The organism is Mycolicibacterium sp. XJ879, from assembly GCF_053483935.1.
Window position 1 is genome coordinate 341,952 of sequence record NZ_JBEFTH010000001.1, and the last position, 57,671, is coordinate 399,622.

The window sequence follows — 57,671 nt, forward strand, 5'->3', positions numbered from 1 at the left end:
CGAGGTGAACCTGCTGCACGACCACCTGGTCGACGTGCTGCTCGATGCGGCCGCGATGGGCCGGGTGCACATCGAACGCGACGGCGTCTCGCACAGCCACGACGCCCGGTTCGTGCTCATTGGCACCATGAATCCCGAAGAGGGCGAACTGCGCCCACAGTTGCTGGACCGGTTCGGCCTGACCGTCGACGTGCGCGCGTCCCGCGATGTCGACGTCCGCGTCGACGTGATTCGGCAGCGGATGGCCTATGAGGCCGACCCCGCCGGGTTCGCCGCGGCCTACGCCGACGACGACGCCGAGCTAGCCCGTCGGATCGCCGAAGCCCGTAAGGCTGTCGAATCAGTGGCGTTGCCGGACAGCGAGTTACGACGTATCGCGGCGCTGTGCGCGGCCTTCGACGTCGACGGTATGCGTGCCGACCTCGTCGTCGCGCGCACCGCGGTGGCACACGCCGCCTGGCGCGGCGCCGATACCGTTGGCGAAGAAGATATTCGGGTCGCCGCCGAGTTGGCGCTGCCACACCGTCGGCGCCGCGACCCGTTCGACGACCCCGGGCTGGATCCCGAACAACTCGACCAGGCGATACAAGAGGCAGGCGAATCCGCCGAGCAGGAACCGGAACCCGATCCCGATCCCGACCCCGACCCGTCCGGCGGTGGGGGCGAGGCGACACCGGATAGCGCTGGGCCACAGGGCAACACCGGTGGTTCCTCGCGACCGAGCGCACCGCCGTCGGCGGTGTACCGCACCCGTTCACTGGTGGTCCCGGGGGTCGGGGAGGGCGCTCCTGGGCGCCGGTCTCGGGCGCGCAACCGCACCGGTAAGACCATCGCCGCCGCGGCCGACCGGAATGCCGGCCACGGAGTGCACGTGTTCGGAACACTGCTGGCCGCCGCCGAACGCCAACGCGGTGCGGGGCGGCCGCGGCCGGGACCCGACGATGTGCGCCGCGCCATCCGCGAAGGCCGCGAAGGCAACCTGGTGATCTTCGTGGTCGACGCGTCGGGGTCGATGGCCGCGCGCGACCGGATGGCGGCGGTCGGCGGTGCCGCGCTGTCGCTGCTGCGAGACGCCTACCAGCGCCGCGACAAGGTCGCCGTGATCACGTTCCGTCAGCAGTCCGCGCAGGTGTTGCTGCCGCCGACGTCGTCGGTGCACATCGCCAGCCGGCGACTGGCCCGCTTTGACACCGGCGGCAAAACCCCGCTGGCACAAGGCTTGTTGACCGCTCGCGACGTGGTGGTCCGGGAGAAGGCGCGCGACCGTGCGCGGCGCACCCTGGTAGTGGTGCTCACCGACGGACGCGCAACCGGAGGACCCGACCCGCTGGGACGGGCACGTGAAGCCGCCGCCCGGCTGGTGGCCGAGGGCGCGGCGGCCGTCGTGGTCGACTGCGAAACCTCCTATGTGCGGCTGGGTCTCGCCGAGCAGCTGGCCCAGCAGCTGGGCGCGCCTGCGGTGCAATTGGCACAGCTGCGCGCCGACAACCTCACCGCCGTGATCCGCACCGCAGCCTGATCTGGAGGAGTTCGACATGCCCCAGGGCCAACCGCTCACCGTTCCCGATGATGGGTTGACGACGCGAGCCCGACGCAATGCCCCGCTGCTGGCGGTGCACACCGGCGCGGGTAAAGGCAAGTCCACCGCCGCATTCGGCATGGCGTTGCGGGCGTGGAACCAGGGTTTCGACATCGCGGTGTTCCAGTTCGTCAAGAGCGCCAAGTGGAAGGTCGGCGAGGAGGCGGCGTTTCGTCAGCTGGGCCGGCTGCACGACGAGAAAGGCGTGGGCGGTCCTGTCGAGTGGCACAAGATGGGCGCCGGGTGGTCGTGGACGCGCAAACACGGCAACGACGACGACCACGCCGCGGCGGCCGCTGACGGCTGGGCGGAGATCGCCCGCCGCCTCGCCGACGAGCGCCACGACTTCTACGTGCTCGACGAATTCACCTATCCGCTGAAGTGGGGCTGGGTCGACGTCGACGAGGTGGTCGCCACGCTGACTGCGCGGCCCGGCACCCAGCACGTCGTCATCACCGGCCGCGACGCCCCCGAGGCGCTGCTCGACGCCGCCGACCTGGTCACCGAGATGACCAAGGTCAAGCACCCGATGGACGTCGGCCGCAAGGGTCAGAAGGGCATCGAGTGGTGACCCACACCCGCTCCGCTTCCCCGCGAGCGTGCGTAAACTCGCGCTATTCACCGGCGTGTCGCTCGCGAACACGCACGCTCGCCGAACAAGCCGAGGACCAAGCGTGAGTTGGTCGACGCCTGCGATTGTCATCGGGGCGCCGGCGTCCGGCAGCGGAAAGACCACCGTGGCAACGGGTTTGATCGGTGCGCTGCGACAGGCGGGCCGCGCCGTCGCGCCGTTCAAGGTCGGGCCAGACTACATCGACCCCGGCTATCACACCCTGGCCGCGCAGCGGCCCGGGCGCAACCTCGACCCGGTTCTGGTCGGCGAGCACCTGATCGGCCCGCTGTACCGGCACGGCAGCGCCGCCGCCGACATCGCGGTCATCGAGGGGGTCATGGGCCTGTTCGACGGGCAGATCGACAGCAGCAACCCGTCGGGCACCGCGGCCGGGTCCACCGCCCAGGTCGCGGGCATGCTCGGCGCGCCGGTGATCCTCGTCGTCGACGCGCGCGGTCAAAGCCACAGCATCGCCGCACTGCTGCACGGCTTTTCGACGTTCGACCATTCCGTGCGCATCGCCGGGGTGATCCTCAACCGCGTCGGCTCCGCGCGCCACGAAGAGGTGCTGCGCCAGGCGTGTGAACACGCCGGTGTCCCCGTGTTCGGCGTCATCCCGCGCACAGACGAACTAGCTGTTCCGTCAAGGCATCTCGGGCTCGTCACGGCCGTCGAGTACGGCGCGCGGGCGCGGGCCGCCGTCGAGGCGATGGTCGCGCTGGTGGCTCGCCATGTCGACCTGGCGGCTCTTACCGCGGTGGCCACCAGCCATGTCGCCGCCGCACCGTGGGATCCGGCCGTCGCTGCGACCGCCGCAGACCGCGTCACGGTCGCATACGCGGCCGGCAAGGCGTTCAGCTTCGGCTACGCCGAACATCGCGAACTGCTGTGCGCCGCCGGCGCCGAGGTGGTCGAGTTCGATCCGCTGACCGATCTGCTGCCGCCCGATACCGGCGCGCTGGTCATCCCCGGCGGGTTCCCCGAGCAGTTCGGCACCGAGTTGTCGGCTAACGACCCGGTGCGCCAGCAGATCAAGGCGCTCGCGGACGCCGGCGCACCGGTACACGCCGAGTGCGCAGGGCTGACCTACCTGGTCGACGAACTCGACGGATACCCGATGTGCGGGGTGCTGTCCGGCACCGCACGCTTCACCGACCGGCTCACGCTGGGTTACCGGCAGGGCGTCGTCGTGGCCGACTCAGCGCTGCACGCGGTCGGGGAGCGGGTGATGGGACACGAGTTTCACCGCACGGCAGTGCAGCTCGCTGACAGCTATCCACCAGCCTGGGTCTACGAGGGAAACACGGGTACCCCGGTGCGGGACGGCGCCGTCGACGCCGGAGTGCATGCCGGCTACCTGCACACCCACCCCGCCGCGCATACGGGCGCGATCACCCGTTTCGTCACCACAGCCGCAACCTCTAGGCTCGCACGGTGAGTGAGAACGCCTACCTCGTCGGCCTTCGCCTGACCGGTAAGAAAGTCGTGGTCGTCGGGGGCGGCACGGTCGCGCAGCGCAGGCTGCCGCTGTTGGTGGCCAACGGCGCCGACGTGCACGTGATCACCCCCGCAGCCACCCCGGCGGTCGAAGCCCTGAGCAAGCAGAACCCTGGAGTCACGCTGGAGCTCAGAACATTTCGGGAAGGTGACCTCGAGGACGCCTGGTACGTCATCGCCGCAACCAACGATCCGGCCGTCAACGCCGCCGTGGTCGCCGAAGCCGAACGCCACCGCATCTTCTGCGTGCGCGCCGACATCGCCCGTGAGGGCACGGCCGTCACGCCGGCGTCCTTCGAGTACGAAGGCCTATCGGTCGGCGTGCTGGCCGGCGGCGAACATCGACGGTCGGCGGCTATTCGCTCGGCTATCCACGAGGCGATGCAGAGCGGGCTGATCGCGCCCGGCGACACCCCCGGCGTCGTGGCGGGCGGCATCGCGCTGGTCGGTGGGGGCCCCGGCGATCCCGAACTGATCACCGTCCGCGGCCGACGGCTGCTGTCGCACGCCGACGTCGTGGTCGCCGACCGGCTGGCCCCACCGGAACTGCTCGCCGAACTGGCACCACACGTCGAGGTGATCGACGCTGCCAAGATCCCCTACGGACGGGCGATGGCCCAGGACGCGATTAACGCGGTGCTCATCGAGCGGGCCCGCGCCGGCAAGTTCGTCGTGCGGCTCAAGGGCGGCGACCCGTTCGTGTTCGCCCGCGGCTACGAGGAGGTTCTTGCGTGTATCGACGCGGGAATCCCCGTCACCGTCGTGCCCGGAGTGACCAGCGCCATAGGGGTGCCTGCGCTGGCGGGCGTTCCGGTCACCCATCGCGGCGTCACGCACGAATTCGTGGTGGTCAGCGGCCATGTTGCGCCGGGACACCCCGAATCGTTAGTGAATTGGGATGCCCTGGCTGCCCTCTCGGGCACCATCGTTTTGCTGATGGCTGTCGAACGCATCGAGTTGTTCAGCAAGGCGTTAATGGCAGGCGGTCGACCTGCGGATACGCCGGTGCTAGTGGTGCAGCACGGCACAACCGCGTCGCAGCGAACGTTGCGAGCGACGCTCGCCGATGCGCCGGAACGGATCCGGGAGGACGGGATTCGACCGCCGGCGGTCATCGTGATCGGCTCGGTGGCGGCGTTCGGCGGTTAAAGGATTTCTAAGATTACTGTAAGGTAACCCGTTATGACGGCTCTCAATGACGCAGCGCGAGCAGCGATGCGCCGTGACGCCGAGGGCGGGGCAAATCGGTCACAACCCGTACGCGGGGGCCGCGCCGCTGCCCAGCGAACGGGTCAGGTGCCGGTATGGCAACCGTCGCGACGGTTCTTCGCGGCTGTTATCGCCATCGGCGGCATGCAGTTGCTGGCCACCATGGACAGCACCATCGCCATCGTCGCTCTGCCGAAGATTCAAGACGAGCTCAGCCTGTCCGATGCGGGCCGCAGCTGGGTCATCACCGCCTACGTGCTGGCGTTCGGCGGGCTGATGCTGCTGGGCGGCCGGCTCGGCGACACCATCGGCCGCAAGCGCACGTTCATCGTCGGTGTCACGCTGTTCACGATCGCCTCGATCCTGTGCGGCATCGCATGGGACGAGACCACGCTGGTGGTCGCCCGGCTGCTGCAGGGGGTGGGCGCCGCGATCGCCTCACCGACCGGGTTGGCGCTGATCGCCACGACGTTCCCCAAGGGACCGTCGCGCAACGCCGCCACCGCGGTGTTCGCCGCGATGACCGGCGTCGGCTCGGTGATGGGTCTGGTCGTCGGCGGTGCGCTGACCGAGGTGTCCTGGCGGCTGGCGTTCCTGGTGAACGTCCCGATCGGGCTGCTGGTGGTCTACCTGGCCCGCACCACGCTGCGTGAGACGCAGCGTGAGCGACTGAAGCTGGACGCTGCGGGCGCCATCCTGGCCACGCTCGGCTGCACGGCCGCGGTCTTCGGGTTCTCGATGGGCCCGGAGCAGGGCTGGATGTCGCCGATCACGCTCGGTTCGGGCCTCGTCGCTTGCGCGGCGCTGCTTGCGTTCCTCTACGTCGAACGCACCGCGGAGAACCCCGTCGTGCCGTTCGAGCTGTTCAAGGACCGCAACCGGGTCGCCACGTTCGCCGCGATCTTCCTCGCCGGCGGCGTGATGTTCACGCTGACCGTGCTGATCGGGCTCTACGTGCAAGACATCATGGGCTACACGCCGCTGCGCGCCGGCATCGGCTTCATCCCGTTCGTCATCGCGCTCGGCATCGGGCTGGGGCTGTCGTCGCACCTGGTGTCGCTGTTCCCGCCGCGGCTGCTGGTGATCGCCGGCGGCGTGCTGGTGCTCGGCGCGATGGTCTACGGCTCCACGCTGCACGGCGACATCCCCTACTTCCCGAACCTGGTCATCCCCATCACCGTCGGCGGGTTCGGCATCGGCATGATCGTCGTGCCGCTGACCGTGTCGGCCATCGCCGGTGTCGGCTTCGACCAGATCGGCCCGGTGTCGGCGATCGCGCTGATGCTGCAGAACCTGGGCGGCCCGCTGGTACTGGCGGTCATCCAGGCCGTGATCACGTCGCGCACGCTGTACCTGGGCGGCACCACCGGTCCGGTGCACAACATGGACAGCGCGCAGTTGCACGCACTGGACCAGGGCTACACCTATGGCCTGCTGTGGGTGGCCGCGGTCGCGGTGATCGTCGGCGTCGCGGCGCTGTTCATCGGCTATACGGCCGCGCAGGTCGCCCACGCCCAAGAAGTCAAGGACGCGCTGGACCAGGGCGAGCTTTAGCGATTCTGGGGTAGTTCGTCACGCTGGGCGTGACCGAACACGCCCAAATCACCTGTGGGTAGGGTGGCTATCCATGTCTGCCGGGTCGACGGACCACACGCCGCCCTCGTCGGCTCCGCTGGCGTCGAAGGTGTTGGGACCGGCGATCTTCGCGATCACCGGCATGCAGCTGATGGCGACGCTCGACGGCACCATCGTGATCGTCGCGCTGCCCCGGATGCAGGCCGACCTCGGGCTCACCGATGCGAGCAAGAGCTGGGTGATCACCGCCTACGTGCTGGCGTTCGGCGGGCTGCTGCTGCTCGGCGGGCGCGTCGGAGACGCCATCGGCCACAAACGCGCGTTTCTGTCCGGCGTCGGGGTGTTCACGATCGCTTCGCTGGCCTGCGGCCTGGCCAACGACCCCACCACGCTGATCGTGGCGCGCGCGGTGCAGGGCACCGGCGCGGCGGTGGCCGCGCCCACCGGGCTGGCGCTGATCGCGACGACGTACGCCGTCGGTCAGGCCCGTAACCGAGCCCTGGCGATCTCGGCGGCCATGCAGGGCATCGGCTCGGTGCTGGGCCTGGTGCTCGGTGGTGCGCTGACGGTGATCTCATGGCGGCTGGCGTTTCTGATCAACGTGCCGATCGGCATCCTGATCGTCGCGGTCGCGGTGTACTATCTCGCCGAAACCCACCACGAACGGCTCAAACTCGACGTCACCGGCGCGCTGCTGGCCACGCTCGGCTGCACGTCGGCGGTGCTCGTCTTCACCCAGGGCCCGCCGCGGGGCTGGGTCGATCCGCTGGTGATCGGCGCCGCGGTGGCCGCGGCGGTGTTCTTCATCGGCTTCCTGCTCGTCGAGCGCACCGCCGCACATCCGATCGTGCCGTTCTCGGTGTTCGACAACCGCAACCGGGTGATGACGTTCGTGGCGCTGTTTCTGGCCGGCGGGGTGCTGCTGACGCTGACGGTGATGATCGGTCTGCTCGTGCAGGACGTGCTCGGCTACACGGCGCTGGAGGCCGGCGTCGGGTTCATCCCGTTCGCGCTCGCGTTCGGCATCGGAAGTGCGGTCGCCGCCAAGCTGGCACCGCGGATCGCCCCGCGCTGGCTGATCATCGGCGGCGGCGTCTTCGTCCTCGGGGCGATGCTGTACGGCTCGACGCTGGATCGCAGCATCCCGTACTTCCCAGACCTGTTCGCCCCGATTGTCGTCGGCGGGTTCGGCATCGGGATGATTGCGGTGATCCTGCCGCTGTGCGCCATCGCCGGCGTGGGCCCGGGCGAGATCGGCCCGGTGTCGTCGATCACGCTGATGGTGCAGAACCTGGGCGGTCCGCTGGTGCTCGTGGTCATCCAGGCCGTGCAGACCTCGCGCACGCTGTATCTGGGCGGCACCACCGGGCCCGTCAAGGACATGACGCCCGCCGAGCTCGACGCGTTGGGATACGGCTACACGTACTCGCTGCTGTGGGTGGCCGGTGTCGCGGTGATCGTCGGCGTCGCCGCGTTCTTCATCCGGTTCTCGGCCCGCCAGATCGCCACCGCACAGCACACCCGCGAAGCGGTGGAGGCCGGCGAGCTGTAACCACGGCCCGCGAGCGCCCGGTTGATGTACACGAAACGCGAGTGACCCCGTCAACAACCGTGCGCTCGGCGACTACGACGCCACTCAGTAAGGTTGTCGGCTGTGATCACCCGCATGTCGGAGCTGTTTCTACGGACCCTGCGCGACGACCCGGCCGACGCCGAGGTCCCCAGCCACAAGCTGCTGATCCGGGCGGGCTACATCCGCCCGGTCGGGCCGGGCCTGTACAGCTGGCTGCCGTTGGGGCTGAAGGTGCTGCGCAAGATCGAACGCATCGTGCGCGAGGAGATGACCGCCATTGGCGGCCAGGAGATCCTGTTTCCGGCCCTGCTGCCCAGAGCGCCCTACGAGACCACCAACCGGTGGACCGAGTACGGCGACAGCGCGTTTCGGCTGCAGGACCGGCGCGGCAACGACTACATGCTCGGACCGACTCACGAAGAGTTCTTCACGATGACGGTCAAGGGTGAGTACAGCAGCTACAAGGACTTCCCGCTGCTGCTGTTCCAGATCCAGACCAAATACCGCGACGAGGCCCGGCCCCGCGCGGGGATTCTGCGCGGCCGCGAGTTCGTGATGAAGGACTCGTATTCCTTCGACGTCTCCGACGACGGTTTGAGCGCGGTCTACGCGCGCCATCGCGACGCCTACCAACGCATCTTCGATCGCCTCGGCTTGCGTTACGTCATCGTCTCGGCGACGTCGGGGGCGATGGGTGGCAGCGCCTCCGAGGAGTTTTTGGCCGAAAGCGACATCGGCGAAGACACGTTCGTGCGTTGCCTGGAATCCGGCTACGCCGCCAACGTCGAGGCGGTCACCACCGCGGTGCCGCCGGCGCTGCCGATCGACGGCCAGCCCGAAGCCAAGGTGTACAACACTCCCGGCACCCCGACCATCGCCACGCTGGTCGAATGGGCCAACGCCGCGCTGGACCGTCAGGTCACCGCCGCGGACACGCTCAAGAACGTCATGCTCAAGGTGCGCCAACCCGGCGGTGAATGGGAACTGCTGGCGGTCGGGGTGCCCGGTGACCGGGAGGTCGACGACAAACGCCTCGACGCGGCGCTCGAACCCGCCGAGTACACGCTGCTCGACGACGCCGACTTCGCCAGGTATCCGTTTCTGGCTAAGGGCTACATTGGTCCGAAGGCGTTGTTGGCCAACGGTGTTCGCTATTTGGTCGACCCGCGGGTGGTGGACGGCACGTCGTGGATCACTGGGGCCGACGAGCCCGGAAAGCACGTGGTCGGGCTGGTCGCCGGCCGTGACTTCGTCGCCGACGGCACCATCGAGGCGGCCGAGGTGCGCGACGGCGACCCGTCGCCGGACGGGGCCGGACCGCTGGTGTCCGCGCGCGGCATCGAGATCGGCCACATCTTCCAGCTGGGCCGCAAATACACCGAGGCGTTCGAGGCCGACGTGCTCGGCGAGGATGGCAAGCCCGTGCGCCTGACGATGGGCTCCTACGGGATCGGGGTGTCGCGGCTTGTCGCCGTCATCGCCGAGCAGCACCACGACGAGATCGGGCTGCGTTGGCCGGCAACGGTTTCGCCGTTCGACGCCCACGTGGTGATCGCCAACAAGGACGCCGCCGCGCGTGCCGGCGCCGAAGAGTTGGCCGCCGAACTGGACCGGCTCGGCGTCGAGGTGCTGCTCGACGACCGCACCGCGTCGCCCGGGGTCAAGTTCAAGGACGCCGAACTGCTCGGTGTGCCATGGAGTGTCGTCGTCGGGCGCGGCTGGGCCGAAGGTGTGGTGGAGCTGCGCAACCGGTTCACCGGTGAGACACGGCAGATCGCCGTCGCGAACGCGGCCGCCGACGTCGCCGCGGCGCTCGGATAGCGGACCGCACCCGTGCCGCCGGATGCGTCGAAGACCAGGGGCCGACTGCTCGACGCCGCAGCCCGCGCATTCGCCGCCGACGGCGTCTTCAACGCGTCGCTGATCGACATCACGCGCAAGGCCGGGCAGCGCAACCGGGCGGCGTTGCGCTACCACTTCGGCTCCCGCGACGGCATCCTGTGCGCGGTCATCGACCGGCACGCCGAGTTCCTCGCGCGGCGCGAACGCGACCTGCTCGACCTCGCGCTGACCACACCCGACGACCAGCTCGCCCCGGTTCTGGAGGCCATCGTGCGGCCCGCGGCCGAGGTGGCCGACAGCGGCTGGCGGGGGCGGTGCTGCCTGCTGATCATCGCCGAGCTGACCGGTGAGGACCGGGCGGCCTACAGCGCCGAGCTGCAGGCGGTGCTGGCGCGCACCGGTGGTAACGAGGTCTACGAACTGCTCACGGCCCGAACGCAATTCCTCACCGACGAGCTGCGGGTCGAGCGGTTCTCGCTTGTCGCGATGTTCGTGCTGCGCGCGATCGCCGACCGCGCCCGCCTGTTGGAGCGCACCGGTCGGCGCGGGCGCCCGCAGTTGGCCTACGAGCCGTTCGTCGCCAACCTGATCGCCATGGCGACCGCGGCCATGACCGCGCCCGTGCCGTTGACATAAGCACCGCTGCTTATTACGGTTGGCCCGTGCCGTCGGGAGGTGTGAGTGCGGGCAGTCCAAGTGATGCGCCACGGTGATCCACTGGAAGTGCTTGCCGTGCAGGACGTTCCAGAGCCCGCGCCGGGGGCGGGTGAGGTGCGGATTGCGGTTTCTGCGGCATCGCTGAACTTCGGTGACATCGCACGCTGCCGCGGCACCGTCGCCAGCGTGACCGGTGAGCCGCCGTTCACGCTCGGTATGGACGTCTGCGGTGTCGTCGACCGTGCCGGGGAAGGCGCCGCCGAATGGCTCGGCCGCCGGGTGGTGGCGATGACCAAACAGTCGCTGGGCGGCGTCGCCGAGTGCGCGATCGCACCGTCGGCGACGGTGTTCGACGCCCCACCCGAACTCGACGACGCCGACGCCGCGGCGTTCACCCTGCCGTTTCACGTCAGCTACCTGGCGCTGCACCGGCGCGCACGCCTGGCGGCGGGGGAGAGGCTGCTGGTCGTGGGCGGGGCGAGCGCGGTCGGGACCGCCGCGATCCAACTCGGCGTCGCCGCGGGCGCCGACGTGCTCGCGGTCGCCGGCGGGCCCGAGAAGGTCAAGGTGTGCGAAGAGTTGGGGGCCACCGGCCTCGACCACACCGCCGCGGACCTGTTCGACGCGGTCATCGCGCACACCGGCGGACACGGCGTCGATGTCGCGTTCGACGTGGTCGGCGGCCAGCGCACCGAGGAGATCTGGACGTGTCTGGCCCGGGAGGGCCGCTACCTGCCGGTCGGCTTCAACGACGACCCGCAGGCTGGGTTGACGGGCCGGCCGTTGCGCAAGGTCGCAATGGGCAACATCTCGGTGCTCGGCGTCATCCTCGCCTACGGCGAATTGCCCACGGACTTTCGCAGATTCGGGCTCAACTTCTTTCCTCCCGAGGTCGGCAGGGAGGTGCACCGCGCGCTGCTCGAACTCGTCGCGGCTCGTGCGGTGCGGCCGGTGGTCGGGCGGCGGGCGACGATGGACGAGGTGGCAGGCGCCCTGCAGGACCATGAGCAGCGCCGCACCACCGGGCGCACCGTCGTCGTCCTCGGACACGGATAGGGCGGGCCGTGGCGATCTTCGACGTCGACGACCTCATGGCCAGCGCCGTCGAGCTCGCGGGCTGCGACGAATTCGGCTCCGACGACTTCCGCGAGGGGCTCACCGTGCTGTGCGCATCGGCAAGCGATGAGGCCCAGCTCAACGAGCTCGGCGTGATGGCCGTGCGGCAGAACTTGATTGGCGGCCTGGTCAACCGGCTGAAGGTGCTCGACTGGGTCCGTCAGCATCCCGAGGTCACCGCCGAACCGGTGGAGGCGCCGCTGGTGATCGTCGGGTTGTTCCGTGCGGGTACGACATTCGTCAGCGAACTGCTCGACCAGGATCGGGCCAACCGGTCGCTGCTGCGCTGGGAAGCCGCCGACAGCGTTCCGCCGCCGACGCCGCAGACGTTGCGGTCGGGCCCGCGCGTCGACGCGGCCGCCGCGGCCATCGACATGCTCGAATCGCTGAACCCGAAGATTAAAGTGGTCCACCACGAGGACCCCGCGGGCCCCACCGAGTGCCTGACCCTGTTGGGCCAGGACTTCAAGAGCCTGACCTGGGAAGCGATCGCCAACGTGCCCGGCTACAGCCGCTGGCTGCTGGGCGCCGACCACCGCTCGGCCTACGAGTACCACCGCACCGCGCTGCAGGTGTTGGCCAGCAACGGCGCGCGCGGCCGGTGGACGCTGAAGAGCCCGCACCACGCGATCGCCCTCGACGCGCTGAGCGCCGTCTACCCCGATGCGCAACTCGTGGTCCTGCACCGCGACCCAACCGTGCTGTGCGCGTCGGCGTGCAGCCTGTTGTCCACGCTCACCGGCACTTTCAGCGACGCCGACCACACCGCCTACATCGCCGAGCACTGGACCCGGATGCTCGAGGTGTCGATCGAGCGGATCGAGGCGTTTCGCCGCGCGAACCCCGGGCACACGGTTCTGGACGTGCGGTACGGCGATCTCGTCGTCGACCCGGTGGGCACCGTCGAGGCGATCTACGCCGGCTGCGGCCGCGAGCTGTCGGCGCAGGCGCGAAAAGCGATCAGCGCCTACGTCGGCACCCATCCGCGTGGCCGGTTCGGCGCCCACGGCTACCGGCTCGAGGACTACGGATTGGCTCAGGGGCAGATCCGTGAGCGCTTCGCCGACTACATCGCCCGCTACGACGTGCCTCCCGAGACGGGCCGCGCCTGAGCGCCGCGGTTGTGCGCTTTCATACGCCCGTCCCGGCGCGTCGCGGACGAAACCGCACAGCCAGCGCAGCAGGCCACTTACTCGTTGCCGCCCGGGAACGCGACGGTGACTGGGACGACGCCGAGCACCGTGCGCCACCGCGCGGCCATCACCGCGCACTGCGTCAGCGCGGTCACCGCGAACGCGCGGTCCTGCTGGTCGGTGGCCTGTTCGACGACCGCGCGCCACGCGACCGCGGCGTCCTGCTCCATGCGCACGGCCAGGGTCGCGGCGGCGGTCGGGGTGTCGACGTCGATCGGCAGCGAATACCCGGCGGCGGGCAGCGGCGCGTCCGCCGAGTGCGCCTCGAGCATGGCCAGCGCGGCATCGCGGCGTTCGCGGTGCTCGGTGATCGCCTCCGACACCAGGTAGTTGCGTTCGGGCAGCGAGTGCGCCGACACCACCCCGTAGCCGTAGATGGTCGCGTGCTCGGTGGCCACGGCGTCGAACAACGCGCCGGCGGCGGGATCGGACGGACGGGCGGGCTGCTGCGGGGCGGTCATGGCGCCTCCTCCGGAAACACGAGCGCGACGCGGTAGGCCGTGGTGCAGCCGGCGGCGATCGACGCCACCAACCCGGCGCGGTAACCCGACAAAGTCGCCGCCAGCTCGGCAGCGCTCTGCGCGGAGACCCGTAGCGCGCCGACGACGTCCTTGGCGGTCGGTGGCCGGGTCGGCTCGGCGGTGGTGCTGGTCGGGGTCGCGGTCGGCGCGTCCTCGCCGCGCATCCGGACCAGTTCGTCCGTCAGCGCCTGGGCATGGGCCGCACGCTCGGCGGCGACGGCGTTGAGCGCCTGCGCGACGGCCTTCTCGGCGTGGGCGGCGGCATCCGAAGCCAGCTGGCTGTCGGTGCGGGCGCGGTTGAGCTGGGCGAGCAGTTCGTCGACCTCCGGCGGCGGCGGTGAGGATCCGCATCCGCTGGCGGCCACCCCGAGCAGCGAGAGCGCCGCCGCCCCGATCAGGACACGTCGCCTGCTGAGGGTCGGCGGTGGGCTGCTCGGCACGTGCCACATCTTGCCATCGTCGGCTGCGGCGGTCGCAGCGCGTTTAGGGCTTACCCCGGCAGCGCTGGCGTATCGTGGGTAGTCGGTTTCGGTGTCTTAAGAAGCAGTGCGCCGAACCTGTGTCCGGACAATTCAAGATGAGGAGCTCGCCGTGTCGGAGCGTTCTGCGGAGTTGCCGTCGCAGGAACAGGTGATCGAGCTGCTCGACGGCGAGTTCGCGCGCGCGGGTTACGAAATCGAGGACGTGGTCACCGCCGCCAACGCGCGTCCCCCGCGCATCACCGTGGTCGTCGACGCCGACGACGGCCTGGATCTGGACTCGCTCGCTCAGCTGTCCCGCACGGCATCCCAACTGCTCGACCGCCTCGACGCCGAGTCGGCGCCCTACATCCTCGAAGTCACCTCACCGGGGGTGGAGCGGCCGTTGACCGCCGAGCGGCACTATCGGCGCGCCCACGGCCGCAAGGTGGAGTTGACCCTGTCCGACGGCTCCCAGCTCACCGGCCGCCTTGGCGAAACCGAAGGCGGCGCGGTGCGACTGGTGGTCCGCGAAGGCCGCAGACCCGACTTCACGGTGCGCGAACTTCCGCTGGAATCCATCGTCAAAGCCGTTGTCCAAGTGGACTTTTCGCCTCCAAATCCGCGTGAGCTGGAGCTGGTCGGCCGATCTGGGAAGGAGGCCGGGGCGTGAACATCGACATGGCGGCACTGCACGCGATCGAGGTGGACCGCGGCATCCCGGTGGGTGAACTCGTCGAGACGATCAAGTCGGCGCTGTTGACCGCCTACCGGCACACCGACGGGCACGCCGACGAGGCCCGCATCGAGATCGACCGCAAGACCGGCGAGGTCAAGGTGATCGCCACCGAACACGACGCCGACGGCAACCCGATCACCGAGTGGGACGACACCCCGGAGGGCTTCGGCCGGGTGGCCGCCACCACCGCTCGTCAGGTGATGCTGCAGCGGTTCCGCGACGCCGAGAACGAAAAGACCTTCGGCGAGTTCTCCGCGCGTGAGGGGGACATCGTCGCCGGCGTCATTCAGCGCGATGCCCGCGCCAACGCCCGCGGCCTGGTCGTCGTGCGGATGGGCAGCGAAACCAAGGGCTCTGAGGGCGTCATACCCGTCGCCGAACAGGTGCCCGGCGAGCGCTATGAGCACGGCGACCGGCTGCGCTGCTACGTCGTCGGAGTCACCCGCGGCGCCCGCGAACCGCTGATCACGCTGTCGCGCACTCACCCCAACCTGGTGCGCAAACTGTTCTCCCTGGAGGTCCCCGAGATCGCCGAGGGGTCCGTGGAGATCGTGGCCGTCGCGCGCGAGGCGGGCCACCGCTCGAAGATCGCGGTGAGCTCGCGGGTGTCCGGGCTCAACGCCAAAGGTGCCTGCATCGGCCCGATGGGACAGCGGGTCCGCAACGTGATGAGCGAATTGTCCGGCGAGAAGATCGACATCATCGACTACGACCCCGACCCGGCGAAGTTCGTGGCCAACGCGCTGTCCCCGGCCAAGGTGGTGTCGGTGAGCGTGATCGACGAAGCGGCCCGGGCAGCACGCGTCGTCGTCCCCGACTTCCAGCTGTCGCTGGCTATCGGTAAGGAAGGCCAAAACGCCCGGCTGGCCGCCCGGCTGACAGGGTGGCGCATCGACATCCGGAGCGACGCCACCGTCGCCGACAACCCTGAACCCGATCCCGGCGCGGCGCGCGGCGCGGCCCGCGACCGCTAAGCCGGCCACGCCGACCAGCACCGCCGTTGCGAATCGCACCCGACGGGACGGTAGACTCACCTGTGATCCAGCGCGAGACTTCGGCTTCGACGCATCGACGCAGCTCCGACGCCATAGTCGGGCCGGTGCGGACGTGCGTGGGCTGCCGAAAACGAGAGCTGGCCGTCGAACTGCTTCGAGTAGTCGCTGTGGTCGATGGCACTGGGAACGGTCCCAGCGCCGTAACCGTTGACTCAGCGAGAAAGCTGCCGGGGCGGGGTGCGTGGCTGCATCCCGATCCGCAGTGCCTTGAGGCGGCCATTCGCCGGCGAGCATTCGGTCGAGCGCTGCGCATCACCGGTTCACCGGACCTAACTGCGGTGATCGAGTACGTTAGCGCTGCCAGCAGCGCCGAACTGGCCGATCCACCCGGCAACAGAACAGGTAGCGAAGAACATGAGCACACCGTGAAGTCCCGATGACAATGCGTCATAGCTAAACCGAGGCGCGGCGCCTACCACCGCTGACGCCTCTAGAGATGGAGATGTAGTGGCAAAGGCCCGTGTACACGAGTTGGCCAAGGAACTCGGTGTCACCAGCAAGGAAGTACTCGCCCGGCTGAGCGAACAGGGCGAATTCGTCAAATCAGCGTCCTCCACCGTGGAGGCCCCCGTTGCGCGCCGGCTGCGCGAATCGTTCGGCGGCGGTAAGGCCGCACCGGACAAGGTCAAGGCCGACGGCAACGGTGCGTCGGCGGCCGCTCCCGCCAAGTCCGCCGCGAAGGCGCCGGCCAAGTCGGCTGCGCCCAAGCCCGCGGCACCGGTCGAGCCGCCGGCCGCCGCACCGCCGCAGGCGACCGCGGCACCGCCGCCCGCAGCGGCCGCACCGCCGGAGGCTCCGCCGGCCCGGCCCGGCCCGACGCCGGGTCCACGGCCCGGCCCGTCGGCCGCACCGAAACCGGCCCCGCGCACCCCGCGCGTCGGCAACAACCCGTTCTCCACACAGCAGCCCGTCGACCGGCCGATCCCACGTCCGCAGGCACCACGCCCGGGTGCACCCCGTCCGGGTGCGCCGCGACCGGGTATGTCTCCGGGCAATATGCCGCCGCGCCCGGCCGGACCGCGTCCGGGCGCCACGGGCCGCCCCGGCGGTCCTCGCCCAGGCCCGGGCGGTCGTCCGGCTCCCGGCGGCGGCGGTCGTCCCGGCGGCGGTGGTGGCGGTGGTTACCGCGGTGGCGGCGCGCCCCCCGCTGGCGGTTTTCGCGGTCGTCCCGGCGGCGGAGGCCGTCCCGGGCAGCGCGGCGGCGCGGCCGGCGCCTTCGGTCGCCCCGGCGGTGCGCCCAAGCGCGGCCGCAAGTCCAAGCGGCAGAAGCGCCAGGAATACGACTCGATGCAGGCGCCGGTCGTCGGTGGTGTGCGGTTGCCGCACGGCAACGGCGAAACCATCCGGCTGGCCCGCGGCGCGTCGCTGTCTGACTTCGCCGAGAAGATCAACGCCAACCCGGCATCGCTGGTACAGGCGCTTTTCAACCTCGGTGAGATGGTGACCGCCACGCAGTCGGTCGGTGACGACATCCTCGAGCTGCTCGGCGGCGAGATGAACTACAAGGTTCAGGTCGTCAGCCCCGAGGACGAGGACCGCGAGCTGCTGGAATCCTTCGACCTCAGCTATGGCGAGGACGAGGGCGACGAATCGGATCTAGAGAGCCGCCCGCCGGTGGTGACCGTGATGGGTCACGTCGACCACGGCAAGACCCGACTGCTCGACACCGTCCGCCAGGCCAATGTCGGTGAGGGCGAGGCCGGTGGGATCACCCAGCACATCGGCGCGTATCAGGTCAGCGTGGAGCACGAAGGTGACGAGCGGCTGATCACCTTCATCGACACGCCCGGTCACGAGGCGTTCACCGCGATGCGTGCCCGCGGTGCGAAGGCCACCGACATCGCGATCCTGGTGGTCGCCGCCGACGACGGCGTCATGCCGCAGACGGTGGAGGCCATCAACCACGCGCAGGCCGCCGATGTTCCGATCGTGGTGGCGGTCAACAAGATCGACAAGGAAGGTGCCGACCCGGCCAAGATCCGCGGGCAGCTCACCGAATACGGTTTGGTGGCTGAGGATTTCGGCGGCGACACGATGTTCGTCGACATCTCGGCCAAGAACAACACCAACATCGATGCGCTGCTCGAGGCCGTGTTGCTGACCGCCGACGCCGCGTTGGACCTGCGGGCCAACCCCGACATGGAGGCTCAGGGTGTGGCCATCGAGGCGCACCTCGACCGCGGCCGGGGCCCGGTGGCGACCGTGCTGGTGCAGCGCGGCACGCTGCGCGTCGGCGACTCGATCGTGGCCGGCGACGCCTACGGGCGCGTCCGGCGCATGGTCGACGAGCACGGCGACGACGTCACCGAGGCGCTTCCGTCGCGGCCGGTGCAGGTCATCGGCTTCACGTCGGTGCCAGGTGCCGGCGATAACCTGCTGGTTGTCGACGAGGACCGGATCGCCCGCCAGATCGCCGACCGGCGCAACGCGCGCAAGCGCAACGCGCTGGCCGCGCGTTCGCGCAAGCGCATCAGCCTGGAGGATCTGGATTCGGCGCTGAAAGAAACCAGCCAGCTCAACCTCATCCTCAAGGGCGACAACTCCGGCACCGTCGAGGCGCTGGAGGAGGCCCTGCTGGGCATCCAGGTCGACGACGAGGTGCAGTTGCGCGTCATCGACCGCGGTGTCGGCGGCGTCACCGAGACCAACGTCAACCTGGCGTCGGCTTCGGATGCGATCATCATCGGGTTCAACGTGCGCGCCGAAGGCAAGGCCACCGAACTGGCCAACCGCGACGGTGTGGAGATCCGCTACTACTCGGTGATCTACCAGGCCATCGACGACATCGAGAAAGCCCTCAAGGGCATGCTCAAGCCGGTGTACGAGGAGCGTGAGCTCGGTCGTGCCGAGATCCGCGCGATCTTCCGGTCGTCGAAGGTCGGCAACATCGCGGGCTGCATGGTCACCTCGGGTGTCATGCGCCGCAACGCCAAGGCCCGGTTGTTGCGTGACAACGTCGTCGTCGCCGAGAACCTCACGGTGTCCTCGTTGCGGCGGGAAAAGGACGACGTCACCGAGGCCCGCGAGGGCTTCGAATGCGGTCTGACGTTGACCTACAACGACATCAAAGAAGGCGATGTCATCGAGACTTACGAGCTGGTCGAGAAAGAGCGCTCGTGAGCGATCCGGCACGAGCACGCCGGCTGGCCAAACGAATCCTGACCGTCGTCGCTTCGGCGATCGAGTACGAGATCAAGGATCCACGGCTGGCCGGCGTCACGATCACCGACGCCAAGGTCACCAACGACCTGCATGACGCCACGCTGTACTACACGGTGATGGGCAACAGCCTCGACGAGGAGCCCGACTATGCCGGCGCCGAGGCGGCGCTGGACAAGGCCAGGGGAGTGCTGCGCAGCAAGGTCGGCGCGGCCACTGGAGTGCGATTCACCCCGACACTGGCCTTCGAGCGCGATACGGTGCCAGACACGGCAGTGCGGATGGCCGAGCTGCTCGACCGGGCACGCGCGGCCGATGAGGATCTGGCCAGGGTTCGGGAAGGCGCCAAGCACGCGGGTGACGCGGACCCGTACCGTAGTGCTGGGGGGCCTGACTCTGAGGACACCGGTGACCGCGACCGACAAGATGACTGACGCCGCTGTTGCGACGCGTCCGGTCGTCGATGCGCGCGAGGCAGCCGATCTGCTGTCGGCTGCGGCCAGCGTCAGCGTGGTGTGTCACGTCTACCCCGATGCCGACACCATCGGTGCCGGGCTGGCGCTGGCGCTGGTGTTGGACCAGGCAGGCAAGGACGTCGAAGTCAGCTTCGCAGCGCCCGCTGACCTGCCGGATTCACTGCAGACACTGCCTGGCGGCTACCTGCTGGTCGAACCCGACGCGATGCGCCGCGACGCCGATCTGGTGGTGACCGTCGACATCCCCAGCGTCAACCGGTTGGGGGCGTTGTCCCCGCTGGCCGATGTGGGCCGCGAGGTGCTGGTCATCGACCACCACGCCTCCAATCAGTTGTTCGGCTCCGCCAACTACGTCGATGCGACGGCCGACTCCACCACGATGCTGGTGGCCGACCTGCTCGACGCGTGGGGTAAGCCGATCGACATCGGCGTCGCGCACTGCCTGTACGCGGGGCTGACCACCGACACCGGTTCGTTCCGCTGGGCCACCCCGCGCGCGCACCGGTTGGCCGCGCGGCTGGTGGAGTTGGGCGTCGACAACGCGGCGATCAGCCGCGCGCTGCTCGACAGCCATCCGTTCGCGTGGCTGCCGATGCTGTCGCGGGTACTGGGCTCGGCACGCCTGGTTCCCGAGGCGCTTGGCGGCCGCGGTTTCGTGTATACCGTTGTGCCGCACCAGGAGTGGGCCAACGCGCGGCCGGAGGAGGTGGAGAGCATCGTCGACATCGTGCGCACCGCCCAGGAAGCCGAGATCGCCGCGGTGTTCAAAGAGATCGAACCCGCGCACTGGTCGGTGTCGATGCGCGCGAAGACCTATGACCTTTCTCCCGTCGCCGCCGCGTTCGGCGGGGGCGGGCACCGGTTCGCCGCGGGATACTCGGCCACCGGCACCGTCGACGAGGTCGTCGCGGCGCTGCGCGCGGCAATTGGCTGAACCCGAAGGCGATCTGCCGGTCGCTGACGCCTCCGGTCGCCGGATCGCGGCGCTGGCGCTGCCCGCCCTCGGGGTGTTGGCCGCCGAACCCATCTACCTTCTGTTCGACATCGCGATCGTCGGCCGGCTTGGTGCGCTGTCGCTGGCCGGGCTGGCCATCGGCGGGCTGATCCTGACCACGCTCAGCTCGCAGATGACCTTTCTGTCCTATGGCACGACCGCGCGCTCCGCCCGGTTCTTCGGCGCAGGCAACCGTGCGGCGGCGGTGGCCGAGGGGGTGCAGGCGACGTGGTTGGCGCTCGGCGTCGGCGCCGTGGTGGTGCTGGCGGTGCAGGCGTTCACCGTTCCGCTGGTCTCGGTGCTCGCCGGAGACGCCGACGGCGGCGAGATCGCCGATGCGGCGACGCCGTGGGTGCGGATCGCGATCTTCGGGGTGCCGGCGATCCTCGTTTCGGCCGCGGGCAACGGCTGGATGCGCGGCGTGCAAGACACCGTGCGTCCGTTGCATTACGTCGTTGTGGGATTCGGGTTTTCGGCGGTGCTGTGCCCGCTGCTGGTCTACGGCTGGCTGGGCATGCCGCGGCTGGAACTGGCCGGCTCCGCGGTCGCCAACGTAGTGGGGCAGTGGTTGGCTGCGCTGTTCTTCTTCCGCGCGCTGCTGGTGGAGAAGGCGTCGCTGCGGATCCAGCCCGCGGTGCTGCGCGCGCAGCTCGTGATGGGCCGCGATCTCATCCTGCGCACGATGGCGTTTCAGGCCTGCTTCGTCTCCGCGGGCGCCGTGGCCGCCCGGTTCGGCGCCGCCGCGGTGGCCGCCCATCAGGTGGTGCTGCAACTGTGGAATTTCCTTGCCCTGGTGCTGGATTCACTGGCGATCGCGGCGCAGTCGCTGGTGGGGGCCGCGCTGGGCGCGGGTCACCTCGTGCACGCCAAATCGGTGGCGTGGCGGGTGACGATCTTCTCCACGCTGGCCGCGTCGGTGCTGGCGATCATGTTCGCCGTCGGATCGTCGGTGTTTCCCGCCGTGTTCACTGACGACCGTTCGGTGCTCGACGCCATCGGGGTGCCGTGGTGGTTCATGGTGGCCCAATTGCCGGTCGCCGGAATCGTGTTCGCGCTCGACGGGGTGCTGTTGGGCGCCGGTGACGCGAAGTTCATGCGCAACGCGACGCTGATCAGCGCGCTGGTCGGATTCCTGCCGCTGATCTGGCTGTCGCTGGCGTTCGACTGGGGCCTGCTGGGCATCTGGGCGGGCCTGTCGACGTTCATGGTGCTGCGGTTGGTGTTCGTCGGCTGGCGCGCGTTCTCCGGGCGCTGGCTGATCCCCGGCACGGGGTAGCACCCCTTATCTTGTGGCGAGCGTGCGTGTTTGAGCCCGACACGCCGTCTCCGAACGCGAGTTTGCGCACGCTCGCGGGTGTGGTTAGGACGCGCGGGCGATCGCGGCCCAGCCGTAGTCGGTGGTTTTCACCTCGATGCCCTCGAAGCCCGCGGCCGCCAACCGTTCCGGCAGCGTGGCCGGATCCACCGGGTTGTACGTGTCGCCCTCATGCGCGTCGGCCAACTCGTCGCTGCCGAGGCTGTCGCTGGCCACCAGCGCCGCGCCCGGACGCAGCACCCGTGCCACCTCGGCGAACAGTCGGTCCTGTAGTTCGATGCTGGGGACGTGGTGCAGCATCGTGAAACACGCTGCACCGCTGAAGGTTTGATCAGCAAAGGCCAATTGCGTCGCGTCGCCCCTGACGATCTCCACCGAGGGCGTATCGGCGAACCGCTCACCCAACATCGCCGCGAGCTCGCCGTCGATCTCCACCGACGTCACGCGTGGAGCCACCGCGCCGAGCACGTCGGTGGTGGCGCCGTATCCGGGGCCGACCTCGAGCACATTGTCACCGAGGTCGGTTTCACCCAGCGCCCACGGCAGGATCACCTCACGGATCAGCTGCCGCCAGTCGTCGCTGCCGCAATACTCGTGGAGTTCGTTCACGCTCGCAGCTTACGAGCGTGCGCGAAATCGCAAAAGAACTCGGCGTGTCGCCCTCAGCCACGCACGCTCACGCGCAATTTGCGCGCAGATCAGCGGACTTGGGAACGGCCGCGCTGCAGGACGGCGTCACGGTTGGCGGCGATGTCGTCGCCGCTGGCCGAGCGCATCCACTTCCGCGCCGAGGCCGCTTCGATCCACAGCCCCTCGTTGGTCGTGGCCTCGTCGATGCGGTGATACGACGCCAGCAGCGCCTGCACCGCCCGCTGGTTGTTGCCCACGATGGCGGCCGCGATCCGGCGCGCGGCCGGCAGCAGCTCGTCGTGCGGCACCACCTCGGTGACCAGCCCCGCGCGCAGCGCATCGGCGGCCGACAGGTAGTCACCGGTCAGGCTCATCCGCCTGGCCATCCCGATGCCCACCTTCTGCGGCAGCCGCACCGATAGCCCCCAGGTGGGAAGCAACCCGACGCGGGCATGGGTGTCGGCGAAGCGGGCCTGCTCGGAGGCGATCAGGATGTCGCAGTACAACGCGAGCTCCAGGCCGCCCGTCACCGCGGCGCCGTTGATCGCGCCGATCACCGGTTTGTTCATCGCCGGCCACTTCGGCGAGATGTCGGGCAGCTCCGTGGTGTCACCGAGCTCTTTGAGGTCGAGCCCGGCGCAGAACACCGGGTCGGCGCCGGTGACGATCACGACGTCGACGTCCCGGTCGCTCTCGGCCTCGGCCAGCGCGCCGAAGAATCGTTTGCGCAGCTCGGCCGACAACGCGTTGCGTGACTGCGGCCGGTTCAACGTCAACGTGCGTACGCGCTCGGTGGTGTCGATGAGCAAGATATCCGGTGTTTCTGAGCTGACCATGCCGCTGAACATATCGTGGAGCCATGTGCCGAAACATCACCGAGCTCCGCGGGCTGCAACCAGCCGCCACCGACGAGGAGATCGAGGCGGCCGCGCGCCAGTACATCCGCAAGGTCAGCGGCATCACGCGGCCCACGGCGGCCAACGTCGACGCCTTCGAAGCCGCCGTCGCGGAGGTCACGGCCACCACCGCGCGGCTGTTGACCGAGCTGCCTGCCCGACGGCAACCGCCCAAGACCGTGCCGCCGCTGCGCCGCCCCGAGGTGCGGGCCCGGATCGCCGCTAAGGCGCCGTGACGGCGCCTGCGCTCAAGGAGTGGAGCGCGGCCGTGCACGCGCTGCTCGACGGCAGGCAGACCGTGCTGCTGCGCAAGGGCGGTATCCACGAAAAGCGGTTCGCCGTGACCGCGTCGCGCTTCCTGTTATTCCCGACCGTCGCGCACAGCCACGCCGAACGGGTTCGGCCAGCACACCGCGATCTGCTCGACCCCGCGGCCGCCGACAGCACCGAGGACTCCGTGGTGATCCGTGCCGGTGCCCGCGTCGTCGCCGCTGTCGACGTCCACCAGCCAGAGGCGCTGACCGACATTGCGCCGCTTCATATCTGGACCGATGAATCGGTGCGCAACGACCGGCTCGACTTTCGTCCCAAACACCGCCTGACCGTCCTGGTGGTGCAGGCCTGCCCGCTGACCGAGCCGCTGCGGCTCACCCGCACCCCCGGCTACGCCGGCTGCACCAGTTGGGTGCAGGTGCCCGCCGACCCCGGCTGGGCCGATCCGGTGCACGACGACGCCGCTCTCACCGCAGTCGCCGAGCGGGTGCGCCGCTCAGTCGGCTGACGGCGCACGCGCACCGGCGGGAAGCACCAGCCGCGACGCGCCGTCGCCGAGATGCACGGTGTGGGTGGCGGTCGCCGTGCGCCGACCCGACACGATCGGTTCGCCGGTGCCCAGATTACGGGCGAAACGCGGATGCGATCCGCCCGCCACCAACACCCGGATGCGCCATCCGGCGCGGAACCGGTGCGCTACCGGGTCGAGTTCGATGCGGATCGTTCCGGCATCCAGTGCGCCTCTGAGGTATCCGTCGCTGACGTTTCGTGAACGCCCCTTCGGGTCGACCTCGCTGATCCGCACGAACAGGTCGTTGTGCGGGTTGTCGCAGCTGTGCGCCAGTTCCAGGACCGGCGTGCCGACGACGTAGAGGTCGGCGGGCAGCCGGTCGCCGGTGAAGTTGAGCACGTCGGCGCGCTGCGCCAGCCGGTCGTCCCTGCGGTAGCCGCCTTCGGGCGCGAGCAGTCGACCGCCGAGGGTGGGGGTCGGATCCGTCGGGTCGTAGGTGAACAGCGACGGCGACGCCGTCTCGGGTGGCACCGCGTCGCCGAGCCGGCCGCCGGGTTGCAGGTACCGCACCACCTCGGGCATCGTCGGCGGCCACTCCGGAAGATCGGTCCAGCCGGAGCCGTTGACGTACACCCGCACCGGTTTGCGCCGGCTGCTGCGGCGCCCCGCCAGATGGTTGTCGAGCCAGTCCAGTGATTCGCGGATGGCGGTCGGGGCCGCCTTGGTCGTCAGGTGGCTGTGCGTCCAGGGCCCGACGGTCAGGCCGACCTCGACGCCGCGCCGGTGCAGCCGCTCGTACTGGGTCATCGTCTGCTCGAAAAAGACATCCTGCCAGCCGCTGACGAGCAGCACCGGAACCTCGGAGCGCTCCAACGCGTGGTGCAGCCGCATGGGCGCCCAGTACGGATCGCTCGGTTCGGTGTGCTCCAACCACGATTCGAACCACGGCGCGCCCGTACCGAGCAGCCTGCGTCCGGCTTCGCCGAGCGGCAGCTCGCCCGTCGCGCGCGCCAATGCCCGGCGGGCGCCGAGTTGCCGCAGCAGCAGGCGGATTCGGCCCGGCTGCTCCTGCCGGGAGACCAGATCGCTCCAGCCCAAGAAGTCGTGGATGCCGAACGATCCTGCGCCCCACCGTGGTCCGCTGGTGTCGTGGGGTCCGACGACGATGACGGCGGCCTTCATCTCCGGCGGCGGGTCGACCAGCAGCGCCCACTGGGTGAAGCCCAGATATGACAACCCGACGGTGCCGAACGTGCCGGTGAACCAAGGCTGTTCGCGCAGCCACGCCACGGTGTCGGCGCCGTCGGAGATCTCATCGGACATCGGGGTGAACTGGCCGCCGGAGCCGTAGGTGCCCCGTACGCTCTGCAGCACGACGTGATAGCCGCGCGCGGCGTACGTCGCGGCGTACAGCGTCGAGAACGGGAAACCTCGGCCGTAGGGGCAGCGGACCAGCAGTGTGCCGGTCGGGTTCGGGGTCGTGGGCCGGTAGTGATCGGCCGCCAACTGCTCACCGTCGCGCATCGGCACAGCCACGCTGCTGACGGTGAAATCCGTCGTGTGCGGCGGCAGGCGAAGCAGGCGTGCTGCCGTTCGTCCGGCGAGCCGCCTGGTTTTGGAGCGGGAGTTGACGGTTGCTACGGAGGAAACTGCGGTCACGGCACCGAGGTTACGCACGGAACCTGATCGGCACGCTCGATTGCAGCCAGCACCTGCGCCATCAGCCACTCGATCGCGCGGGTCGCGTCGGCGCCGGACAGTGCCCAGCCGCCGACGAGGCGTTCGTAGGACGTGGGGCTCCACAGCACATCCAGCAGCCCGGCGACCGCGCACCGTTGCGCCTCCGGCAGGTCGGGGTACGCCGCGGAGAGCGCACGCAGCAGCGCCGCCCGGCGGCGTTGATCGGAGCTGACGAACGCCGAATCGGCGGGGGTGGGCATTGTTTGGCGCACCGCGAACCGCTGCAGGGATGCGAAGACGCGCGCGGTCACCGCGCCGAGGTTGTCGACGTCGACGTCCTCGTAGGACACCCCCGCCTCGGCCTCGAGTTGGGTCATCACCGCGTCGTGCAGGTGACGTTCGGTGGGGAAGTGCCGGTACACCGTGCGCTCGCCGACGCCGGCGCGCTCGGCGACCGCACGGAACGTCAGGCCGCGCCAATCCCAGCTTTGGAACTCGTGCACGAGTGCACTGCCTGCCTCGATGATGCGCTTGCGCGTCTGGGCGGCCTTCTGTCGACGTGCGCGGTTGTCGTAGGAGCGGCGCGGTGCCGTTGACGAGTCGGCCATAATAGTGACAGTGTACTGTCACGAAATCGGCCCCCGGGCGACGAACGTGGGTTACCGCCACGGAAAAAGCCGCCCGAAACGCGTGCGGGTAACCCACGTTCGCGCGGAGTGGAGGTGCACCGTGGCGTCAGCGCAGGAGTTGATGGCCGCAGCCGTTAGTCGGACCGGGTGCGAGGACTTCGGTGACGACGCCTTCCGCGACGGGCTGGAGGTGCTGACCCGGGCGCTGGAGAACGAGGCCCGGCTCAACGCCCGCGGTGAAGGCTTCCTCTACCAGCGCATCGAGTTGCACCTATGTCAGCGCCTGCAGGTCGAGGACTGGTACCGCCGCCATCCCGAGATCGGCGACGAGCAAATCGTCGCGCCGCTGTTCGGGCTCGGGTTGCCGCGCACGGGCTCGACCGCGCTGTCGTTCCTGCTCGCCCAGGACCCGCGCGTGCGCTACCTGCGCAGCTGGGAGTCGGCCCAGCCGTGCCCGCCGCCTGCGACCGTCCGGGGCGACGATCCGCGCATCCCGCCCGATGAACGCACGCTGATCGCCGGGAGCCGCCATCACGTGCCCAACGACATCCGCGGCCCGATGGAATGCCTGGAGTTGATGGCGCTCGACTTTAAATCCCAGATCTTTCAGGCCTATGCCCAGATCCCGTCGTATTCCGAATGGCTGGTCGACCAAGCCGATTTCACGTCGACCTACCGCTATCAGCAACGGGTGCTCAAGCTGCTGCAGTGGGGTGAGCAGGCCCGGCGGTGGCGGCTGAAATCGCCCGCGCACGTGCTCTCGCTGCAGTACCTGGACCGGGTGTTTCCCGACGCCCGCTTCGTGATGACCCATCGCGACCCGGCCGACGTGTTGCTGTCGGTCGCTGACGTCTACGCCGATATCGTCGGCGGGTTCACCGACCACCTCGACACCCGTTACCTCGGCCGGCTCAACGTCGCCCAGTGGTCGACCGGGATGGAGCGGGTGATGGCCTTTCGCGGCGGCGGTGCCGAGAATCGCTTCTACGACATCGACTTTCGCTCGATGGTGACCGACCCCGTCGGCGAAGTGACCCGGCTCTACGCGTGGCTCGGCGAACCGGTCACCGAGGAGTTCACCGCCCGGATGCAGGCGTGGTGGGCCGAGAACGCCGAGCAACGCGAGCCGCACCCCAAAGCAGACCCACAGGCATTTGGCTTGAACGCCAACGCGATTCGGCCGTTGTTTGCCGACTACGTCAACACCTACATACCCACAGGGGGACAGCGCCCATGACCAGTGCCCTGACCGGCGGCCTCGACGGTGCCCGCGAGTTTGTCTTCGCCGCCCGGCCCGAAAACCCCGAGATGCGGGATTCGGCGAGCTTCTGGGTGTTCGACGACCGCGGCGAGGTCGGGTTGCCCCGCATCGGCATCGAGGCGGTGGCGTCGAGTTGGGAGGCGCACAGCATCCAGGTGAACGTCGCGTTCGCCGACGGCCGGGTCTACCGGTTGCGCGACGACGCCCCGAGCAGGCCGGTCGAGGGCGCGGACGGGCATCCGAGCGTGCTGGGTGCCGGGCCGCTGGCCTTCGAATGCGTGGCGCCGTTCGACGTGTGGACCATGACGTTCGACGGGCGGGCCGTGCAAACGTCGTCGGCCGACCTGGCCGCCGGGCGCAAGGACGGCCCGCTCGTGGACCTGCGATTCGACGTCAAGGCGAAAATGGCTGTGCCACCGTGGGTTCAGGGCGCCATGCAACCCGCGGCCGATGAGCAGCTGAAGACCACGGTGGTCGGTGACCTGATGGGTGGGCCGCGCTACGAGCAGCTGTTCCGCGCCACCGGTTCCGTTGCCGCGGGCGGACAGCGCCACGCCTTCTCCGGCAGCGGGCTACGGATCAGGCGCCAAGGCGTGCGACGGCTGGAGGGATTCTGGGGACACTGCTGGCAGTCCGCACTGTTTCCCAGCGGGCGGGCGTTCGGCTACATCGCCTATCCGCCGCGACCCGACGGCCAACCCAATTACAACGAGGGCTACCTCTATCTCGGCGATGGAGGGCTGATTCCGGCCCGCGTGGTCCAGGCACCCTGGCTGCGCCGGCTGCGCGCCCGCGGCGACGACGTCTCCGTCGTGCTGGAGACCGAGCGCGGCACCGTGCGCATCGAAGGCGAGACCGTGCTGTCCACCCACGACATCACTGACCCAGGCGATATCCCCGCTGAGCAACTCGCCAAGCTGGCCGACTGGAGTTTTCCGGCCCTGCAGCAGGCGGGCGTGCGTTACCGCTGGGACGGCGAGGAGACGATCGGCATGCTGGAGCGCTCGAGCCCCACCGACCAGCTCGAGGAGACGCGTTAGAACACGTAGTGCGGTACCAGCTCGTGGGCGCGCTGCAGGTTGGTCTGCATGCAGTCGGGGTCGGGTTCGGAGTAGATCGGTGAATAGAACAGCGACTGCTGAAGGACGCCGTAGCTGGTGTCGAACGCCACCATGCAGGTGATCCACCAGCGGTTGTTCCAGTCGGTCGGCTTCATGATCCAAAACTGCGCGGCGCGGTGACCGTTGATGTCGAGCTGCACGGCGTCGGGCGGCAGCGTCTCCTCGTAGGTGCGCCAGACGATCGCCTCGACGGCCATCTGGTAGTTACCGGCGTCGTATCTGCAGCGCAGCTGGTCTTCGGGGACCGGCGGGGTGAACGCCAGCCCGAGGCTCTCGATCACGCCGAGCGGGATCTCCTGGCACGGATCGAACGGCGACGGATCGACCGTTTCGATCACCGGCCACTTGATGGTGGTCGTGACGTTCGTCATCGGCAGGTCGGCGGCACGCACCTGGACCGGCTGGCCGGACGGGTTGGTCTGCCACACCACGATCACCGCCGCGACCAGCGCACACGCCGCTGCGACGAGGCGCAGTTTGGCGACCATCAGACCTCCTGCTGTCGTGGCGGGCATGCCGCCGCGGGTTGTCCGACCCTGCGGGGGAGTGTAGCGGTGCCGCCTGCACCCCGGACGGATAAATAAGAACATGTTCTAGTTGCCGGGTGAGCGGGGGCCCGCCGACCACAACCGCGCAAGTAGGCTGGTCGGCTGTGACCCGAGATGGCCGACGACCCACCTTGTGGGCGATCAGCGACCTTCACACCGGTCACACAGGCAACAAACCGGTGACCGAGGCGCTGCACCCAGCGACCCCTGACGACTGGCTGATCGTCGCAGGGGACGTCGCTGAACGCACCGACGAGATCTACTGGGCGCTGGATCTGCTGCGCAAACGGTTCGCCAAGGTGATCTGGATTCCGGGCAACCACGAGCTGTGGACCACCAACCGCGACCCGATGCAGATCTTCGGCAAGGCCCGCTACGACTACCTCGTCAACATGTGCGACGAGATGGGCGTCATCACCCCCGAGCACCCCTATCCGGTGTGGACCGAGGAGGGCGGGCCGGCGACCATCGTGCCGATGTTTTTGCTGTACGACTACACGTTCCTGCCGGCGGGGGCGGCCACCAAGGCCGAAGGCCTGGCGATCGCGCGGGAGCGCAATGTCGTCGGCACTGACGAATTCCTGTTGTCCTCGGAGCCCTACGCCACCCGCGACGCGTGGTGCCGCGAGCGGCTGGCCTACACCCGCAAGCGGCTCGAGGACCTCGACTGGATGATGCCGACCGTGCAGGTGAACCACTTCCCGATGGTCCGCGAACCGTGCGAGGCGATGTTCTATCCGGAGTTCTCGCTGTGGTGCGGTACGACGGCCACCGCGGACTGGCACACCCGCTACAACGCCGTCTGCTCGGTGTACGGGCACCTGCACATCCCGCGCACCACTTGGTATGACGGCGTGCGGTTCGAGGAGGTGTCGGTCGGCTATCCGCGGGAGTGGCGCCGGCGCAAGCCGTACCGCTGGCTGCGCCAGGTCCTGCCCGACCCCGCCTATCCGCCCGGTTACCTCAACGAGTTCGGCGGCCACTTCGAGATCACGCAGGAGATGCGCGACAACGCCGCCAAGGTGCAGCAGCGCATCCGGCAGAGACGGTCGTGAGGATGGCCGCCAACCTGCTGTCCGGTGTTCTTCCGGCGGCCGTCGGCGAGCTTGCTGCCGCCGAAACCTACGACGATCCGGCCGACCTCGCGCCGCTGCCCGAAGAGGAGCCGTTGATCGCGCGTTCGGTGGCCAAGCGGCGCAACGAGTTCGTCACCGTGCGCCACTGCGCGCGCGAGGCCCTGCGCCAGATCGGCGTGCCGCCCGCACCGATTCTGAAGGGGGACAAGGGTGAACCGCGCTGGCCCGACGGCGTCGTGGGCAGCCTGACTCATTGCGAGGGGTTCCGCGGCGCGGCCGTCGGCAGAATGGGTGCGGTGCGGTCGGTCGGTATCGACGCCGAACCGCACGGTGTGCTGCCCGACGGTGTGCTCGACGCGATCAGCCTGCCCGCGGAGCGAACCGAACTGCGCGAGCTTCAGAGTGGTCTGCACTGGGACCGAATCCTGTTCTGCGCCAAGGAAGCGACCTACAAGGCGTGGTATCCGCTGACCCGGCGCTGGCTGGGGTTCGAGGACGCCCACATCGTGTTCGACGTCGACGAGACCGGCAGCGCAGGCCGGTTCGTGTCCCGCATCTTGATCGACCCGGCCGCGCTGAGCGGGCCACCGCTGGAGACGTTGTCGGGGCGCTGGTCGGTGCGTAACGGTCTGGCTCTGACCGCCATCGTCTTATGACCGAGGCGGGTCTTGTCATCGTCGACAAGCCGGCGGGTTTCACCAGCCACGACGTGGTCGGTCGGTGCCGGCGCATCTTCGGCACCCGAAAGGTCGGCCACGCCGGCACCCTCGACCCGATGGCGACCGGTGTGCTGGTGGTCGGCGTCGAGCGCGCCACCAAGATCCTCGGGCTGTTGACCGCGACCGACAAGTCGTATGCCGCCACGATCCGGCTGGGCCAGACCACCTCCACCGAAGACGCCGAAGGGGAGGTGCTGCAGACGGTTTCGACAGCCGAGGTGGCCGACGCCCAGATCGAGGCGGCGGTGGCCGCGCTGCACGGCGAGATCGATCAGGTGCCGTCGGCGGTCAGTGCGATCAAGGTCGGCGGACAGCGGGCCTACAAGCTCGCCCGTGAGGGGCAGCCCGTCGAGTTGGCGCCGCGGCGGGTGCGCATCGACCGGTTCGACGTGCTCGCGGTGCGTCGTCACTCCGATGGCCCGCTCGACGTGGACGTCGAGGTGGACTGCTCCAGCGGCACCTACATCCGCGCGCTCGCCCGTGACGTCGGCGCCGCGCTGGGCGTCGGCGGGCACCTCACCGCGCTGCACCGCACCCGCGTCGGCGCGTTCGGGCTGGACGAGGCGCGCACCCTCGATGCCCTGGCCGACCAACCGCGCCTGTCGTATTCACTCGACGCCGCCTGCCTGCTGTCGTTTCCGCGTCGGGATCTGACGGCCGAGGAGGCCGAGTCCGCCAGCCACGGCCGCGCGCTGGCCCCCGCCGGGATCCCGGGCGTCTACGCGGCCACCGCCACCGACGGGCGCGTCATCGCGTTGTTGCTGGACGAGCCGAAACGCACGAAATCCGTCGTGGTGTTGCGTCCAGCCACCCTGTAGCCCCTGTTCGGCGCATACTGAGAGCCCCGTTCAGATGGGAGCCACGACATGTCCCCGTACAAAGCTCTCCAGATCGTTCTCGCCGTGTTCGGCATCGTCGCCATCTGCCTGTATCCGCTGGCCGCGCTGTGGCCCTCGGGGTGGGCCTGGCATTCGGGGCCGCCGCATCACTCCGACTACTTCATGATGATCGTCGGCCTGTACGTCACGCTCGGGGTTTTTCTGTTGATCGCCGCGCGTAACCCCAGGGACCATCTCAGCCTGATCTGGTTCGCCGTGTGGTCCAGCGTCGTGCACGCGGTGATCATGGCAGTGCAGTCGTTTACCAGCGAGCACCAGATGGGCCATCTGGTCGGCGACGTGCCCGCCCTATTGGTGGCGGCGATCGCGGTGGCGGTGCTGGTGCGGGCTTCCGGCGTCACCCGGTCCGAGCCCGCAGCCGTGAGTCCCGGCTAGCCGATCACCCAGATCGCTTCCGCGGCTGGGCTGCCCAACTCCACCGTGGCGCCCGGTTCGTTCTCGGCGGCGTCGGCGGACTTGACCGCCACCGAGATCATGCCCGCGAAGTCACGGCGGGCCAGCACCTGCAACCGCGAGTCCAGCGCGATGCCCACGCTGTCGAAGTACCGCAGCATCTCGGGGTCGGCGTCGGAGATTCGCGCGATCGTGCCGGTGTCACCGTCGCTGCACTCCGACAGTTGCCGCGCGTCCGGTGTAGGGACCCGACCGTCGGGGGCAGGGATCGGATCGCCGTGCGGATCGCGGGTGGGATAGCCGAGCTTGGCGTCGATGCGGTCGAGCATTCGGTCCGAGACCGCATGCTCGAGCACCTCGGCCTCGTCGTGCACCTCGTCCCAGCTGTAGCCGAGTTCGCGCACCAGGAACGTCTCCATCAGCCGGTGCCTGCGCACCATCGCCAACGCGGCGGCCCGGCCGGAGTCGGTCAACGTCACCCCGCCGTACTTCTCGTGGTTGACCAGCCCCTGATCGGCGAGCTTGCGGATGGACTCCGAGGCCGTGCTGGCCGACACCCCAATCCGCTCGGCCAACACCTTGGTGCTGACCTTTTCCAGCGACCACTCCTGGACGGTCCAGATGACTTTCAGATAGTCCTGGGCCACCGTCGTCAGGTCCTGCGCATCGCCGGCAACGCTCACAGCTCAAAGTTTAGGCAATCGTCACCTAAACCGGGGATCTCGCGGAGCCGGGCCGCGCGCCGCGCCGTAGGCTAGCCACTGTGCAGCGCTGGCGCGGACAGGAGGAGATCCCCACCGATTGGGGCCGATGCGTTATCACGATCGGTGTTTTCGACGGTGTGCATCGCGGTCACCAAGAGCTGATCAGCCGGGCGGTGAAGGCCGGCCACGCCCGTGGCGTGCCGACGGTGGTGATGACGTTCGATCCCCATCCGATGGAGGTCGTATTCCCCGGCAGCCATCCCGCCCAGCTGACCACGCTGACCCGGCGCGCCGAACTGGTCGAGGAGCTCGGCGTCGACGTGTTCCTGGTGATGCCGTTCACCGCCGACTTCATGAAGCTGACCCCGGAGCGCTACATCCACGAACTGCTCGTCGAACGCCTGCATGTCGTGGAGGTCGTGGTGGGGGAGAACTTCACATTCGGCAAGAAGGCCGCGGGCAACGTCGAGCTGCTGCGCAAGGCCGGCGAGCGGTTCGGCTTTTCCGTCGAGAACATGTCGCTGGTCTCCGAGGTGACCGAACACTCCCACGATGAGGCCGTCACGTACTCGTCGACCTACATCCGGTCCTGCGTGGACGCCGGTGACGTGGTGGCCGCCGCCGAGGCGCTCGGCAGGCCGCACCGCGTCGAGGGCGTGGTGGTCCGGGGCGACGGCCGCGGCAAGGTGCTCGGTTTTCCGACGGCCAACGTCGCGCCGCCGATGTATGCGGCGATCCCCGCCGACGGGGTGTACGCGGCGTGGTTCACCGTCCTGGGTTACGGCCCGATCGCCGGCTCGGTCATTCCGGGGGAGCGCTACCAGGCCGCGGTGTCGGTGGGCACCAACCCCACGTTCTCCGGACGCACCCGCACCGTGGAGGCGTTCGTCCTCGACACCGAGGCCGATCTGTACGGCCAGCACGTCGCGCTGGACTTCGTCGCGCGCATCCGCGGGCAGGAGAAGTTCGCCGACGTCGACGACCTCATCGAGGCGATGGGCGCCGACACCGAGCGGGCACGGTCGATCCTGGGCCGGTGAACCACGGCGGATTTCGTGGCAGAACCCGCCCGCTGCTAAACTCCACAGCCGGCCCGGATGTGCTGCAGTTCGCGGTGGCCACCCGGAAGAAATTTGTCGCGGACCGATGGAATTGGAGTTACTTCGTGGCGCTCACCGCCGAAGAGAAGAAAGAAATCCTGGCCTCCTACGGCTTGCATGAGACTGATACCGGCTCGCCGGAGGCCCAGGTCGCGCTGCTGACCAAGCGGATCATCGACCTGACCGAGCACCTCAAGGTGCACAAGCACGACCACCACTCCCGCCGTGGGCTGCTGCTGCTGGTCGGCCGCAGGCGCCGGCTGCTCAAGTACGTCGCACAGGTCGACGTGGAGCGCTACCGCTCGTTGATCGAACGTCTGGGCCTGCGGCGCTGACGTCGTCTGCAGTGGGGTCGGCCCCGTACCTGCTGCAATGTACGATGGATGAGTTCACCAGCCATTCCGGCTCGAACGTCCGGGTGCGGTTTTCGCAGTTCCGCAAGAACCGCTCCCGCGCGTCATATCGGGAACCCGCCTAGATCGGGCGGTCTTCGGTAGTGGCTGCCGGGTTTCCCGTTTCGGGACCGAACCGGCAGCTTCGATCGATGGCCGTAGCCGCATCCAGGCCGGTGGTTCCTACGCTGTGACGACGCGAAACAGCAGAAGACGAATCCAGAGAGGCCATACGGACGCATATGTCTGTAGTTGAAATCGAAGACGGCGTATTCGAATCCACCGCCGTGATCGACAACGGGAGCTTCGGCACCCGCACCATCCGTTTTGAAACCGGCCGGCTGGCCCAGCAGGCCGCCGGCTCCGCCGTCGCCTACCTCGACGACGAGACCATGCTGCTGTCGGCGACCAGCGCCAGCAAGAACCCGAAGGACCACTTCGACTTCTTCCCGCTGACCGTCGACGTCGAAGAGCGCATGTATGCCGCCGGCCGCATCCCCGGCTCGTTCTTCCGCCGCGAGGGCCGTCCGTCCACCGACGCGATCCTGACCTGCCGGCTGATCGACCGTCCGCTGCGGCCGTCGTTCGTCGACGGTCTGCGCAACGAGATCCAGGTCGTCGTCACGGTGATGTCGCTGGATCCCAACCAGCTCTACGACGTCGTGGCGATCAACGCCGCATCGATCTCCACCCAGCTGGCCGGGCTGCCGTTCTCCGGCCCCATCGGCGCTGTGCGGGTGGCGCTGATAGACGGCACCTGGGTGGCGTTCCCGTCCGTCGAGCAGCTCGAGCGTGCGGTGTTCGACATGGTCGTCGCCGGCCGTGTCGTCGCCGGTAGCGACGGGCAGGACGACGAGGTCGCGATCATGATGGTCGAGGCCGAAGCCACCGACAACGTCATAGAACTCGTCGAGGGGGGAGCGCAGGCGCCGACGGAAACCGTTGTCGCCGAAGGGCTCGAGGCTGCCAAACCGTTCATCAGTACGCTGGTGCGCGCTCAGCAGGAGCTGGCCGAACGCGCCGCCAAGCCGGTCGCTGAATACCCGGTGTTCCCCGAGTACGAGGACGACGTCTACTACGCCGTCGCCTCGGTGGCCAACGACGCGCTCGCCGAAGCGCTGACCATCGCCGGTAAGCAGGAGCGCAACGACCGCACCGACGAGATCAAGGTCGAGGTGCTCGACCGGCTGGCCGAACAGTACGCCGGCCGCGAGAAGGAGATCGGCGCGGCGTTCCGGTCGCTGACCAAGAAGCTTGTGCGCCAACGCATCCTGACCGATCATTTCCGCATCGACGGCCGCGGCATTTCCGATATCCGCGCGTTGAGCGCCGAGGTGGCCGTGGTGCCCCGCGCGCACGGCAGCGCGCTGTTCGAGCGCGGTGAGACGCAGATCCTCGGCATCACCACGCTGGACATGATGAAGATGGCCCAGCAGATCGACTCGCTGGGACCTGAAACTTCCAAGCGCTACATGCACCACTACAACTTCCCGCCGTACTCGACCGGTGAGACCGGCCGGGTCGGCTCGCCCAAGCGCCGCGAGATCGGCCACGGCGCGCTGGCCGAGCGGGCGCTGATGCCGGTGCTGCCCAGCATCGAGGAGTTCCCGTACTCGATCCGCCAGGTCTCAGAGGCGTTGAGCTCCAACGGCTCCACGTCGATGGGCTCGGTGTGCGCGTCGACGCTGGCGCTGCTCAACGCCGGTGTGCCGCTGAAGGCGCCGGTCGCCGGCATCGCGATGGGCCTGGTGTCTGACGACATTGAAGTGGACGGCAAAGTCGAACGCCGCTTCGTCGCGCTGACCGACATCCTCGGCGCCGAGGACGCATTCGGCGACATGGACTTCAAGGTGGCTGGCACCAAGGAGTTCGTCACCGCGCTGCAGCTCGACACCAAGCTCGACGGCATCCCGTCGCAGGTGCTCGCCGGAGCGCTGGCGCAGGCCAAGGACGCGCGGCTGACCATCCTCGAGGTGATGAACGAGGCGATCGACGGGCCCGATGAGATGAGCCCGTACGCGCCGCGGATCACCACGATCAAGGTGCCGGTGGACAAGATCGGCGAGGTGATCGGGCCCAAGGGCAAGGTCATCAACCAGATCACCGAGGACACCGGTGCGCAGATCTCCATCGAGGACGACGGCACCGTGTTCGTCGGGGCCACCGACGGCCCGTCGGCGCAGGCCGCGATCGACAAGATCAACGCGATCGCCAACCCGCAGCTGCCCAAGATCAACGAGCGTTTCCTCGGAACTGTCGTCAAGACAACCGATTTCGGCGCATTCGTATCGTTGCTGCCGGGCCGTGACGGGTTGGTGCACATCTCCAAGCTCGGTCGCGGCAAGCGCATCGGCAAGGTCGAAGACGTCGTCAAGGTCGGCGACAAGCTGCGCGTGGAGATCGCCGACATCGACAACCGCGGCAAGATCTCGCTGGTCCTCGTCGACGACGACGCACCGGCTGATTCCGACTCGGAGACCGCGTCGGCAGATGCCGCCACAGGCAGCAGCTAGGGCGTTGCGCCGCGCCGGAGATGACGCGCAGTCATCGGCCCGGGACCTCACGACATCGTCGCCCGCCCGCCCCCCGATGGTGCGGCGCACGCTGTTGCCGGGCGGCTTGCGGGTGGTCACCGAGTACCTCCCGTCGGTGCATTCGGCATCGGTCGGGGTGTGGGTCGACGTCGGCTCCCGAGACGAGGGACCGACCGTCGCCGGCGCCGCGCACTTCCTGGAGCACCTGCTGTTCAAGTCGACGCCGACGCGCACGGCGGTGGACATCGCCCAGGCCATGGACGCCGTCGGGGGAGAGCTGAACGCGTTCACCGCCCGCGAGCACACCTGCTACTACGCGCACGTGCTCAACACCGACCTGGAGTTGGCCGTGGACCTGGTCGCCGATGTGGTGCTGCGCGGCCGCTGCGCGCACGACGACGTCGAGGTCGAACGCGATGTGGTGCTCGAGGAGATCGCGATGCGCGATGACGACCCCGAAGACACGCTCGGCGACGTATTCCTGGCGGCGATGTTCGGTGCGCATCCGGTCGGCCGCCCGGTCATCGGCAGCGTGGATTCCGTCGCGGCGATGACCCGCGGGCAGCTGCACTCATTCCACGTGCGCCGCTACACCCCGCAACGCATGGTGGTCGCGGTCGCCGGAAACGTCGACCACGACGATGTCGTCGCGCTGGTACGGGAGTACTTCGGGCCGCGGCTGATCTCCGGGCGAAAACCGACACCGCCGCGCAAGGGCACCGGCCGGGTGGGCGGGCAGCCGAGCCTGCAAGTGGTCAACCGCGACTCCGAGCAGACTCATCTGTCGCTGGGCGTGCGGACACCGGGACGTCACTGGGAGCATCGCTGGGCGCTGGCGGTGCTCAACAACGCGCTCGGCGGCGGCCTCAGTTCGCGGCTGTTCCAAGAGATCCGGGAGGCCCGCGGGCTGGCGTACTCGGTGTACTCGACCGTCGACACCTTCTCCGACAGCGGTGCGCTGTCCATCTACACCGCATGCTCACCCGAGCGCTTCGACGACGTGGTCACGGTGACCACCGACGTGCTGGCGAGCGTGGCGCGCGACGGCCTCACCGAAGCGGAGTGCCGCATCTCGAAGGGCTCGCTGCGGGGCGGACTGGTGCTGGGGCTGGAGGACTCGGGTTCGCGGATGAACCGTATCGGCCGCAGCGAGTTGAACTTCGGCGAACACCGCACCATCGAGCACACCCTCGCCAAGATCGAAGCCGTGTCCCTCGATGAGGTGAACGCGGTGGCGCGCCGCTTGCTGACCAGGCCCTACGGTGGCGCCGTGCTGGGCCCGCAACATTCGAAAAGCTCGCTACCGCAGCCGCTTCGGGCGATAGCAGGCTGACGCAACCGACTCGCCTGTTCCCGACGTCGCACTGGAAGTGAATCTGGTATAGCCGTGTCACTTCCTGCGAAGCTGCGCTCCGCAAATTATCCACTATTTAGTGGATAATTGACGCATATTGCTGACTAAGTGAATTACCGCTAGTCTCTGCGGGGAAGATCCACGGTCAGGAGCCTTGATGGGAAATCGCGTACTTGTCGCCGGCGTCGGGATGATTCCGTTTCGCACACCCCGCACCACCGATACCTACGATGTGATGGGAGAACAGGCCACCCGCGCGGCGTTGGCCGACGCGGGAGTTGCCTACCAAGCGGTCCAACAAGCCTACGTCGGGTACGTCTACGGCGACTCGACATCGGGACAAGCCGCGCTGTACCGGTTGGGCACCACCGGCATTCCCGTCGTCAACGTCAACAACAACTGCGCCACTGGTTCCTCGGCTCTGTTCCTGGCGCGTCAAGCCATCGAACATGGCGTCGCCGATGTCGTCCTCGCGCTGGGGTTCGAGCAGATGCGCCACGGTGCGCTGGAGATGGCCTACACCGACAGGCCGACACCGTTCGACAGTTTCTCCGAGGTCGTGCACGGAATCCAAGGTGAAAGCGATGCCCCTTTCGCCGCACAGTATTTCGGCGGCGCCGGCCGGGAGTACTGCCAGCGACACGGCATGGACGAGGAGGTTTTCGCCCGAATAGCGGTCAAGGCGCGCAAGCACGCGGCGTACAATCGGTACGCCGTGTTCCGCGACCCGGTCACGGTCGAGGAGGTGCTGGCCGCACCGACGATCTACGGCCCGCTGACCCGTCTGCAGTGCTGTCCGCCGACATGCGGTGCCGCCGCGGCGATTCTGGTGAGCGAGAGCTATGCGAAGAAGTTCGACATCGCCGCCACGGTCGCAGTGCGCGCCCAGGCGATGAGCACCGATTCAGCCTCGAGCTTCGCAGAACGGTCGATGATCAAGATCGTCGGCTATGACATGACCAAAGCCGCGGCGCAGCAGGTATACGACGCGGCCGGTGTTGGACCCGAGGATATCGGAGTGGTCGAATTGCATGACTGCTTCACTACCAACGAACTGCTCAGCTATGAGGCACTCGGCCTCACGCCCGAGGGCACCGCCGAGAAGTTCATCGCCGACGGCGACAACACCTATGGCGGCCGGGTCGTCACCAACCCGTCCGGAGGACTGCTGTCCAAGGGGCACCCGCTGGGCGCCACCGGGTTGGCGCAGTGCGCGGAGTTGGTGTGGCAGTTGCGTGGAACGGCAGGCGCACGGCAGGTCGACGGAGTCGGACTTGCGTTGCAACACAACATCGGTTTAGGTGGCGCGGCCGTTGTAAGCCTGTACGAGAAGGTGACCTGACGTGGCCGTCGACCCGACCGTGACGGGCACTGAACTGCCCCCAACCGAACTGGCTCTCGACGCCGGACGGCTGAAGTTCTTCGCCAAGGCGATCGGCGAAGCCAACCCGATCTACATCGACGAACAGCTGGCGAAGGCGGCCGGGCACCCCGGGCTTCCTGCGCCACCGACGTTTCTGTTCGCCATCGAGCTCGAGCGGCCCGACCCGTTCGACTGGGTCAGCGAGCTGGGAATCGACCTTCGCCGGGTGCTGCACGGCGAACAGCGGTTCGTCTACCACTCGCTCGCCTATGCCGGGGATGTCGTGACGGCCAGGCCCAAGATCGTCGACGTCTACAGCAAGAAAGGTGGTGCCCTGGAGTTCGTGGTCAAGGACACTACCGTCCTCCGTCACGACGGCAGCACGGTAGCAGACCTCAAATCTGTTCTGGTCGTTCAGAACCCGGAGGTCATGAAATGACGGTCGAATCGTTCGTTCCTCAGGTCGGCGCCGAACTTCCTCCATTGCAACTCGGAGCTGTCAGCCGGACGACGCTGGCATTGTTCGCCGGGGCCTCCGGCGACCACAACCCGATGCACATCGATATCGACGTCGCGAAGTCGGCGGGCCTGCCGGACGTTTTCGCCCACGGCATGCTCTCGATGGCCTATCTGGCCCGGCTGCTGACCGGCTGGGTAGAACCGGCAGCCATCCGGTCCTACGGGGTCCGGTTCTGCGCGATCACGCCGGTAAACGCCGAGCCGACCGCCCGCGGACGCGTCGTTTCCGTCGACATGGTCGACGGGGAACGCCGGGTCACCCTTGCGTTGTCGGTCACGCTGGCCGATGGCACCGAGACGCTATCCGGCGACGCCGTTGTGGCGATCTGAAAACAACTGTAGGAGCACAAGATGGGAACTCTGAGCGGCAAGGTGGCCATCGTCACCGGAGCCGGTCGCGGCATCGGCAACTGCATCGCACTGAAGCTGGCGACCGAGGGCGCCGCCGTCGTTGTCAACGACCTCGACGAAGACCCCGCCGCCGAGACCGCCCGCGCGATCGAGCGCATAGGCGGTAGGGCGGTGCCGGTACCGGGCAGCGTCACCGACGACGGTTTCGCCGAGACGTTCATCAACGCCGCGGTGGACGCTTTCGGCGGCCTGGACATCATCGTCAACAACGCGGGCTACACCTGGGATTCGGTAATCCAGAAGATGACCGATGAACAGTGGGACGCCGTCCTCGACGTTCATCTGAAGGCGCCGTTCCGGATTCTGCGCGCAGCCCAGCCCGTGATCTCGCAACTCGTGAAATCAGCGAAGGCGGAACGTATCGCGGTGCCCTGCCGCAAAGTCGTCAATATCTCCTCGGTCGCTGGTCTGGGCGGCAATCCCGGCCAGGCCAACTATGCCGCGGCCAAAGCCGGCGTCGCCGGCCTGACCAAGACTATCGCCAAGGAGTGGGGCCGTTACAACGTCACGGTGAACACCGTTGCGTTCGGGCTGATCCGGACCAGGCTCACCGATACACCTGCCCACGGTGACGGCAGCATCGACGTTGCAGGGCGGACAATCAAGGTCGGAGTCAACCCGAACCTGCTGGCGGTGATGGAGCAGTCGATCCCTCTGGGCCGCAGCGGGAGCCCGGAAGAGGCCGCAGGCGCGGTCTACCTGCTGTGCACACCGGAGTCCGACTATGTCAGCGGGCAGACGTTGGTCTGTGCCGGCGGGTTCAACATCTGACCGTGGTGCACATCGGTATTCACGGCGGCATCGCCACAATCACGTTGCAGCGACCGCACCGACTCAACGCGTTGACGTGGACGGTCATGGACGACATCCGCACCGCTGTAGGCGACCTCACGGCCAGCGACGAGGTGGGCGCATTGGTGATCACCGGCGCGGGCCGAGGCTTCTCGGCCGGGATGGACCTGATCGATCTGGACGCCGATGTCGGTGAGCTCGCGGCAGCTGTAGAGCGCGGGATGTCAGCGAGCCTGAACCCGATGTGTCGTGCCATCCTCGATGCACCCGTACCCGTACTGGTCGCAGTAAACGGACCGTGTGCAGGCGGAGGCGTGGGCCTGGCCCTGCTCGCCGACATCACGATCGCCGCGCAATCGGCGTACTTTCTGGTCCCGCAGGTGCATTCCCTGGGCATCGTGCCCGACGCCGGTTCGACCTGGATAATGCCCCGGCTGGTGGGCCGGGCCCGGGCGCTCGGCATGTCGCTTACCGGCGGCCGAATCGATGCTGAACAGGCTGAGCGCTGGGGCTTGATCTGGCGGTGGGTACCCGACGATGAACTCCTGAACCAGGCCTATACGCTCGCCGGTGATTTGGCCCGAAACCGCTATCCCGTCGTGGCAACCCGCGAGCTGATCGACAACGCCGTGACATCGAACCTCGCAGATCAGTTGCTCGCCGAGACACGTGCACAGTCGTTCGCCCTACGCGATCGCGGCGCGGTCGAGAAGATCAGGCGGTTTGCGACCGGCTCGTGACTGGTACGGGTCGGCGGCGCACCGGATACGATCGGCCGCGGTGCGCCAAGGGGTGCCAGCCGAATGACGAGGTAGATGAATGGTGACAGGGCCGGACGGACCGCCGGCGGATCCTCCAGTGCGGGGTACCCGCCCGGCCAATCGCCGCCGCCTCATCATCGTTGCGGCTACAGACCTGTTCTACTGCAACGGGTATACACAAGTTTCGATGAAGGAGATCGCCGAAAGGGTCGCGATCGGACCGTCGGCCCTGTATCGGCATTTTTCCAACAAAGAGGATCTGCTTTACGCCGTCGTGGCGGATGCGCTTGGCGTCGTTGATGCGCTCCTGGACCGCCTGCTGGCCGATCCGGCCACCGAGCCGATTGCCGCGATTGCCGAAACCATGTTGGAGCACCGCGCTATCGGGGCCCTCTGGCACGCTGAGTCACGCCACCTGTCGCCTGAGGCCAACGCCGCTCTGCGGCACCGGTTACGCGATATCGGGACCCGGCTGGCACAACTGGTGGCGCGGCAACGTCGCGGCGTTGACGACACAGTCGCCGACCTGCTCGCATGGTGCATTCTGGCGGTGGCCACCAGCGTGTCCTTCCACAGCCTGAGTCTGCCGACAGATCGGTTCGTGCGGTTGATGACGGAGATGATGCACTCGGTGATCCGGGTGATCGTGCCCCGGTTGCGGCGCGCACCTGTGCGGACCGGTGATAGCACAGCCGGCTGGTCACCGAGCCGGCGCGAAGAGATACTGAAAGCGGCGATGAAGCTGTTTGCGCGCAACGGTTTTGCCAGCGTTGGCATCGACGATATCGGGGCCAGCGTCGGCATCGCCGGGCCCAGTGTCTACAACCATTTTGCTGCCAAGGAAGACATCCTCGCGACGGCGATATCGCGGGGACGCGAACTGCTGCATGCGGATATGCGTCGACAGGTTGCGCGGGCGGCCGGCCCACGGGATGCGCTGGAGCGATTGCTGGCCGGCTACGCCGAATACGTCTTCGAAACCCCTGAAGCCATTGCCCTGCTCATTTCGGAGGTAGGTCAGCTTCCGGCCGAGGAACAACACCGGGCCCGTGCGGCGCAGCACGAATACATCGCCGAGTGGGTGCACATGCTCCGTCAAGTCGAACCGGGGTGGGATCCGATTCAGTGCCGGATCAGGGTGCAGGCGGCACTCGGGGTGATCAACGACGTGGCGGCCACACCGCACCTGCGCGTCTTCGCCAATGTCGACGCTGCCTCCCTTGCGGTCAGCGCTGCGGTGCTGGGTTTCGGCTGACCACCGTCTGACCGCTTGTGCCGTTGACCAAACTATTCGAGATTCGCTGGCAGGTTGCAACTTTGGGCTTTTGCGGCCCCTCCGAACTCCTATGCTCGGCGGTGAACCTGTGCCATCGGCTGAAAGGCCAAGCAATGTATCTGACCCAAGGATTGCATCGAGGGGTGCAACAAAGCCCTGATGCGGTCATGACGATCTGTGGCGGACGCGAGCAGACATTTCGCGCCGTTGCCGAGCGGGTGGCCAGACTGGCCGGTGGGCTTCGCAGCCTGGGCGTGGGTACCGGTGATCGAGTCGCCATGCTGTCGATGAACTCGGATCGCTACCACGAATACCTGCTCGCGGTGCCGTGGGCCGATGCCGTGCTCGCCCCACTGAACATCCGATGGAGCGCCGGCGAAATCAGCTACGCCCTCCGCGATTCCGGCGCTGTCGTGCTGATTGTGGACGAGGCGCACCGCGATATGCTTGCCGAGATCCGAACGACCTGCGAGCAGATGCCGGCGGTGATCTACACCGGTGACGGCCCACCGCCCGATGATGCGGTGGATTACGAGCAGCTGATCGCCAACGCGCAGGCCACATCCGATGCCAGGCGAGGCGGCGACGCGCTGGCGGGGCTGTTCTACACGGGCGGGACCACCGGAGACCCCAAGGGGGTGATGCTGTCACATGCCGCGATGGTGACCTCCTGGCTGGGCGCTGTGGCCTCCGGCTACCTGTTCGAACCGCAGCGCGAAACCCGTTACCTGCATGCCGCGCCGATGTTTCACCTCGCCGACCTCGCCGCCTGGGGTGCGGCCACACTGCTCGGCGGAACGCATGTGATGGTCCCGCGCTTTGATCCGGCCACGGTGTTGGCCACCATCGAGAACCGGCGCGTCACCGATGTCGCGTTGGTACCGACCATGCTGCAGGCGCTCATCGACCATCCCGACCTTGGTACCTACAATCTGTCGAGCCTGCGCGCCATTTTGTACGGTGCCTCGCCGATCCCGCAGGCATTGCTCGAACGCGCCACGGCTGCCCTGCCCCAGACTTCCTTCACCCAGGCCTACGGAATGACCGAACTGGCGCCGATCGCGACGATGCTGGGACCCGGGGACCACACCGACAGACACCTGCTGCGTTCGGCCGGCCGCGCGGTGCCCAACTGTGAGGTGCGCATCGTCGATAACGAAGGCACGGAAGTGCCGCTGGGCGCGGTCGGTGAAATCGTCGTGCGCGGCGGCAATGTGATGACCGGCTATTGGAACAAACCCGATCAGACGGCCGCAGCCCTGCGTGATGGCTGGATGCGCACCGGCGACGGCGGATACATGGATGGTGAGGGCTATGTGTTCATCGTGGACCGAATGAAGGACATGATCGTCACGGGCGGCGAGAACGTGTACTCGGTCGAGGTGGAAGACGCCGTCGCACACAATCCGGCGGTGGCGCAGTGCGCGGTCATCGGGGTGCCCGACCCGGGTTGGGGCGAACGGGTGCACGCTGTAATTGTGCTGCAACCCGGCGTGCGCACGTCGGGCGACGAAATCCGCGAACACGCCAAGCGCCACATCGCCGGATACAAGGCGCCGCGCAGCGTCGAGTTCGTCGACGCGCTGCCCGTCTCCGGAGCCGGAAAAGTCCTCAAACGTGAGCTGCGCAAGCGGTATTGGGCAGGGCACGATGTGCAGGTTCAGTAGCCGCCCGGCGGATCGGCCGGCAGCATTTCATCGCCGAATGTTGTGGTGAGCAGCAGGGCCACCTCGACATCGAGCCGTCGATCTTCCAGCGGATGGCCCAAGAGCGCCTCGATCCGCTGCAGCCGGTACAGCACGGTATTGCGGTGCATGAACAGTCGTTCGCTGGCTCGGCGGGTGTTGCCGCCCTCCTGCAAGAACACCCAAAGCGTTTCCCGCAACTGCTCGGCGGTGCTCGTCCTAGCCGCAAGTTCGCCGAGCGTCCTGGCCACGAACCGTCGGGCCTCATCTTGATCATGGGCGAGCAATGCGACCGTCGCGACGTCGGCGTGCAACGTGACCCGCGGTGGTGCCGGCATCCGGGACGCGACGCGGCGCGTGCGCAATGCCTGCTCATGGCTGATCCGGAAGCCGTCGTCGCTGTGCGCGGTCTGACCGACCGCGATCAGGACGTCGGGATGTGGCAGCTTGTTTGCCCCGGCGGCGAGCCGAGCGTGGTCCAATTCGCCGGCGATCCACGCCCACATGGCGCAAGTGCCCACGGGCAGCATCAGCATCCGCGATGCGCCGGCCGCGGACATGATCGAAGTGAGGCAAACGTCCAGCGCCGCGAGTTGCTGCTCGACCTCACCGTGTGAAGGCATCCAAGCGATCAGGGCGGTCTGTGGCGCACGCAGGTCGTGATCGAGTTGATGGCTGGCGTGATCGACGGGTATCCGATCACCGCGCAGCAGCCGCTCGACCAGTGCGGCGCGACGCGCCGCCGCTCCTCGCAACCAACGATCACGTTCCCGTTCGTAATCGGAGACCAACTGTGTGACAACGCGGTCGAGATACACGTTCAGCTGATCGAAGCTGCGGTGGATCGCTTCAATGAAAACGTCTTGTTCGGTGAGCCGTTCGGCGAGGACATCCATCCAAAGCCGGGAGAACAGGGTCTGGCCAACCCGGTAGGACTGGATCAGGGATTCGAGTGGCAATTGGCGACGCGCGACGGTGGAGGCGAACGCGGTGACCTCCGGGCGGATCGCCACCTCTTCCGCCACGTTCTCCGAACGGAACACCGAAAGCATCGCGGCGACATTGCCATAGGCGCTGGCCTCGACGTCACGCACCAGATCGTCGTCCTCGAAGAACTCGGGAACCGACCCGGCGAGCTGCTCGCTGAGTGTCACGGCGACGTCGTCAAGCCGCGCACCCAGATCATGCGCACACTCGATGATCGCATCATGGGCGGTGAGCGGATCGACCACCGAGACGATGCTACCGGTCACGGTATCGGTGCGGGCGAGCCGTTGTCGCGCCGGTCACCGTACGGGTACCAATCCGGGCGGGCGGGACGCCGAACCGGCGCTGTCCGAGCCGAGCCGACGCGCACGGCGTCGTCCGGCCCGCATCTCGCGTCGCAAGGTCTTGAGGTAGTGGTTGTGATCCACCTGAACCGTATGGCGGGTGGAAGCGACGAAGCGCTTAGCGAGCCAACGTTGATCGGCGTCGATCGCACGGTTCATCGCATCGCGGTCTGGCAGCGCGGAGCGCCCAGCCAGTAGTTCGCCGATCCACTTGCCCTGCAGTTCAGCCAGGGGTTGAATGGCGCCGAGCGGCTGGCAGAGGCCGACGAAGAAGACGCCGGGCCGGTCCGGATGCACCACGCGTTGATACAACGCGATCTGGTTGTCGGGGGCGCAAATGTAAGACTCGTCGAAGAACGGAAACGTGATCTTGTACCCGGTAGCGCACACGATCACGTCGGCTTCCACCAGCGAGCCGTCGACGAACCGGACACGGTCACCGAGTAGTTCGGCGATCTGTGGTTTGGGTGTTATCCGGCCCAGCCGCAACTCGTCCATGACGGATGCCGACATGGTGGGGTGAGCGTCGCCGAAGGCGTGATCCGGCACCGGCAGCCCGCAGTCTTGGCTGCGGCCGTTGGCCAGTCGCATCAACGCTCCCAGCATCATGCGACCGGGTTTGTGCGAGGCCGAGTTCAGCAGCCAGTTCGGCGGTGCCATCCCGAAGACATACTTGGGCATGATGTGCGCGCCGCGTCGAACTGAAAGGTATGTTTCGTCGGCCATATGGGCAGCTTCGGCCGCGATATCGACTGCGCTGTTGCCGATTCCGACCACCACCACGCGCTTACCGGCGAGAAACGCCGGATCACGGTAGTCCCGCGAGTGCATCAGGACGCCGTCGAATGTTCCGGGGAACATCGGCTCCGGCATGCGTCTGTCCCAGTGATGACCGTTTGCCACAAGCACGGCGTCGTAGTTCTCGGTGCGGCCGTCGGCCAGTCGTACCGAGAAGCCACTTCCGGGGGCAGGTGACACGTTGCTCACCTCGGTCTGGAACCGAATGTGTGGGTGGATCCCGAAGTGTCGCGCATAGTCGTCGAAGTACCGGGCGAAGTCCCAGTGGCTGGGGTAGGCAGGCAGGTGGTCCGACATCGGAAAATCGTGATAGCCCATATACGTTTTGGGAGCATTGGAGCTCAGCGTGCGATACGCGGCCGCGGTACCGCTGGGATTGTCGAAGACCCACAGGCCGCCGACCCGGTCGCTCTTTTCATAGCAATCGAAATCGATCCCGGCACCCTTCAGTCCGACGCACGCGGCCAGACCAGCCGATCCGGCGCCAATCACGCAGGCCCGGGTGGGTGGCTTGACAACGGTCATGATGCGGTCCTTTCCACAAGCGATGACAGGAACGAGATCTGGTGGTTGACAACGGATTCAAATGCCAGACCACGGTCATAGACGTCGAAATGGCCGACAGCTGGGTACTCGTGCACCACTGCGCGGGCGCGCTGGGCCGCGGCGCGGGCGAGATCGGCTGGGGCGTTGCGGTCGGCCGCAGCGATCTGCACCAGCATCGGGCAGCTAATGCGGTCGGCGAGCCGGGCCGGCCGGTAACCGGGGACGGCCAGCAGCATTCGCGCAGCGAACTCGTTGCGCCACAGCGGCGCGTCTGCGGCAGCCGCCAGGTACCCCGGTAGCGCGTCGGAGGTGGTGAGCATCGCCGCGCTGCCGGGCGGTCCCACGGCGGGCAGCAGCACGGGCGAACGCCCGGTGCGGGCGCCGATCGAGTCACGTACCGCGGCCGCGGTGAGCTGCACCGCCGCCCTCGGCGGAATCTCTCGGCGCATCCGCAGCAGGGTCGCGAGCCCGTCGACGATCGGAGTCAGCGCGACCGCTGCGACCAGGTCACGTCGTTCGGCCGCCACGGCGAACACGTGTCCACCCGACAGCGACGTGCCCCAGATCGCGACACCGTCCACGTGTGGCAGCTCGCGTGCCGCGGCGACGGCGGCGTGGTAGTCGCGACGTTGGCCGGCGAAGTCGATGACCTGGCGCGCGCGGCCGCCGGATGCGCCGAAGCCGCGGTAATCGAAGCACAGGGCATCGATGCCGGCACCCGCGAAGCGTTCGCCGAAACCCACCAGACCCGCGTCTCGGGTTCCGCAGAACCCGTGCGCCATTACCACGCATGGTCGAGGATGGATGCCGTCGGCGGCGTAATGCCATGCCGCAATTTTGGTTTCGTCGACGGACAGTTCGAGCTCGATCCGCTTCATCGCCGGGCCTGGGGAGTGTTGGAACCTGGTGCGTCGAGGAACCGGCGATAGGCGGTGGCGAACTCGGGAGTGTCGATGCACAGCAGTTGCGCATCGAGTTCATCGTCGAGCGTGTCGTCCCACGTCGGCCGGGCGGCTCGGTCGATGATGCGTTTGGCCAGCCCGTTGGCGGTGGTGGAACAGGCCAAAAGTTCGTCGGTCAGTGCGGATGTGGCGGCCGTCAGCTTGGCAGCCGATGTGACGCGGGTGGCGATGCCGAGTCGCCCGGCCCGCGTTCCGTCGATCATCGCCGACGTGAGGATGAGTTCTTTGGCCCGGCCGGCGCCCAACAGCGACACCAGCCGGCCGGTGCCGCCGACATCTGGCACCACACCCATCCGGGTTTCCGGCAGACCCAGCGTCGCGTCCGCGGTGACCACCCGCAGATCGCACGCCAAGGCCAGCTCGAATCCGGCACCGATCGCCCAGCCGTGCACGCTCGCAACCGTCGGTAACGGCAGCCGTTCGAGCCGCTCGTAGGCGGCAACGAAAACGCTGCGAATACGCCGAAGCCCTTCGGCTGTAGCGAGCTTCGCCAGCGTGGCGGCATCGATTCCGGAGCTGAACCCGGGTCCCTCACCGCGAACCACCACGCAGCCGATGCCCGAGGCAGATTCCAGTTCGGCCACGGCCGCATCGAGGTCGTCGACGAGTTCCTCATCGAGTGCGTTGCGGCGCTCCGGGCGGGCGAGCACCAGGTGCGCAACACGACCGTCGCGGTCAATTCGGACAGAGGCCATGAGTGCAGCTAAGCGCCGTCGGCTGGCATGGGCCATGTCGTCCTGCACAGAGATCCACAGCCGTGTTGTGCAGCCTGCGCGAACCTGGCTGTGGGTCTTCCATATGCGCCGCGCATCACCACAATGAGGTTGAGTAGGTGTCCGATCTCGTTTCGTGGCAACCGATCCGGTCGATGAAGGGCAGGCAGATGACAACCCGGTTCCAAGGCAAGGTGGCCTTTGTCACTGGGGCGGCAAGGGGGCAGGGGCGCGCACACGCGGTCCGGTTCGCCGAGGAAGGCGCCGACATCATCGCTGTCGACCTGTGCGAACAGCTCGACAGCGTCGACTATCCAATGGCCACAGTCAACGACCTCGATGAGACGGTCAACCTGGTCGAAAGGACGGGACGTCGTATCGTCGCTGAACGTGCCGACGTCCGCAATGTTCAACGGCTGACAGCAGTGCTGGATGGCGCAGTGGCGGAGTTGGGCCGGATCGACTACGTGCTGGCGAATGCGGGGATCGGGCCGGTCTTCGGAGACAGGTCGCAGCAGCTCAACGCATATCTGCATGCGATCGACGTGATGCTCAACGGCGTTTACTTCACGGTCGAGGCGGCATTGCCGGCCCTGGTGCGACACGGTGACGGCGGCGCCATCGTGATTACCAGTTCGGCAGCGGGACTCAAATCGGTCGGTCCGGGGTACGCGACGAAAAGCCATGGCGGGGCGGGGTATACCGCTGCCAAACACGGCGTTGTGGGTCTGATGCGTTATTACGCAACCACGCTCGCCGAGCACAGTATCCGGGTCAACTCAGTTCACCCGACCGGTGTCGCCACGCCGATGATCATGAACCCTCAGGTCGAGCGGTATATGGTCGAGCACCCCGAAATGGGCGCGGCACTGAAGAACCTGCTACCCACGCCGGTGGTCGAGTGCAGCGATATCACTGAGGCCATGGTGTACCTCTGCTCGGACTCGGGACGGTACATCACCGGTGTGACCCTGCCGGTTGACGCGGGTCTGACGGTCAGGTAGTCATGGTCGCTTCGGTCAACGCGGTCACCGTCCCTATCCGCGCGGCGGGCGGCTTCTTTGCGCTGGCGTTGGACACCCTCCTCCTGACTTTTCAGCGTCCGTTCGCGTGGCGGGAGTTCCTCACGCAGAGTTGGTTCGTCGCCCGAGTGTCCATGCTTCCGACACTGATGCTGTCGATTCCGTTCACGGTGCTGACCGTTTTCACCTTCAACATCCTGTTCGTCGAATTCGGCGCGGGCGACTTCTCCGGGACCGGGGCCGCGTTTGGCGCCGTCACCCAGATCGGACCGATGGTGACCGTACTCGTCGTCGCGGGAGCCGGTGCCACTGCGATGTGTGCCGACCTTGGAGCGCGGACCATCCGCGAGGAACTCGACGCGCTACGGGTGATGGGGGTGAACACGACCCAAGCGTTGGTGGTGCCGCGAGTGCTGGCCGCGACACTCATTGCGCTGTTGTTGTCGTCCCTGGTGGTATTGGTCGGTATTGCCGGCGGATTCGCCTTCTCGGTGTTCTTCCAGCACGTTACCCCCGGGGCGTTCGTCGCCGGACTCACCCTGGTGACCGGGCTGGGAGACGTCATCGTGTCGCTGATCAAGGCCGCGTTGTTCGGGCTCACCGCCGGTCTGATCGCCTGTTACAAAGGTACGTCGGTCGGCGGCGGTCCGGCGGGTGTTGGCAATGCCGTCAATGAGACCGTCGTGTTCTCATTTCTCGCGCTGTTCGTGATCAACGTGGTAGTCACCGCCGTCGGGGTCAAGGTGACGATGTGACCTCCTCGGTGGTGGCGGGTAAGCGCTTTCCCCGCACCGGACATCGACTCCGGAAATGGTCAGCGCGGTGGAACCGGATCGGGGAGCAGGCCGAGTTCTACGGCCGGACTGTGCGCTCGATTATCGAAGCGTTCCGGCATTACAAATGGGAACTTGTCCGCCTGATCGCCCAGATGAGTTTGGGTACCGGTGCGTTGGTGGTCATCGGCGGGACGGTCGCGATCGTCGGGTTTCTGACGCTGTCCACCGGCGCGCTGGTGGCAGTGCAGGGCTACAACCAGTTTGCGCAGGTCGGCGTGGAGGCTTTGACCGGGTTTGCGTCAGCTTTCTTCAACGTTCGACTGATCGCCCCTTTGACGGCGGCCATCGCGATGGCGGCCACCATCGGCGCGGGCGCCACCGCGCAGCTAGGCGCGATGCGGATCAATGAAGAGATCGATGCCCTGGAGGTGATGGGTATCCGGTCGATCGCCTATCTAGCGTCCACGCGGGTAGTGGCCGGCGTTGTAGTGGTGATCCCGTTGTACTGCGTGGCGGTGTTGATGTCGTTCTTCGCGGCCCGGTTCGGTACGACCTACATCTACGGTCAATCCACCGGCGTCTACGACCACTACTTCCGAACCTTCCTGATCCCAACAGATCTGATCTGGTCGTTCGTTCAGGCGATTGCGACCGCGGTGGTGATCATGCTGGTGCACACCTATCACGGCTTCAGTGCCTCCGGTGGTCCGGCCGGGGTAGGAGAAGCGGTCGGTAGAGCAACGCGGACGTCGTTGGTGAGCGCGGTGTTCGTGACACTCTTGGTGACTCTGGCCGTCTACGGCCAGACCGGCAACTTCAACCTGGCAGGTTGACGTGATCAGCAACGGACAACGTCGTCTTCACCGCGCTTGGTCGGCCGCGATCCTCGTCGGGACCATCATTGCGGTGACCGTGCTGTCCGGTGCCTCGTTCACCCGGTCGTTCAGGTCCTATGTTCCGGTGACGCTCGTGTCAGACCGTGCCGGTCTGGTGATGGAATCGGGCGGCAAAGTGAAGTTGCGTGGCGTTCAGGTGGGGCGTGTGAAAGCGATCGATGCTGGACGCGATGCGGTGAGCCTGGAACTCGAAATCGACCCAAACCAGATCAGACACATTCCCGCCAACACCGAAGCGCGAATCGCGGCGACCACAACGTTCGGCGCAAAATTCGTCGACCTCGTAATCCCCGCAGATCCGAGTGCCGCTCGACTGTCCGCAGGTGACGTAGTGCGATCGCACAACGTGACGACCGAAGTCAACACCGTCTTCGAGAACCTGGTGGGAGTGGTCCAAAGGGTCGACCCCGCAAAGCTGAACGCGGTGCTCTCGGCGATTGCCGACGGTGTACGCGGTCGCGGTGAAGCGATGGGCCGGACTGTCACCGACGCCGGGGAGGTACTGGCCGCGCTCAACGCGCGCAGTGCCACGATGCAACGAAACTGGCAGGCGCTCAAAGGGTTCAGTGACACCTACGGTGCCGCGAGCCGCGATATTCTCGATATGCTGGCCGCGGTCAGCATCACGAGCTCAACCACGGTTAGCCACGCCGACGCTTTGGACGCATTGCTGCTCAACCTCATCGGCCTGTCTCACAGTGGCACCGCACTGCTCGAGCCGAACAAGGACACGTTGGTGCGGGCCGTAAACGGTTTGGAACCCACCACCGAACTGGTCGCCACCTACAACCCGTCGCTGACATGCCTTCTGGTCGGCGGGAAAACCCTTTTGGACAACGGGTACTACGACATCACCGGGGGTTACAACGGCAAGTCGATCATTGTCGACGCCGCGGTGCTGCTCGGCGACGATCCGTATCGCTATCCCGAAAACTTGCCAATCGTACGGGCCAAGGGCGGGCCGGGCGGAAAACCGGGCTGCGGCTCGCTGCCCGATGTCGCCGAGAACTTCCCGGTGCGAGCGCTGGTGACCAACACGGGGTTTGGAGCAGGTTTGGACCATCGACCCAACCCTGGCATCGGGTTCCCGGGTTGGGCGAACTACTTCCCGGTAACCAGGGGGGTTTCGGAGCCGCCCAGCATCCGGCATCCCGGCGGACCGGCGCCCGGGCCGATGCCAGCTCTCGGACCGCCGGTTGGTGAGCACCCATGAGAGAACACCTACCCGGCGTCGTCTGGCGGCTGTCCGTCTTCGTCGTCGTTGCGTTACTCGGCATGTTCGCGTTGTTGACCATTTTCGCCCAGTTCCGGTTCGAGCGCGCACAGACGTACTACGCCTTATTCACCAACGTGACTGGGCTCAAGAGTGGGAACTTCGTCCGGATTGCCGGGGTCGAAGTCGGCAAGGTCATCGAAATTTCGCTGCGCGACGACGGCATCGTCGAGGTCTCCTTCACCGCCGAAGATTCTGTTGTGTTGACCGAGGGCAGCCGGGTCGTCATTCGCTTCGACGACCTCATCGGGGGCCGCTACGTCGCCCTGGAGGAGGGACCTGGCAACACCGCGAAACTATCGCCCGGCAGCACCATTCCCATCGCCCGAACCGCACCGGCACTCGATCTCGACGCCTTGATCGGTGGCTTTCGCCCGCTGTTCCGAGCGTTGGACCCCGATCAGGTGAACGCGCTGAGCGGTCAGCTCATCCGAGCGTTCCAGGGCGAGGGTGCCACGATCAGTTCGATACTCGGTCAAACCGCCACATTGACCCACACGCTGGCCGACCGTGACGAGCTCATCGGCGAGGTGATCGACAACCTCAACACGGTGCTGGCTTCATTTGCAGCCCAACGCAGTCAATTCGCCAAGGCGGTCGGATCGTTGTCCGAGTTGGTAGAGGTGCTTGCCGACCGCAAAAGGGAGATCGGCGACTGGGTCACCTACGCAAACGCGTCCTCAGCATCGATCGCCGACCTCCTGCACCATGCGCGTCCCCCGCTCCGCAAGGCGCTGCACGAAACCGACCGCACCGCTGGCATCGTGGTCGCCGACCACGACTATGTCGACAATCTGCTGGCGACCCTGCCCGAGACCTATCGGGTACTGGGACGTCAAGGCATGTATGGGGATTTCTTCAGCTTTTACCTGTGTGATCTGGTGCTCAAACTCAACGGTAAGGGTGGTCAGCCGGTGTACGTCAAACTCGCGGGTCAGTCCTCGGGAAGGTGCACTCCCCGGTGAAATCGTTTCAGGAGCGCAACAGGACGCTGATCGGGATCATCGGGCTGGTGTCGACAGTCGCCGTCGCCGCCGTCGCGGTCAACTATGACCGGATGCCGCTCATCTCGGGTGCGCACCCGTACACTGCGTACTTCGCGGAGGCAGGCGGGCTCTCCGAGGGGTCCGACGTTCAGGTCGCCGGCCTGGAAGTCGGTGAGGTGACCGGTGTTTCGTTAGTTGACGCCCACGTGGTGGTCACTTTTACGGTAAAGCGCGGTGTACGGTTGGGCGATCGCAGTGAAGCGGCGATCAAGACCAAGGCACTGCTGGGCAACAAGATTCTCGAGGTCACCCCGCGCGGGCAGGGCTTGCTGTCCGGACCCATACCGATCGGGCGCACCACACCGGCGTATCAACTGCCCGACGCCCTGGGGGATTTGACCGCGACGATCAGTGGCCTGGACACCGATCAACTGTCGGAGTCGCTGGACACGCTCGCACACACCTTTTCCGACACCCCGCCACAGCTGAGGGTCGCCGTCCAGGGTGTGGCCCGGTTCTCCAAAACGCTGAGCGAGCGTGATGCCCGGCTACGTGAGTTGCTGGTCAACGCCAGCCGGGTGACTACTGTTTTGGCCGAGCATCGCGATCAGATCGTGCGGTTGGTATCCGACACCAGCGCGTTACTGGCGGAACTGCAGGCACAGGGATCTGCGTTGAACCGCCTCTCGGCCAACGTCTCTGCGGTGAGCCGCCAGATCGGCGGGTTCATCGCAGACAACCGGGAGGCGCTGAAACCCACGCTGGACAAGTTGAACGGTGTTCTCGCCCTCGTGCAGAACCGCAAGGACGAAGTACAGCAATCGATCAAGGGCCTCAACGACTATCTGTTGGCGCTGGGGGAGACGCTGGCATCAGGACCGTTCTTCAAGGCCTATCTGGCGAACCTGCTGCCCGGCCAGTTCCTCCAGCCCTTTGTTGAGGCAGCCTTCGCCGACCTGGGCTTGGACCCGCAAGTATTACTACCGTCTGAACGGACCGATCCGCAAACAGGTCAACCGGCACTGCCGGCACTGCCGGTGCCTTATCCGCGGACCGGCCAGGGTGGTGAACCGCATCTGGCGCTGCCCGATGCGATTACCGGAATACCCGGTGACGAGCGTTATCCATACCGCGAACCGCTGCCCGCGCCGCCGCGGGGCGGTCCGCCGCCTGGGCCACCCGCTTCTGCTGGCGAGGCCGGCTCATGACCAGATTCCGGCTGTCATCTGTGCGAACAGGTCTCACCGTCGCACTCATCGCGGTGCTGATAGGCGGAATAGCGCTCGTCTCCACGGATCGCAGTACAAACCGAACGCACATAATCGGCTACTTCGACAACAGCACCGGGCTGTTCGTCGGCGATCAGGTACGCATTCTGGGTATCGCGGTCGGCCGCGTCGAACGAATTGAACCGCAACCCCACCGGGCAAAGATCCACTTCTGGGTTGACAGCCGATACCCGGTGCCCGCCGATGTGAACGCCGTTATCCTTTCTCCGTCGCTGGTGACCGCGCGCGCCATCCAGCTGACCCCGGCGTACACGAAAGGGCCGACGCTGCAGAATCATTCGGTGGTGCCGCAGGAACGAACCGCGGTGCCGATCGAATGGGATGACTTCCGCGACCAGCTGGAACGGATCACCCATATGCTGCGGCCGACCGAGCCGGGCGGGACGAGCACGCTGGGCTCCTTCATCAACACCGCCGCAGACAATCTGCGAGGACAGGGTTCAGACATCCGGCAGGCCGTCATCCAGATGTCACAGGCGATCGCCGCGCTGGGCGATCACAGCGGCGACATCTTCAGCGCTGTGCGAAATTTGTCGCTGCTGGTATCGGCTCTGCAGGGCAGCACCCAAGTGATGCAGCAACTCAACCAGAACCTGGCCGACGTCACCGGACGGTTGACGAGCAGTCCCGGTTCGGTGGGGACCGCCATCAAGGATCTCAGCGAGGTGGTGGGCGAGGTGCAGACCTTCGTTGCCGACAACAAGGAGACGGTGGGCGTCACCTCCGAAAAGCTGACCGCCGTGTCGCAGACCCTCACAGAAAGTCTCGACGACGTCGAACAGGCGCTGCACCTCGCGCCGACCGCTGCGCAAAACTTCATCAACATCTACCAGCCTGCACAGGGAACTTTGACCGGCGCATTGGCGGTGGGCAATTTCGCCGATCCGATCACGTTCATCTGCGGTGCCGTGCAGGCTGCGTCGAGGCTCAGCGGCGAGCACGCCGCCAAGCTGTGCGTGCAGTATCTGGCACCGATCATCAAGAACCGGCAGTACAACTTTCCGCCGATCGGCGTGAACCCGTTCGTCGGAACCGCCGCACGGCCCAACGAAGTCACCTACAGCGAGGACTGGCTGCGCCCGGATGCGCCTGCGGCGCGCAGTACAGACCCGGACGCCGGATTGACCGGCCTGATGGTGCCGGGGGCAGGGCCGTGAGGGCGGACCACCAGTGGCGGCTTACCGCGGCGGCACTGGCGGTCACATTGACCGCGTCGTTGTCTGGCTGTGGTTGGCGCGGACTGAACACGCTGCCGATGCCGGGCACCGAAGGGCACGGGCCGGGTGCGTACACGATTCAGGCCCAACTTCCAGACGTCAACAACATTCAACAGAACTCCCGGGTTCGGGTAGGGGATGTGACGGTCGGCAACGTCACCAAGATCGAACGGCAGGGCTGGCACGCGTTGTTGACCATCAAACTCAACGGCGACGTCGACATGCCGGCCAATTCGACGGTGACGGTCGGGCAGACCAGCCTGCTCGGATCCCTTCACATCGAACTGGACGGGCCGACCAGCGAGCCACCACACGGCCGGCTGCGCGAGGGTTCGATGATTCCGCTGGCAGCGGGCGGCGCCTACCCGTCCACCGAGCAGACCCTGGCGGCGGTGTCACTCTTGCTCAACGGTGGTGGTATCGGTCAGATGCAGGACATCACAACGGCATTCAGGACTGCGCTGGCCGATCGTGAAGACGACCTACGCGACCTGCTGAGCGAGCTGGACACGTTCATCGGCGTCGCCAACGATCAGACCGGCGACATCATCAATGCCACGGAGAGTCTCAATCGGCTCGTCGGACAGTTCGCTGACGAGAAACCGATCGTGGACGCGGCGTTAACCACGGTCCCAGACGCCCTGGCCGAGCTGAAGAGCATGAGACACCACCTTGCCGATGCGCTGGACCGTTTGGGCCGGTTGGGCGCCCTGGCCAGCGACTCGGTCGACCAGACCCAGGAGGCTCTGGTCGCGGAGCTGAAA

General features: G+C 67.3%; 56 protein-coding genes (2 of these 56 cut by a window edge). 44 read left to right on the top strand and 12 right to left on the bottom strand.

Annotated elements, in window-relative coordinates; all coding sequences use genetic code 11:
- The 10 genes from ABQF13_RS01700 to ABQF13_RS01745 all read left to right on the top strand — a co-directional run.
- On the top strand, positions 1-1,519 hold the 3' portion of the coding sequence (locus tag ABQF13_RS01700; RefSeq protein ID WP_448390935.1) for a magnesium chelatase subunit D family protein. The gene continues 314 nt to the left of window position 1, outside the view; only the last 1,519 of its 1,833 coding nucleotides appear in the window; its start codon lies off the left edge, out of view; it ends in the stop codon at positions 1,517-1,519.
- 16 nt (positions 1,520-1,535) lie between these two features.
- Positions 1,536-2,150 carry a cob(I)yrinic acid a,c-diamide adenosyltransferase gene (gene cobO / locus ABQF13_RS01705; protein WP_448390936.1) on the top strand — a complete coding sequence of 205 codons (615 nt, stop codon included), beginning with the start codon at positions 1,536-1,538 and terminating at the stop codon, positions 2,148-2,150.
- Positions 2,151-2,253: 103 nt separating this feature from the next.
- Complete coding sequence (locus ABQF13_RS01710; RefSeq protein WP_448390937.1) at positions 2,254-3,630, top strand: cobyrinic acid a,c-diamide synthase CobB; 1,377 nt, start codon at positions 2,254-2,256, stop codon at positions 3,628-3,630.
- Positions 3,627-4,838 (top strand): uroporphyrinogen-III C-methyltransferase, encoded by a 1,212-nt coding sequence (gene cobA / locus ABQF13_RS01715; RefSeq protein WP_448390938.1) that lies wholly within the window; start codon positions 3,627-3,629, stop codon positions 4,836-4,838. Before ABQF13_RS01710 ends, cobA begins: the two co-directional genes overlap by 4 nt.
- 33 nt (positions 4,839-4,871) lie before the next feature.
- Positions 4,872-6,452, top strand: a complete 1,581-nt coding sequence (locus ABQF13_RS01720) for an MFS transporter (protein WP_448390939.1) — start codon at positions 4,872-4,874, stop codon at positions 6,450-6,452.
- Positions 6,453-6,525: 73 nt separating this feature from the next.
- Positions 6,526-8,025 (top strand): MFS transporter, encoded by a 1,500-nt coding sequence (locus tag ABQF13_RS01725; protein ID WP_448390940.1) that lies wholly within the window; start codon positions 6,526-6,528, stop codon positions 8,023-8,025.
- A gap of 102 nt (positions 8,026-8,127) precedes the next feature.
- The gene (locus ABQF13_RS01730) at positions 8,128-9,867 is read left to right on the top strand and encodes a proline--tRNA ligase (RefSeq protein WP_448390941.1); all 1,740 of its coding nucleotides are present in this window, start codon (positions 8,128-8,130) and stop codon (positions 9,865-9,867) included.
- Between the two features lie 12 nt (positions 9,868-9,879).
- Positions 9,880-10,524 (top strand): TetR/AcrR family transcriptional regulator, encoded by a 645-nt coding sequence (locus ABQF13_RS01735; protein WP_448390942.1) that lies wholly within the window; start codon positions 9,880-9,882, stop codon positions 10,522-10,524.
- A 45-nt stretch (positions 10,525-10,569) separates the two neighbouring features.
- Entirely contained in the window at positions 10,570-11,601 is a 1,032-nt protein-coding gene (locus tag ABQF13_RS01740) for a zinc-binding dehydrogenase (protein WP_448390944.1), read from the top strand.
- A gap of 8 nt (positions 11,602-11,609) precedes the next feature.
- A complete protein-coding gene (locus ABQF13_RS01745; RefSeq protein WP_448390945.1) occupies positions 11,610-12,773 on the top strand; it encodes a sulfotransferase family protein in 1,164 nt (387 codons plus the stop codon).
- Between the two features lie 77 nt (positions 12,774-12,850).
- Here ABQF13_RS01745 and ABQF13_RS01750 read toward each other — a convergent pair whose 3' ends face one another.
- Positions 12,851-13,315, bottom strand: coding sequence for a ferritin-like domain-containing protein (locus tag ABQF13_RS01750; protein WP_448390946.1), 465 nt, complete (start codon positions 13,313-13,315; stop codon positions 12,851-12,853).
- A complete protein-coding gene (locus tag ABQF13_RS01755; protein WP_448390948.1) occupies positions 13,312-13,824 on the bottom strand; it encodes a hypothetical protein in 513 nt (170 codons plus the stop codon). The genes ABQF13_RS01750 and ABQF13_RS01755 overlap by 4 nt, the downstream gene beginning before the upstream one ends.
- Before the next feature lie 142 nt (positions 13,825-13,966).
- Between ABQF13_RS01755 and rimP the strand changes: the two genes are divergently transcribed.
- From rimP to ABQF13_RS01790, 7 genes are all read left to right on the top strand, one after another.
- Positions 13,967-14,506 (top strand): ribosome maturation factor RimP, encoded by a 540-nt coding sequence (gene rimP, locus ABQF13_RS01760; RefSeq protein ID WP_448390950.1) that lies wholly within the window; start codon positions 13,967-13,969, stop codon positions 14,504-14,506.
- Entirely contained in the window at positions 14,503-15,546 is a 1,044-nt protein-coding gene (nusA, locus tag ABQF13_RS01765) for a transcription termination factor NusA (RefSeq protein WP_448390951.1), read from the top strand. Before rimP ends, nusA begins: the two co-directional genes overlap by 4 nt.
- A 62-nt stretch (positions 15,547-15,608) precedes the next feature.
- The gene (locus ABQF13_RS01770) at positions 15,609-16,007 is read left to right on the top strand and encodes a YlxR family protein (RefSeq protein ID WP_448390953.1); all 399 of its coding nucleotides are present in this window, start codon (positions 15,609-15,611) and stop codon (positions 16,005-16,007) included.
- 67 nt (positions 16,008-16,074) lie between these two features.
- Positions 16,075-18,747, top strand: coding sequence for a translation initiation factor IF-2 (infB, locus tag ABQF13_RS01775; protein WP_448390954.1), 2,673 nt, complete (start codon positions 16,075-16,077; stop codon positions 18,745-18,747).
- Entirely contained in the window at positions 18,744-19,220 is a 477-nt protein-coding gene (gene rbfA, locus ABQF13_RS01780) for a 30S ribosome-binding factor RbfA (RefSeq protein ID WP_448390956.1), read from the top strand. The genes infB and rbfA overlap by 4 nt, the downstream gene beginning before the upstream one ends.
- Entirely contained in the window at positions 19,195-20,196 is a 1,002-nt protein-coding gene (locus tag ABQF13_RS01785; RefSeq protein WP_448390957.1) for a DHH family phosphoesterase, read from the top strand. Before rbfA ends, ABQF13_RS01785 begins: the two co-directional genes overlap by 26 nt.
- Entirely contained in the window at positions 20,189-21,532 is a 1,344-nt protein-coding gene (locus ABQF13_RS01790) for an MATE family efflux transporter (RefSeq protein ID WP_448390958.1), read from the top strand. The genes ABQF13_RS01785 and ABQF13_RS01790 overlap by 8 nt, the downstream gene beginning before the upstream one ends.
- An 84-nt stretch (positions 21,533-21,616) precedes the next feature.
- Here ABQF13_RS01790 and ABQF13_RS01795 read toward each other — a convergent pair whose 3' ends face one another.
- Both ABQF13_RS01795 and ABQF13_RS01800 read right to left on the bottom strand, forming a co-directional pair.
- On the bottom strand, positions 21,617-22,180 hold the full coding sequence (locus tag ABQF13_RS01795; RefSeq protein ID WP_448390960.1) for a class I SAM-dependent methyltransferase: 564 nt from the start codon (positions 22,178-22,180) through the stop codon (positions 21,617-21,619).
- An 89-nt stretch (positions 22,181-22,269) separates the two neighbouring features.
- Positions 22,270-23,037, bottom strand: a complete 768-nt coding sequence (locus ABQF13_RS01800; RefSeq protein ID WP_448390961.1) for an enoyl-CoA hydratase — start codon at positions 23,035-23,037, stop codon at positions 22,270-22,272.
- Positions 23,038-23,060: 23 nt separating this feature from the next.
- Here ABQF13_RS01800 and ABQF13_RS01805 point away from each other — a divergent pair, with 23 nt between their 5' ends.
- Together ABQF13_RS01805 and ABQF13_RS01810 are read left to right on the top strand one after the other, a co-directional pair.
- On the top strand, positions 23,061-23,333 hold the full coding sequence (locus tag ABQF13_RS01805; protein ID WP_448390962.1) for a DUF2277 domain-containing protein: 273 nt from the start codon (positions 23,061-23,063) through the stop codon (positions 23,331-23,333).
- A complete protein-coding gene (locus ABQF13_RS01810; protein ID WP_448390963.1) occupies positions 23,330-23,878 on the top strand; it encodes a DUF1802 family protein in 549 nt (182 codons plus the stop codon). The genes ABQF13_RS01805 and ABQF13_RS01810 overlap by 4 nt, the downstream gene beginning before the upstream one ends.
- On the opposite strand, the gene ABQF13_RS01815 is transcribed toward ABQF13_RS01810, so the two are convergent.
- Together ABQF13_RS01815 and ABQF13_RS01820 are read right to left on the bottom strand one after the other, a co-directional pair.
- Positions 23,867-25,540 carry a CocE/NonD family hydrolase gene (locus ABQF13_RS01815; RefSeq protein ID WP_448390965.1) on the bottom strand — a complete coding sequence of 558 codons (1,674 nt, stop codon included), beginning with the start codon at positions 25,538-25,540 and terminating at the stop codon, positions 23,867-23,869. The genes ABQF13_RS01810 and ABQF13_RS01815 overlap by 12 nt on opposite strands.
- Positions 25,537-26,169 carry a TetR/AcrR family transcriptional regulator gene (locus tag ABQF13_RS01820; RefSeq protein WP_448390967.1) on the bottom strand — a complete coding sequence of 211 codons (633 nt, stop codon included), beginning with the start codon at positions 26,167-26,169 and terminating at the stop codon, positions 25,537-25,539. The genes ABQF13_RS01815 and ABQF13_RS01820 overlap by 4 nt, the downstream gene beginning before the upstream one ends.
- Positions 26,170-26,290: 121 nt before the next feature.
- Between ABQF13_RS01820 and ABQF13_RS01825 the strand changes: the two genes are divergently transcribed.
- Together ABQF13_RS01825 and ABQF13_RS01830 are read left to right on the top strand one after the other, a co-directional pair.
- Entirely contained in the window at positions 26,291-27,427 is a 1,137-nt protein-coding gene (locus ABQF13_RS01825) for a sulfotransferase family protein (RefSeq protein ID WP_448390968.1), read from the top strand.
- Complete coding sequence (locus tag ABQF13_RS01830; protein ID WP_448390969.1) at positions 27,424-28,491, top strand: DUF7064 domain-containing protein; 1,068 nt, start codon at positions 27,424-27,426, stop codon at positions 28,489-28,491. The genes ABQF13_RS01825 and ABQF13_RS01830 overlap by 4 nt, the downstream gene beginning before the upstream one ends.
- Here ABQF13_RS01830 and ABQF13_RS01835 read toward each other — a convergent pair.
- Positions 28,488-29,060, bottom strand: a complete 573-nt coding sequence (locus tag ABQF13_RS01835) for a DUF3558 domain-containing protein (RefSeq protein ID WP_448390970.1) — start codon at positions 29,058-29,060, stop codon at positions 28,488-28,490. The two genes, ABQF13_RS01830 and ABQF13_RS01835, sit on opposite strands and share 4 nt — an antisense overlap.
- A gap of 164 nt (positions 29,061-29,224) precedes the next feature.
- On the opposite strand from ABQF13_RS01835, the gene ABQF13_RS01840 reads away from it, so the two are divergent.
- The 4 genes from ABQF13_RS01840 to ABQF13_RS01855 are packed head-to-tail and all read left to right on the top strand — an operon-like array spanning position 29,225 to position 32,189.
- Positions 29,225-30,175 carry an ACP phosphodiesterase PptH gene (locus ABQF13_RS01840; RefSeq protein WP_448390972.1) on the top strand — a complete coding sequence of 317 codons (951 nt, stop codon included), beginning with the start codon at positions 29,225-29,227 and terminating at the stop codon, positions 30,173-30,175.
- A 2-nt stretch (positions 30,176-30,177) separates the two neighbouring features.
- A complete protein-coding gene (pptT, locus tag ABQF13_RS01845; protein ID WP_448390973.1) occupies positions 30,178-30,852 on the top strand; it encodes a 4'-phosphopantetheinyl transferase PptT in 675 nt (224 codons plus the stop codon).
- Positions 30,849-31,733 (top strand): tRNA pseudouridine(55) synthase TruB, encoded by an 885-nt coding sequence (truB, locus tag ABQF13_RS01850; protein ID WP_448390975.1) that lies wholly within the window; start codon positions 30,849-30,851, stop codon positions 31,731-31,733. Before pptT ends, truB begins: the two co-directional genes overlap by 4 nt.
- A 48-nt stretch (positions 31,734-31,781) precedes the next feature.
- Positions 31,782-32,189, top strand: coding sequence for a DUF6632 domain-containing protein (locus ABQF13_RS01855; protein ID WP_448390976.1), 408 nt, complete (start codon positions 31,782-31,784; stop codon positions 32,187-32,189).
- On the opposite strand, the gene mntR is transcribed toward ABQF13_RS01855, so the two are convergent.
- Entirely contained in the window at positions 32,186-32,890 is a 705-nt protein-coding gene (mntR, locus tag ABQF13_RS01860) for a manganese-binding transcriptional regulator MntR (protein WP_448390978.1), read from the bottom strand. The two genes, ABQF13_RS01855 and mntR, sit on opposite strands and share 4 nt — an antisense overlap.
- Positions 32,891-32,970: 80 nt before the next feature.
- On the opposite strand from mntR, the gene ABQF13_RS01865 reads away from it, so the two are divergent.
- The 11 genes from ABQF13_RS01865 to ABQF13_RS01915 all read left to right on the top strand — a co-directional run bounded on the left by ABQF13_RS01865 (position 32,971) and on the right by ABQF13_RS01915 (position 45,080).
- Positions 32,971-33,951: a bifunctional riboflavin kinase/FAD synthetase gene (locus ABQF13_RS01865; protein ID WP_448390979.1), complete on the top strand. Its 981-nt coding sequence runs from the start codon at positions 32,971-32,973 to the stop codon at positions 33,949-33,951.
- A 125-nt stretch (positions 33,952-34,076) separates the two neighbouring features.
- Positions 34,077-34,346 carry a 30S ribosomal protein S15 gene (gene rpsO, locus ABQF13_RS01870; RefSeq protein ID WP_448390980.1) on the top strand — a complete coding sequence of 90 codons (270 nt, stop codon included), beginning with the start codon at positions 34,077-34,079 and terminating at the stop codon, positions 34,344-34,346.
- A 299-nt stretch (positions 34,347-34,645) separates the two neighbouring features.
- Complete coding sequence (locus ABQF13_RS01875; RefSeq protein WP_448390981.1) at positions 34,646-36,916, top strand: polyribonucleotide nucleotidyltransferase; 2,271 nt, start codon at positions 34,646-34,648, stop codon at positions 36,914-36,916.
- Between the two features lie 76 nt (positions 36,917-36,992).
- A complete protein-coding gene (locus tag ABQF13_RS01880; protein ID WP_448391374.1) occupies positions 36,993-38,270 on the top strand; it encodes a M16 family metallopeptidase in 1,278 nt (425 codons plus the stop codon).
- Between the two features lie 178 nt (positions 38,271-38,448).
- Entirely contained in the window at positions 38,449-39,633 is a 1,185-nt protein-coding gene (locus tag ABQF13_RS01885) for a lipid-transfer protein (RefSeq protein ID WP_448390982.1), read from the top strand.
- Between the two features lies 1 nt (position 39,634).
- A complete protein-coding gene (locus ABQF13_RS01890; protein ID WP_448390983.1) occupies positions 39,635-40,093 on the top strand; it encodes a MaoC family dehydratase N-terminal domain-containing protein in 459 nt (152 codons plus the stop codon).
- Positions 40,090-40,503: a MaoC/PaaZ C-terminal domain-containing protein gene (locus ABQF13_RS01895; protein WP_448390984.1), complete on the top strand. Its 414-nt coding sequence runs from the start codon at positions 40,090-40,092 to the stop codon at positions 40,501-40,503. Before ABQF13_RS01890 ends, ABQF13_RS01895 begins: the two co-directional genes overlap by 4 nt.
- Positions 40,504-40,524: 21 nt before the next feature.
- Positions 40,525-41,355, top strand: coding sequence for an SDR family NAD(P)-dependent oxidoreductase (locus tag ABQF13_RS01900; RefSeq protein ID WP_448390985.1), 831 nt, complete (start codon positions 40,525-40,527; stop codon positions 41,353-41,355).
- Positions 41,356-41,357: 2 nt separating this feature from the next.
- Positions 41,358-42,116, top strand: a complete 759-nt coding sequence (locus tag ABQF13_RS01905) for an enoyl-CoA hydratase/isomerase family protein (RefSeq protein ID WP_448390986.1) — start codon at positions 41,358-41,360, stop codon at positions 42,114-42,116.
- 79 nt (positions 42,117-42,195) lie between these two features.
- Positions 42,196-43,392, top strand: a complete 1,197-nt coding sequence (locus ABQF13_RS01910) for a TetR/AcrR family transcriptional regulator (protein WP_448390987.1) — start codon at positions 42,196-42,198, stop codon at positions 43,390-43,392.
- A gap of 134 nt (positions 43,393-43,526) precedes the next feature.
- Entirely contained in the window at positions 43,527-45,080 is a 1,554-nt protein-coding gene (locus ABQF13_RS01915) for an acyl-CoA synthetase (RefSeq protein ID WP_448390988.1), read from the top strand.
- Here the strand turns inward: ABQF13_RS01915 and ABQF13_RS01920 are convergent.
- The 4 genes from ABQF13_RS01920 to ABQF13_RS01935 are packed head-to-tail and all read right to left on the bottom strand — an operon-like array spanning position 45,074 to position 49,430.
- A complete protein-coding gene (locus ABQF13_RS01920) occupies positions 45,074-46,330 on the bottom strand; it encodes a PucR family transcriptional regulator (RefSeq protein ID WP_448390989.1) in 1,257 nt (418 codons plus the stop codon). The two genes, ABQF13_RS01915 and ABQF13_RS01920, sit on opposite strands and share 7 nt — an antisense overlap.
- 54 nt (positions 46,331-46,384) lie before the next feature.
- The gene (locus ABQF13_RS01925) at positions 46,385-47,752 is read right to left on the bottom strand and encodes a flavin-containing monooxygenase (protein WP_448390990.1); all 1,368 of its coding nucleotides are present in this window, start codon (positions 47,750-47,752) and stop codon (positions 46,385-46,387) included.
- Positions 47,749-48,651 (bottom strand): alpha/beta hydrolase, encoded by a 903-nt coding sequence (locus ABQF13_RS01930; protein ID WP_448390991.1) that lies wholly within the window; start codon positions 48,649-48,651, stop codon positions 47,749-47,751. Before ABQF13_RS01930 ends, ABQF13_RS01925 begins: the two co-directional genes overlap by 4 nt.
- Entirely contained in the window at positions 48,648-49,430 is a 783-nt protein-coding gene (locus tag ABQF13_RS01935) for an enoyl-CoA hydratase/isomerase family protein (RefSeq protein WP_448390992.1), read from the bottom strand. The genes ABQF13_RS01930 and ABQF13_RS01935 overlap by 4 nt, the downstream gene beginning before the upstream one ends.
- A 188-nt stretch (positions 49,431-49,618) precedes the next feature.
- Between ABQF13_RS01935 and ABQF13_RS01940 the strand changes: the two genes are divergently transcribed.
- The 8 genes in view from ABQF13_RS01940 to ABQF13_RS01975 are tightly spaced (at most 11 nt apart) and all read left to right on the top strand, a layout consistent with a single transcriptional unit that may run on beyond the window.
- Complete coding sequence (locus ABQF13_RS01940; RefSeq protein WP_448391375.1) at positions 49,619-50,452, top strand: mycofactocin-coupled SDR family oxidoreductase; 834 nt, start codon at positions 49,619-49,621, stop codon at positions 50,450-50,452.
- A gap of 2 nt (positions 50,453-50,454) precedes the next feature.
- Positions 50,455-51,225 (top strand): MlaE family ABC transporter permease, encoded by a 771-nt coding sequence (locus ABQF13_RS01945; protein ID WP_448390994.1) that lies wholly within the window; start codon positions 50,455-50,457, stop codon positions 51,223-51,225.
- An 11-nt stretch (positions 51,226-51,236) separates the two neighbouring features.
- Positions 51,237-52,079, top strand: a complete 843-nt coding sequence (locus tag ABQF13_RS01950; RefSeq protein WP_448391376.1) for an ABC transporter permease — start codon at positions 51,237-51,239, stop codon at positions 52,077-52,079.
- A gap of 1 nt (position 52,080) precedes the next feature.
- Entirely contained in the window at positions 52,081-53,355 is a 1,275-nt protein-coding gene (locus ABQF13_RS01955; protein ID WP_448390995.1) for an MCE family protein, read from the top strand.
- Entirely contained in the window at positions 53,352-54,380 is a 1,029-nt protein-coding gene (locus ABQF13_RS01960) for an MCE family protein (protein WP_448390996.1), read from the top strand. The genes ABQF13_RS01955 and ABQF13_RS01960 overlap by 4 nt, the downstream gene beginning before the upstream one ends.
- Entirely contained in the window at positions 54,377-55,609 is a 1,233-nt protein-coding gene (locus ABQF13_RS01965; protein WP_448390997.1) for an MCE family protein, read from the top strand. The genes ABQF13_RS01960 and ABQF13_RS01965 overlap by 4 nt, the downstream gene beginning before the upstream one ends.
- Positions 55,606-56,847 carry an MCE family protein gene (locus ABQF13_RS01970; RefSeq protein ID WP_448390998.1) on the top strand — a complete coding sequence of 414 codons (1,242 nt, stop codon included), beginning with the start codon at positions 55,606-55,608 and terminating at the stop codon, positions 56,845-56,847. Before ABQF13_RS01965 ends, ABQF13_RS01970 begins: the two co-directional genes overlap by 4 nt.
- Positions 56,844-57,671, top strand: partial view of an MCE family protein gene (locus tag ABQF13_RS01975; RefSeq protein WP_448390999.1) — the 5' portion only. The gene runs 312 nt beyond the window's last position; 828 of the gene's 1,140 nt are visible here — the first part of the coding sequence; it begins with the start codon at positions 56,844-56,846; the stop codon falls past the right edge of the window. Before ABQF13_RS01970 ends, ABQF13_RS01975 begins: the two co-directional genes overlap by 4 nt.

Bases quoted from the DNA above. Each gene is read 5' to 3' on its own strand.
- ABQF13_RS01895 (WP_448390984.1), top strand. From the start codon at position 40,090: ATGACGGTCGAATCGTTCGTTCCTCAGGTCGGCGCCGAACTTCCTCCA.
- ABQF13_RS01885 (WP_448390982.1), top strand. From the start codon at position 38,449: ATGGGAAATCGCGTACTTGTCGCCGGCGTCGGGATGATTCCGTTTCGC.
- ABQF13_RS01755 (WP_448390948.1), bottom strand. From the start codon at position 13,824: ATGTGGCACGTGCCGAGCAGCCCACCGCCGACCCTCAGCAGGCGACGT.
- ABQF13_RS01800 (WP_448390961.1), bottom strand. From the start codon at position 23,037: ATGGTCAGCTCAGAAACACCGGATATCTTGCTCATCGACACCACCGAG.
- cobO (WP_448390936.1), top strand. From the start codon at position 1,536: ATGCCCCAGGGCCAACCGCTCACCGTTCCCGATGATGGGTTGACGACG.
- ABQF13_RS01725 (WP_448390940.1), top strand. From the start codon at position 6,526: ATGTCTGCCGGGTCGACGGACCACACGCCGCCCTCGTCGGCTCCGCTG.
- ABQF13_RS01900 (WP_448390985.1), top strand. From the start codon at position 40,525: ATGGGAACTCTGAGCGGCAAGGTGGCCATCGTCACCGGAGCCGGTCGC.
- ABQF13_RS01935 (WP_448390992.1), bottom strand. From the start codon at position 49,430: ATGGCCTCTGTCCGAATTGACCGCGACGGTCGTGTTGCGCACCTGGTG.
- ABQF13_RS01820 (WP_448390967.1), bottom strand. From the start codon at position 26,169: ATGGCCGACTCGTCAACGGCACCGCGCCGCTCCTACGACAACCGCGCA.
- ABQF13_RS01930 (WP_448390991.1), bottom strand. From the start codon at position 48,651: ATGAAGCGGATCGAGCTCGAACTGTCCGTCGACGAAACCAAAATTGCG.
- ABQF13_RS01805 (WP_448390962.1), top strand. From the start codon at position 23,061: ATGTGCCGAAACATCACCGAGCTCCGCGGGCTGCAACCAGCCGCCACC.
- ABQF13_RS01925 (WP_448390990.1), bottom strand. From the start codon at position 47,752: ATGACCGTTGTCAAGCCACCCACCCGGGCCTGCGTGATTGGCGCCGGA.
- truB (WP_448390975.1), top strand. From the start codon at position 30,849: ATGACCGAGGCGGGTCTTGTCATCGTCGACAAGCCGGCGGGTTTCACC.
- ABQF13_RS01970 (WP_448390998.1), top strand. From the start codon at position 55,606: ATGACCAGATTCCGGCTGTCATCTGTGCGAACAGGTCTCACCGTCGCA.
- ABQF13_RS01880 (WP_448391374.1), top strand. From the start codon at position 36,993: ATGGTGCGGCGCACGCTGTTGCCGGGCGGCTTGCGGGTGGTCACCGAG.
- ABQF13_RS01940 (WP_448391375.1), top strand. From the start codon at position 49,619: ATGACAACCCGGTTCCAAGGCAAGGTGGCCTTTGTCACTGGGGCGGCA.
- ABQF13_RS01750 (WP_448390946.1), bottom strand. From the start codon at position 13,315: ATGACCGCCCCGCAGCAGCCCGCCCGTCCGTCCGATCCCGCCGCCGGC.
- ABQF13_RS01720 (WP_448390939.1), top strand. From the start codon at position 4,872: ATGACGGCTCTCAATGACGCAGCGCGAGCAGCGATGCGCCGTGACGCC.
- ABQF13_RS01960 (WP_448390996.1), top strand. From the start codon at position 53,352: ATGAGAGAACACCTACCCGGCGTCGTCTGGCGGCTGTCCGTCTTCGTC.
- ABQF13_RS01910 (WP_448390987.1), top strand. From the start codon at position 42,196: ATGGTGACAGGGCCGGACGGACCGCCGGCGGATCCTCCAGTGCGGGGT.
- pptT (WP_448390973.1), top strand. From the start codon at position 30,178: ATGGCCGCCAACCTGCTGTCCGGTGTTCTTCCGGCGGCCGTCGGCGAG.
- ABQF13_RS01830 (WP_448390969.1), top strand. From the start codon at position 27,424: ATGACCAGTGCCCTGACCGGCGGCCTCGACGGTGCCCGCGAGTTTGTC.
- ABQF13_RS01915 (WP_448390988.1), top strand. From the start codon at position 43,527: ATGTATCTGACCCAAGGATTGCATCGAGGGGTGCAACAAAGCCCTGAT.
- ABQF13_RS01855 (WP_448390976.1), top strand. From the start codon at position 31,782: ATGTCCCCGTACAAAGCTCTCCAGATCGTTCTCGCCGTGTTCGGCATC.
- ABQF13_RS01835 (WP_448390970.1), bottom strand. From the start codon at position 29,060: ATGGTCGCCAAACTGCGCCTCGTCGCAGCGGCGTGTGCGCTGGTCGCG.
- ABQF13_RS01945 (WP_448390994.1), top strand. From the start codon at position 50,455: ATGGTCGCTTCGGTCAACGCGGTCACCGTCCCTATCCGCGCGGCGGGC.
- ABQF13_RS01875 (WP_448390981.1), top strand. From the start codon at position 34,646: ATGTCTGTAGTTGAAATCGAAGACGGCGTATTCGAATCCACCGCCGTG.